Source organism: Synechococcus sp. MIT S9220 (assembly GCF_014304815.1).
In the GTDB taxonomy this organism is placed as follows: Bacteria; Cyanobacteriota; Cyanobacteriia; order PCC-6307; family Cyanobiaceae; genus Synechococcus_C.
In genome coordinates, this window is record NZ_CP047958.1 from 55,626 (window position 1) to 112,771 (window position 57,146).

Annotated in this window: 50 protein-coding genes and 1 tRNA gene (2 of these 51 cut by a window edge); 30 read left to right on the plus strand and 21 right to left on the minus strand. The window is 58.7% G+C overall.

Annotated features, from left to right (window positions below; all coding sequences use genetic code 11):
* Together SynMITS9220_RS00290 and SynMITS9220_RS00295 are read left to right on the plus strand one after the other, a co-directional pair.
* A protein-coding gene (locus SynMITS9220_RS00290; protein WP_186989910.1) for a SpoIID/LytB domain-containing protein crosses the window boundary here: on the plus strand, positions 1-927 show its 3' portion. It extends 678 nt beyond the left edge of the window; only the last 927 of its 1,605 coding nucleotides appear in the window; its start codon lies off the left edge, out of view; the stop codon is at positions 925-927.
* Positions 928-935: 8 nt separating this feature from the next.
* A complete protein-coding gene (locus tag SynMITS9220_RS00295; RefSeq protein WP_186989912.1) occupies positions 936-2,321 on the plus strand; it encodes a glycosyltransferase family 2 protein in 1,386 nt (461 codons plus the stop codon).
* Here the strand turns inward: SynMITS9220_RS00295 and SynMITS9220_RS00300 are convergent.
* The 5 genes from SynMITS9220_RS00300 to tig form a co-directional block, all read right to left on the minus strand.
* Positions 2,318-4,258: a DNA polymerase III subunit gamma/tau gene (locus SynMITS9220_RS00300; protein ID WP_186989914.1), complete on the minus strand. Its 1,941-nt coding sequence runs from the start codon at positions 4,256-4,258 to the stop codon at positions 2,318-2,320. The genes SynMITS9220_RS00295 and SynMITS9220_RS00300 overlap by 4 nt on opposite strands.
* Positions 4,259-4,281: 23 nt before the next feature.
* A complete protein-coding gene (locus tag SynMITS9220_RS00305) occupies positions 4,282-4,986 on the minus strand; it encodes a lecithin retinol acyltransferase family protein (protein WP_186989916.1) in 705 nt (234 codons plus the stop codon).
* Positions 4,987-5,081: 95 nt separating this feature from the next.
* The gene (gene clpX / locus SynMITS9220_RS00310; RefSeq protein ID WP_067093393.1) at positions 5,082-6,437 is read right to left on the minus strand and encodes an ATP-dependent protease ATP-binding subunit ClpX; all 1,356 of its coding nucleotides are present in this window, start codon (positions 6,435-6,437) and stop codon (positions 5,082-5,084) included.
* 88 nt (positions 6,438-6,525) lie between these two features.
* Complete coding sequence (gene clpP / locus SynMITS9220_RS00315; RefSeq protein WP_186991668.1) at positions 6,526-7,215, minus strand: ATP-dependent Clp endopeptidase proteolytic subunit ClpP; 690 nt, start codon at positions 7,213-7,215, stop codon at positions 6,526-6,528.
* A gap of 41 nt (positions 7,216-7,256) precedes the next feature.
* Positions 7,257-8,702 (minus strand): trigger factor, encoded by a 1,446-nt coding sequence (tig, locus tag SynMITS9220_RS00320; RefSeq protein ID WP_186989919.1) that lies wholly within the window; start codon positions 8,700-8,702, stop codon positions 7,257-7,259.
* 205 nt (positions 8,703-8,907) lie between these two features.
* Here tig and SynMITS9220_RS00325 point away from each other — a divergent pair, with 205 nt between their 5' ends.
* From SynMITS9220_RS00325 to SynMITS9220_RS00335, 3 genes are all read left to right on the plus strand, one after another.
* Positions 8,908-9,900, plus strand: coding sequence for an aspartate-semialdehyde dehydrogenase (locus tag SynMITS9220_RS00325; RefSeq protein ID WP_370594350.1), 993 nt, complete (start codon positions 8,908-8,910; stop codon positions 9,898-9,900).
* Positions 9,901-9,905: 5 nt separating this feature from the next.
* Positions 9,906-10,814 carry a 4-hydroxy-tetrahydrodipicolinate synthase gene (gene dapA / locus SynMITS9220_RS00330; RefSeq protein ID WP_115125923.1) on the plus strand — a complete coding sequence of 303 codons (909 nt, stop codon included), beginning with the start codon at positions 9,906-9,908 and terminating at the stop codon, positions 10,812-10,814.
* A gap of 67 nt (positions 10,815-10,881) precedes the next feature.
* A complete protein-coding gene (locus SynMITS9220_RS00335) occupies positions 10,882-12,939 on the plus strand; it encodes a ribonuclease J (RefSeq protein WP_186989924.1) in 2,058 nt (685 codons plus the stop codon).
* On the opposite strand, the gene SynMITS9220_RS00340 is transcribed toward SynMITS9220_RS00335, so the two are convergent.
* Complete coding sequence (locus tag SynMITS9220_RS00340; RefSeq protein ID WP_186989926.1) at positions 12,925-13,767, minus strand: hypothetical protein; 843 nt, start codon at positions 13,765-13,767, stop codon at positions 12,925-12,927. The two genes, SynMITS9220_RS00335 and SynMITS9220_RS00340, sit on opposite strands and share 15 nt — an antisense overlap.
* Positions 13,768-13,773: 6 nt before the next feature.
* The gene (gene tilS / locus SynMITS9220_RS00345; RefSeq protein WP_186989928.1) at positions 13,774-14,793 is read right to left on the minus strand and encodes a tRNA lysidine(34) synthetase TilS; all 1,020 of its coding nucleotides are present in this window, start codon (positions 14,791-14,793) and stop codon (positions 13,774-13,776) included.
* Between the two features lie 73 nt (positions 14,794-14,866).
* On the opposite strand from tilS, the gene SynMITS9220_RS00350 reads away from it, so the two are divergent.
* Positions 14,867-15,640: a DUF561 domain-containing protein gene (locus tag SynMITS9220_RS00350; protein ID WP_186989931.1), complete on the plus strand. Its 774-nt coding sequence runs from the start codon at positions 14,867-14,869 to the stop codon at positions 15,638-15,640.
* Between the two features lie 73 nt (positions 15,641-15,713).
* Positions 15,714-17,750: an excinuclease ABC subunit UvrB gene (gene uvrB, locus SynMITS9220_RS00355; RefSeq protein ID WP_186989933.1), complete on the plus strand. Its 2,037-nt coding sequence runs from the start codon at positions 15,714-15,716 to the stop codon at positions 17,748-17,750.
* Between the two features lie 18 nt (positions 17,751-17,768).
* Here uvrB and SynMITS9220_RS00360 read toward each other — a convergent pair whose 3' ends face one another.
* Positions 17,769-19,571: an aspartate kinase gene (locus SynMITS9220_RS00360; protein ID WP_186989935.1), complete on the minus strand. Its 1,803-nt coding sequence runs from the start codon at positions 19,569-19,571 to the stop codon at positions 17,769-17,771.
* 30 nt (positions 19,572-19,601) lie between these two features.
* A complete protein-coding gene (holA, locus tag SynMITS9220_RS00365; protein WP_186989937.1) occupies positions 19,602-20,591 on the minus strand; it encodes a DNA polymerase III subunit delta in 990 nt (329 codons plus the stop codon).
* 69 nt (positions 20,592-20,660) lie between these two features.
* Between holA and SynMITS9220_RS00370 the strand changes: the two genes are divergently transcribed.
* Entirely contained in the window at positions 20,661-21,296 is a 636-nt protein-coding gene (locus SynMITS9220_RS00370) for a precorrin-8X methylmutase (protein ID WP_186991671.1), read from the plus strand.
* Here the strand turns inward: SynMITS9220_RS00370 and mutS are convergent.
* On the minus strand, positions 21,281-24,022 hold the full coding sequence (gene mutS, locus SynMITS9220_RS00375) for a DNA mismatch repair protein MutS (protein ID WP_186989939.1): 2,742 nt from the start codon (positions 24,020-24,022) through the stop codon (positions 21,281-21,283). The genes SynMITS9220_RS00370 and mutS overlap by 16 nt on opposite strands.
* A gap of 134 nt (positions 24,023-24,156) precedes the next feature.
* Here mutS and psbZ point away from each other — a divergent pair, with 134 nt between their 5' ends.
* The 3 genes from psbZ (at position 24,157) to SynMITS9220_RS00390 (ending at position 25,050) form a co-directional block, all read left to right on the plus strand.
* Complete coding sequence (psbZ, locus tag SynMITS9220_RS00380) at positions 24,157-24,345, plus strand: photosystem II reaction center protein PsbZ (protein WP_011932021.1); 189 nt, start codon at positions 24,157-24,159, stop codon at positions 24,343-24,345.
* Positions 24,346-24,422: 77 nt separating this feature from the next.
* On the plus strand, positions 24,423-24,905 hold the full coding sequence (gene ribH / locus SynMITS9220_RS00385) for a 6,7-dimethyl-8-ribityllumazine synthase (protein WP_115125933.1): 483 nt from the start codon (positions 24,423-24,425) through the stop codon (positions 24,903-24,905).
* Positions 24,906-24,978: 73 nt separating this feature from the next.
* Positions 24,979-25,050, plus strand: a tRNA-Gly gene (locus SynMITS9220_RS00390).
* Positions 25,051-25,057: 7 nt separating this feature from the next.
* Here SynMITS9220_RS00390 and SynMITS9220_RS00395 read toward each other — a convergent pair.
* Positions 25,058-25,513 carry a GNAT family N-acetyltransferase gene (locus tag SynMITS9220_RS00395; protein WP_186989941.1) on the minus strand — a complete coding sequence of 152 codons (456 nt, stop codon included), beginning with the start codon at positions 25,511-25,513 and terminating at the stop codon, positions 25,058-25,060.
* 97 nt (positions 25,514-25,610) lie between these two features.
* Between SynMITS9220_RS00395 and SynMITS9220_RS00400 the strand changes: the two genes are divergently transcribed.
* Both SynMITS9220_RS00400 and secA read left to right on the plus strand, forming a co-directional pair.
* Positions 25,611-26,822 (plus strand): glycosyltransferase family 4 protein, encoded by a 1,212-nt coding sequence (locus tag SynMITS9220_RS00400; protein WP_186989943.1) that lies wholly within the window; start codon positions 25,611-25,613, stop codon positions 26,820-26,822.
* A gap of 11 nt (positions 26,823-26,833) precedes the next feature.
* Complete coding sequence (gene secA / locus SynMITS9220_RS00405; RefSeq protein ID WP_186989945.1) at positions 26,834-29,698, plus strand: preprotein translocase subunit SecA; 2,865 nt, start codon at positions 26,834-26,836, stop codon at positions 29,696-29,698.
* Between the two features lies 1 nt (position 29,699).
* Here secA and cysE read toward each other — a convergent pair whose 3' ends face one another.
* The 4 genes from cysE to miaA all read right to left on the minus strand — a co-directional run bounded on the left by cysE (position 29,700) and on the right by miaA (position 33,442).
* A complete protein-coding gene (gene cysE, locus SynMITS9220_RS00410; protein ID WP_255483301.1) occupies positions 29,700-30,506 on the minus strand; it encodes a serine O-acetyltransferase in 807 nt (268 codons plus the stop codon).
* A gap of 10 nt (positions 30,507-30,516) precedes the next feature.
* Positions 30,517-31,506 carry a GntR family transcriptional regulator gene (locus SynMITS9220_RS00415; protein WP_186989949.1) on the minus strand — a complete coding sequence of 330 codons (990 nt, stop codon included), beginning with the start codon at positions 31,504-31,506 and terminating at the stop codon, positions 30,517-30,519.
* 286 nt (positions 31,507-31,792) lie between these two features.
* The gene (gene infC, locus SynMITS9220_RS00420) at positions 31,793-32,455 is read right to left on the minus strand and encodes a translation initiation factor IF-3 (protein WP_186989951.1); all 663 of its coding nucleotides are present in this window, start codon (positions 32,453-32,455) and stop codon (positions 31,793-31,795) included.
* 54 nt (positions 32,456-32,509) lie between these two features.
* Positions 32,510-33,442, minus strand: a complete 933-nt coding sequence (miaA, locus tag SynMITS9220_RS00425) for a tRNA (adenosine(37)-N6)-dimethylallyltransferase MiaA (protein ID WP_186989953.1) — start codon at positions 33,440-33,442, stop codon at positions 32,510-32,512.
* A gap of 116 nt (positions 33,443-33,558) precedes the next feature.
* Here miaA and gyrB point away from each other — a divergent pair, with 116 nt between their 5' ends.
* From gyrB to SynMITS9220_RS00445, 4 genes are read left to right on the plus strand one after another with little or no spacing between them, the layout of a single operon-like run.
* Entirely contained in the window at positions 33,559-35,526 is a 1,968-nt protein-coding gene (gene gyrB / locus SynMITS9220_RS00430; RefSeq protein ID WP_186989955.1) for a DNA topoisomerase (ATP-hydrolyzing) subunit B, read from the plus strand.
* Positions 35,526-35,864 carry an SH3 domain-containing protein gene (locus tag SynMITS9220_RS00435; RefSeq protein ID WP_186989957.1) on the plus strand — a complete coding sequence of 113 codons (339 nt, stop codon included), beginning with the start codon at positions 35,526-35,528 and terminating at the stop codon, positions 35,862-35,864. Before gyrB ends, SynMITS9220_RS00435 begins: the two co-directional genes overlap by 1 nt.
* Positions 35,865-35,886: 22 nt before the next feature.
* Complete coding sequence (locus SynMITS9220_RS00440; protein ID WP_186989959.1) at positions 35,887-36,258, plus strand: CrcB family protein; 372 nt, start codon at positions 35,887-35,889, stop codon at positions 36,256-36,258.
* A complete protein-coding gene (locus SynMITS9220_RS00445; RefSeq protein ID WP_186989961.1) occupies positions 36,251-36,655 on the plus strand; it encodes a CrcB family protein in 405 nt (134 codons plus the stop codon). Before SynMITS9220_RS00440 ends, SynMITS9220_RS00445 begins: the two co-directional genes overlap by 8 nt.
* On the opposite strand, the gene SynMITS9220_RS00450 is transcribed toward SynMITS9220_RS00445, so the two are convergent.
* On the minus strand, positions 36,630-37,109 hold the full coding sequence (locus SynMITS9220_RS00450; RefSeq protein ID WP_186991674.1) for a glutathione peroxidase: 480 nt from the start codon (positions 37,107-37,109) through the stop codon (positions 36,630-36,632). The two genes, SynMITS9220_RS00445 and SynMITS9220_RS00450, sit on opposite strands and share 26 nt — an antisense overlap.
* A 74-nt stretch (positions 37,110-37,183) precedes the next feature.
* On the opposite strand from SynMITS9220_RS00450, the gene mgtE reads away from it, so the two are divergent.
* Together mgtE and SynMITS9220_RS00460 are read left to right on the plus strand one after the other, a co-directional pair.
* Positions 37,184-38,653: a magnesium transporter gene (gene mgtE / locus SynMITS9220_RS00455; RefSeq protein WP_186989963.1), complete on the plus strand. Its 1,470-nt coding sequence runs from the start codon at positions 37,184-37,186 to the stop codon at positions 38,651-38,653.
* Between the two features lie 52 nt (positions 38,654-38,705).
* On the plus strand, positions 38,706-39,764 hold the full coding sequence (locus tag SynMITS9220_RS00460) for an RpoD/SigA family RNA polymerase sigma factor (protein ID WP_255483152.1): 1,059 nt from the start codon (positions 38,706-38,708) through the stop codon (positions 39,762-39,764).
* Between the two features lie 66 nt (positions 39,765-39,830).
* Here SynMITS9220_RS00460 and SynMITS9220_RS00465 read toward each other — a convergent pair whose 3' ends face one another.
* Genes SynMITS9220_RS00465 through SynMITS9220_RS00475 form a run of 3 tightly spaced genes read right to left on the minus strand, consistent with a single transcriptional unit; the run spans position 39,831 to position 45,217 of the window.
* A complete protein-coding gene (locus SynMITS9220_RS00465; RefSeq protein ID WP_186989965.1) occupies positions 39,831-40,796 on the minus strand; it encodes an alpha/beta fold hydrolase in 966 nt (321 codons plus the stop codon).
* Entirely contained in the window at positions 40,771-44,064 is a 3,294-nt protein-coding gene (locus SynMITS9220_RS00470) for an efflux RND transporter permease subunit (RefSeq protein WP_186989967.1), read from the minus strand. Before SynMITS9220_RS00470 ends, SynMITS9220_RS00465 begins: the two co-directional genes overlap by 26 nt.
* A 7-nt stretch (positions 44,065-44,071) precedes the next feature.
* Complete coding sequence (locus SynMITS9220_RS00475; protein ID WP_255483153.1) at positions 44,072-45,217, minus strand: efflux RND transporter periplasmic adaptor subunit; 1,146 nt, start codon at positions 45,215-45,217, stop codon at positions 44,072-44,074.
* Between the two features lie 520 nt (positions 45,218-45,737).
* On the opposite strand from SynMITS9220_RS00475, the gene SynMITS9220_RS00480 reads away from it, so the two are divergent.
* From SynMITS9220_RS00480 to SynMITS9220_RS00490, 3 genes are all read left to right on the plus strand, one after another.
* Positions 45,738-45,908 carry a DUF2811 domain-containing protein gene (locus SynMITS9220_RS00480; protein WP_255483154.1) on the plus strand — a complete coding sequence of 57 codons (171 nt, stop codon included), beginning with the start codon at positions 45,738-45,740 and terminating at the stop codon, positions 45,906-45,908.
* A 134-nt stretch (positions 45,909-46,042) separates the two neighbouring features.
* Positions 46,043-47,116 (plus strand): 8-oxo-dGTP diphosphatase MutT, encoded by a 1,074-nt coding sequence (gene mutT, locus SynMITS9220_RS00485; protein WP_186989969.1) that lies wholly within the window; start codon positions 46,043-46,045, stop codon positions 47,114-47,116.
* A 125-nt stretch (positions 47,117-47,241) separates the two neighbouring features.
* Positions 47,242-48,276, plus strand: coding sequence for a carbohydrate kinase (locus SynMITS9220_RS00490; protein ID WP_186989971.1), 1,035 nt, complete (start codon positions 47,242-47,244; stop codon positions 48,274-48,276).
* Here the strand turns inward: SynMITS9220_RS00490 and tsaE are convergent.
* Positions 48,261-48,707, minus strand: a complete 447-nt coding sequence (tsaE, locus tag SynMITS9220_RS00495) for a tRNA (adenosine(37)-N6)-threonylcarbamoyltransferase complex ATPase subunit type 1 TsaE (protein ID WP_255483155.1) — start codon at positions 48,705-48,707, stop codon at positions 48,261-48,263. The genes SynMITS9220_RS00490 and tsaE overlap by 16 nt on opposite strands.
* 99 nt (positions 48,708-48,806) lie before the next feature.
* On the opposite strand from tsaE, the gene ahcY reads away from it, so the two are divergent.
* Positions 48,807-50,237 (plus strand): adenosylhomocysteinase, encoded by a 1,431-nt coding sequence (gene ahcY / locus SynMITS9220_RS00500; RefSeq protein ID WP_186989975.1) that lies wholly within the window; start codon positions 48,807-48,809, stop codon positions 50,235-50,237.
* Between the two features lie 159 nt (positions 50,238-50,396).
* Positions 50,397-51,056, plus strand: coding sequence for a DedA family protein (locus SynMITS9220_RS00505; RefSeq protein ID WP_186989977.1), 660 nt, complete (start codon positions 50,397-50,399; stop codon positions 51,054-51,056).
* A gap of 26 nt (positions 51,057-51,082) precedes the next feature.
* Here the strand turns inward: SynMITS9220_RS00505 and SynMITS9220_RS00510 are convergent, their stop codons facing one another.
* Positions 51,083-51,463 carry a single-stranded DNA-binding protein gene (locus SynMITS9220_RS00510; RefSeq protein ID WP_067093324.1) on the minus strand — a complete coding sequence of 127 codons (381 nt, stop codon included), beginning with the start codon at positions 51,461-51,463 and terminating at the stop codon, positions 51,083-51,085.
* Positions 51,464-51,615: 152 nt separating this feature from the next.
* On the opposite strand from SynMITS9220_RS00510, the gene SynMITS9220_RS00515 reads away from it, so the two are divergent.
* The 6 genes from SynMITS9220_RS00515 to lysS all read left to right on the plus strand — a co-directional run.
* Positions 51,616-52,668 (plus strand): rod shape-determining protein, encoded by a 1,053-nt coding sequence (locus SynMITS9220_RS00515; RefSeq protein ID WP_067093367.1) that lies wholly within the window; start codon positions 51,616-51,618, stop codon positions 52,666-52,668.
* Positions 52,669-52,673: 5 nt separating this feature from the next.
* Positions 52,674-53,417, plus strand: a complete 744-nt coding sequence (gene mreC / locus SynMITS9220_RS00520; RefSeq protein ID WP_186989981.1) for a rod shape-determining protein MreC — start codon at positions 52,674-52,676, stop codon at positions 53,415-53,417.
* Positions 53,418-53,420: 3 nt separating this feature from the next.
* Positions 53,421-53,924, plus strand: a complete 504-nt coding sequence (locus tag SynMITS9220_RS00525) for a rod shape-determining protein MreD (RefSeq protein WP_186989983.1) — start codon at positions 53,421-53,423, stop codon at positions 53,922-53,924.
* Positions 53,921-55,228 carry a sugar ABC transporter substrate-binding protein gene (locus SynMITS9220_RS00530; protein WP_186989985.1) on the plus strand — a complete coding sequence of 436 codons (1,308 nt, stop codon included), beginning with the start codon at positions 53,921-53,923 and terminating at the stop codon, positions 55,226-55,228. The genes SynMITS9220_RS00525 and SynMITS9220_RS00530 overlap by 4 nt, the downstream gene beginning before the upstream one ends.
* A gap of 122 nt (positions 55,229-55,350) precedes the next feature.
* Complete coding sequence (rpaB, locus tag SynMITS9220_RS00535; protein WP_067093321.1) at positions 55,351-56,160, plus strand: response regulator transcription factor RpaB; 810 nt, start codon at positions 55,351-55,353, stop codon at positions 56,158-56,160.
* Positions 56,161-56,245: 85 nt separating this feature from the next.
* Positions 56,246-57,146 carry the 5' portion of a lysine--tRNA ligase gene (gene lysS, locus SynMITS9220_RS00540; protein WP_186989987.1) on the plus strand. It continues 569 nt past the right edge of the window, so only the first 901 of its 1,470 coding nucleotides appear in the window; its start codon is at positions 56,246-56,248; its stop codon lies off the right edge, out of view.

Here is a 57,146-nt window from a genome sequence, read left to right on the forward strand (position 1 = left end):
CTGCAGGCGGACGCCTATGGCAGCTGGACGTTGCTGGAGCAGCTTCCGCTCGAGCGTTATCTCGAGGGGGTGGTGCCCCATGAGATCGGATCGGGATCCCCAGCGGCTGCTTTGCAGGCTCAGGCTGTGCTGGCTCGCACATGGGCTTTGGCCAATAGCCATCGTTTTGCTCTGGATGGGTATCACCTCTGCAGTGACACCCAATGCCAGGTGTACAGCGATCCACGTCTGGCAAGCCCAGCCGTTCGACAGGCCATCCGTGCCACGTCCGGGGAGGTCTTGTTGTGGGATGGCCAGCCGATTCATGCGGTGTATCACGCGACCAATGGCGGCGTGAGTGCTCACGCTGAGGAGGCCTGGAACATGGAGCCACTTCCCTACGTGCAGGTTCAGGCGGATGGTGCGGCCGCTTGGGGTCAGTCGATCTCCCTGCCTCTGCGCAGCAACCAGGACGTTCAGGCTCTGTTGAACAACGGGGCTGGTGCCTATGGAGCAGGTCATCCCCGTTTTCGCTGGAGCCGTGTTTACACCGCAGGACAGCTAGCCCAGGCGCTGGCCGCTGCAGACCAGGGAGATCCTGTCCCGACATCGATCAGCGTGCAGAAGCGCGGGCCCAGCGGAAGGGTTCTCGCCCTTGAGATTGATCGGGATCGTGGAGCCAAACCCGTGGTCTTGGAACTGGATGCCATCCGGCGCACCCTTCGCCGTTTGCCCAGCACGTTGTTCGTTGTTGACGCTGAAGGGGCGGGGGTCTGGCGCTTTCAAGGCGGAGGATTTGGCCATGGAGTTGGGCTGTCTCAGGCAGGTGCGATCGATCTGGCCGATCGCGGTTGGAGTGCTCAGCGAATCCTGCAGCACTATTACCCCGGAACCCAGCTGGGGCCATTCACAGCTCCTGCTGGGTCCGCTCCTTCCAAGGCCCCCTAAAGTTCTCCATGTTTCGTCGTGGTGGGAGGGCTGTGGCCGCAGGGACTGGAGATCACCGCCGCGGCAAGACGGTCTTCTTCCTGGCGGCCTGTGGCTGGGCCAGCGCGGCGCCCCATTGGCTGGATCCATCCCGGAGTCTGATTCCTGCCTTCACTCTGGCGATGGTGCTCGGGGGCTACGCCCTGCGCACTTTGATGCGAGGCCCTGATCAGCAGAGCACGCAGAGCAAGGGCAGCGATACGGATGATTCTCCGTCCTTCTCAGCGGCCATGTCCGCGGAGCTCTTTCCAACGGTGGATGTGGTGGTTGCTGCCCGTGATGAGGAAGCGGTGGTCACTCGCCTGGTGGAGCGCCTCAGTGCCTTGCGCTACCCCGATGGACGTCTGAGTTTGTGTGTGGTGGATGACGGCAGCGAAGACCGCACTCCCGACCGTCTCGCAGAGCTTCAGGTTCGTTTCCCTTCATTGCGGGTGATCAGCCGGCCTAGGAATGCCGGCGGAGGAAAGTCGGGTGCTCTCAATGCCGCTCTGGCTCAAACCGAGGGTGAATGGCTGCTGATTCTTGATGCGGATGCCCAGCTGAGTTCGGATCAGCTGGAACGGTTGATGCCCTTCGCAACCAGCGGTGATTGGTCCGCCGTTCAGATGCGAAAAGCGGTGACGAATGCAAGCAGCAACTGGTTAACCCGTGTTCAGGCCATGGAGATGGCCTTTGATGCCCAGCTTCAGGATGGACGGCTTGCCGGTGGTGGAGTGGCTGAACTGCGCGGCAATGGTGAGCTGTTGCGCCGGGATCTGCTGGAAGCCTGCGGTGGTTTCAACGAGGACACCGTCACTGACGATCTGGATCTGAGTTTTCGTTTGATGCTTCACGGAGCTCGGATTGGCATCCTCTGGGATCCACCGGTCCAGGAGGAGGCCGTTGAGTCGCTTCAGGCACTCTGGAAGCAGCGCCAGCGTTGGGCCGAAGGAGGCTTGCAACGCTTTCTCGACTACTGGCCGGGCTTGATCTCTTCGCGTCTGACCCCTGCCCAGCGAAGGGATATGGCATGTTTCTTCCTGCTTCAGTACGCCCTTCCCGTGGTCTCCTGGGCGGATCTGTTCACGAGTGTGATCAGCCGCACCACGCCGGCTTATTGGCCTTTGTCGATCGTGGCCTTCAGCGTGTCCGGGGTTGCCTATTGGCGTGGCTGTCGACGCCCCAGCGAAGGGCCCGATTTGCCCTCGCCGGGTCTGTTCAATCTTCTGCTGGGCATCGCCTATCTCAGTCACTGGTTCCTTGTGATCCCCTGGGTCACCCTGCGCATGGCGTTTCTTCCCAAACGACTGGTCTGGGCCAAGACCACGCACAGCGGACAGGATGAGACGCTTCAGGCTTCAGAACCTGGGATTTAGTTGTTGAGGTCCACGTCCAGGACCTGACCATTGAAGAAGTCAGCGAAGCGCTTCACCTTTTCATCCATGGCGGAAGGCTCAGGGCGCACTGGCGGGAGTGTTGTTGCTTGAGCCGACACGTCGGCAGTGCCTGTCTGAACGGGTGCTGTTTGGCTGGTGGCAATCGAGGGAGCTGCAGTTGCCTGCGGCGGTTGGGCAGAAGCCGTTGCTGATGTGGGTGCTGGAGAGGCTGCATTGTTTGGCACCACAGCGGCTGATGCAGCGGGGGAAGGCAGCTGAACGCCGTTGCTGGGAGCCAGTGCAGGTGGTGGTGCCGTTGTGGATGCTGTTGGGTTCGGCATTGCTGCCATCGGAGCTGCGCCTCCATGGTTTTCGAGCACTAGCTGACGGTTGCCTCCCATGGCAGTTGCAATCGCTTTTTCCAGCAAGGTTGCTCGGCTCTGCACCATGCCCATCCAGTTCCCGGAAACCTGCACGACGGCGCGGTGGCTGTCGAGCCGGACCAGCCGGGCCTGCTGCGACAGCAGCATGCGCGTGGAGGGAAGTTCCAGACTGGCCAGGATTTGTTGCCAGAGCTCACCAAGGTCTTCGCTTGGAGCGGGAGTGGTTGCAGCTGCTTCAGCTGGGGGCTCGGATGTTGCAGCTGCCTGTGAAGGCGGCGAGTGGGTGTTGGATGTGTCGGGAAGGCTTACCGCTGGCACGGCTATTGAGGTATCGGCTGTTGAGGTGTTGGCTGTTGAGGCAACAGCTGGTGCTGGGGCAGGCGCTGGTGTTGGAGCAGCCGCAGGAGCCGCAGAGCTCACTCGAGCTGGTGCTGAGGTTGCTGCGCTTGTCGGTGCGGCTGGTTCAGCCAGCAAACCGAGCAGCAGCACCTCCAGCCAGAGCCGAGGTTGCACGCTCTGACGCAGCTGTTGTTCAGCGCCTCGAAGCTGAGCTTGCCACTGCAGCAGTCGTGTCCGGCCAATGGATTTGGCGAGGTCCGGCAGTTGATCGCGGAACTGTGGGGAGACACCGGTGAGTTCAGGTCGATTTGGAGCAGCGGCCATCAGCACGAGATCCCGCAGGATCCCTGCCATGCCCTGAAGAACGGATCCGGCATCACGGCCGCGGTCAAGCAATTGACGGCTCGCTTCCAGCAGCGTCACGGGCTCACTGGTGCTCATGGCCTTCACCAGCTCCAGCAACTCCTGCTCAGGAACCGCTCCCAGCAAATCCCATACCGCTCCGGCTTCGATCGGTCCAGGTAGAAGGCTGAGCTGATCCAGCAAGCTCTCTGCATCGCGCAGGCCCCCCTGGGCTCGTTGGGCCACCACATGCAGAGCTTCCGGTTGGATGGGAATCGACTCCTCTGAGGCGATCCATTGGAGGTGCTGCTCAAGTGCATCGAGAGGAATGCGCCGAAAGTCAAATCGCTGGCAGCGGCTGAGGATGGTGGGCAGAACCCTCTGTGGGTCGGTTGTGGCCAGCACGAACACCACCTGTGGAGGTGGTTCCTCCAGGGTCTTGAGCAGCGCATTGAAGGCTGCGGTGGAGAGCATGTGGCACTCGTCAACCACATAAACCTTCCAGCGCGCCTGCACTGGAGCGAACCTTGAGCGCTCGATCAGGTCGCGGATGTTGTCGACGCCGGTGTTGGAGGCGGCATCAATCTCGATGACATCCAGTGCTGTGCCTGAGGCGATCGTGTTGCACAGTTCGCAGTTGCCACAGGGTTCCGGCGTCGGACCGTCGTTGCTGAGGCAGTTGAGTGATCGGGCCAGGATGCGAGCGCTGGACGTTTTACCCGTTCCGCGGGGTCCGCTGAAGAGATAGGCCGGGGCAATGCGTCCGGTGCGCAGTGCATGCCCAAGGGTGGCCGCAATCGCTTCCTGGCCCACCAGCTGATCAAGCCGTTGGGGCCGGTACTTGTGATGCAGTGGCTGGTACGGCTGGCTCATGCACTGCCGGCAGGATTCTGAGGCTACCGAGGTTCAGGTCGTGAGACTGTGTTTTCTGCTGGAGAGGTCTCATCCAGCAGTGAATGCAGCTTGTCTTCCATGTCTTCAACGGCTGCGAGTTCATCGGCGATGCTCCGGCCTGTGAGCAACAGCTGCTGACTGCGTCGATTCACGCGTTCATCAGCCCCCTGACAAGGCATGCCTTGCATCCAGGTCTCCGCCTGTTCCAGGGTGCTGTCCAGTTTCTGCATCAGTCGGATTCGCAGTTTCTGAAGTTGTTCCAGAGCTCGCCTGGCACGTTGGCGAGACTGTTCATCGATGACTCCCTTGCGCAGCAGCACACCCAGGCCGGTGAGCAGGGCCGCAGGCATCAGCTGGCCGAGTGCCAGTGCACCGAGGCTGCCTGTATGGAGCCAGTCCTCCACCTGACCGCTCCGATGCCGCCCTGTTTTGCACCAGTTGGCGAAGTGCTCGCAATTGTTGAACAGCAGGTTGTAGTTCTGTTCGCCAACCCTGCTCATGGCCCTTCTCAGGGTCACCCCCGCCGGTGATGCCTGTTCATGGCTGACCATGCTCACCTCTTGCCCCCTGCTGAACTCTTCGAGGGAGCTGCGCAGGATTTCCCGACCTTCCAGGTAATGGGCGACCGAGCCATCGCCCAGATCGATCCCGTGGTGCAGGAACAAACCGTGCTGACGAGGAACCCTTAGATGGTCGGCGGTGGCCATGGCCTTGATCGTGGGCAGACCTGAGTCTCTCGCGAAGTTCCTGTTCAGACAGGCTCAGAGAGTGGGGGTCTACCGAACCGCAGGGGTTGGTCCGATCAGGCTGATTCCTGCTGGCGATCCTTGCCGGGCAGCGACACCACCTTGCCACCTGTGTGCTCCTCCACCATGGCACGGGTGATTGTGAAGTCCGGCACGTTTTTGCGAGAGGGGAGCTCGTACATGAGGTCGAGCATCAGCTCTTCAACAATGCCGCGCAAGGCTCTAGCACCGGTCTTGCGTCGATGCGCCTCCTGAGCGATGGCTTCGATGGCTCCTGCTTCGAAGTCAAGTTTCACGTTGTCCATGCTCAGCAGCGTTCTGAACTGCTTGACCAAGGCATCCCTGGGCTCGGTGAGGATGGATTCCAGGGCATGTTCGTCGAGTGGATCGAGAACAGCACTCACCGGCATGCGACCGATGAACTCAGGAATCAGTCCGTACTTCACCAGGTCATCGGGCTCGAGGTGACGCAGCACCTGGGAAGCCTGAAGATCGCGTGTGGCCTTGCCGCGACCGCGTCCGTCACTGGGCACGAAGCCAATGGCGTTTCGACCCATGCGTTTCTGCACCACATCGTCTAACCCCACGAACGCACCGCCACAGATGAACAGGATCTGGCTGGTGTCGATCTGGATGCAGTCCTGATAGGGATGTTTGCGACCCCCCTGCGGCGGGACATTGGCGACGGTGCCTTCCAGCATCTTGAGCAGTGCCTGTTGCACCCCTTCACCGGAAACATCCCTGGTGATCGATGGGTTTTCGCTCTTGCGAGCGATCTTGTCGATTTCGTCGATGTAAATGATCCCCCGTTGAGCGAGATCCACATCCATGTCGGCCTTCTGCAGCAGCCTCAGCAGAATGTTTTCCACGTCTTCGCCCACGTAGCCCGCTTCCGTGAGGGTGGTGGCGTCGGCCACGGCGAAGGGCACATCCAGCATCTCCGCCAGGGTTTGGGCAAGCAGCGTCTTGCCACACCCCGTGGGGCCGATCAGAAGAATGTTGGATTTGTGCAGCCTGGTGGCTGTCTGTTCCGTTTCCCCTTTGCCGTCGCCCTGCCAGGCCAGGCGTTTGTAGTGGTTGTAAACCGCCACCGACATCACTTTCTTGGCAGCGTCCTGTCCCACGACCTGCTGGTCAAGGAAACCCTTGATCTCCTGTGGTTTGGGAATGGAGGCGAGGGTCGGGGCAGGCTTTGTGGTCTTGCGCGTCTGGTTTGAGCCGCTCTTGCGCGTCGGCTCACTGCCTTGCCGGGCACCACCCTGCGCGTCGATCAGTTCCTCGTCCAGGATCTCGTTGCAGAGATCAATGCACTCATCACAGATGTAGACCCCTGGTCCGGCAATCAGCTTGCGCACTTGCTCCTGGGACTTTCCGCAGAAGGAGCACTTCAGATGGGCGTCGAACTTGGCCATCGGGCGCTTCGCAGGTCAGTCGGAACACAGAGCAGGATCGGAACGATCTCAACCCAGATACTGAGGATCGCGACAGAACGGGCTGGTGTCAGCCCTCCGTAACGATTTCTCCGTCTCCTAAACTGTCAACAACCCGATCGATCAAGCCGTAATCAACGGCTTCAGCGGGAGACATGAAGTTATCCCGGTCCGTATCTTCGGCAATCTTGTCCAAGGGCTGGCCGGTGTGATCGGCCATCAGACCGTTGAGAGTTTCCTTGAGGAACAGGATTTCTTTGGCTTGGATTTCGATATCAACAGCCTGGCCTTGAGCGCCACCAAGGGGTTGGTGAATCATGATCCGTGCGTTGGGAAGCGCTAGTCGCTTGCCTTTGGCACCTCCAGACAGCAGGAACGCTCCCATGGAGGCTGCCAAGCCGTAGCAGATGGTGACGATGTCAGGAGCCACCTGCTGCATGGTGTCGTAGATCGCCAGACCTGCAGTCACAGAGCCGCCTGGGGAGTTGATGTAGATCTGAATGTCTTTCTCGGGATCTTCCGCTTCGAGGAACAGCAGCTGAGCCACAAGGGCGTCCGCCACTTGATCATCAACACCGGTGCCAAGAAAGATAATCCGCTCGCGCAACAGTCTGGAATAAATGTCGAAGGCGCGGTCACCTCGACCGGACTGTTCAACCACCGTGGGCAGCACCCCAGGAGCTGCCTGAGGATGCTGCGAGACAGGTTGAATCCCCTGCCAGCGGTTCTGAATTGGATGGTGACTGCGGACGTCGATCACTCGGCGGCTGGCGGGCTTTGCATGCAATCTATGGCTGTAGATCAGGCTTCGGCGTCATCACTGTCCTTCTTGGCGCTTTTCGCCTTGGTGGTTTTTTTCTTTTCAGCGGGTTTTCCACTCTTGGCCGCGGCCTTCTTCGCTGTTCCCTTGCTCTCTTTGCCTAAGTCTTCAGGTGCTTTGTCGGTGACGGTGCTGTTGTCTTCCAGCCAACCCAGGAGTTTCTCCTGAAGCAGATCGTCCAACACGGCCTGACGAAGACGTTCGGGGTCGATGTCGCGTTCGCCGGCGAGTTGCTGCTTCACATCCTCGAGCTTGGCGTCAATTTCACCGTCTTCGACTGTGAGTTTTTCACTCTCGGCCAGTGCTGTTAAGGCGAGACTTCGGCGCAGGCGCTCCTCCGCTTCAGGGCGTGATGAGTCCATCAGGTTGCGGACCAGTTCGGGAGTGAACAGAGATTTCACATCCATGCCCTGCTGGGCAAATTGTCCAGCGGTCTGTTCCACCAGATTGCGAACCTCCTGCTGGATCAGGCTTTCGGGAAGCTCAACCTCGAGCTGTTCCACGAGTGCGGCCAGCAAGGCGTCATGTCGGTTGCTGCGTGCGCGGCGCTCGGCGTCATCCTTCAGACGCTTTTCAAGGTCGCTGCGCAGATCAGCCAGAGACTCCTGTTCGCTGGCCTGCTTGGCGAAGTCATCGTTCAGTTCAGGTAGCTCGCGGGTCTTGAGGTCTTTCAGTTCGATCTCAAAGTTGGCCTTGCGACCGCGTGCATCCTCCTTGGGATAGTCGTCGGGGAATGTGCACTCAACGGTTTTGCTGTCGCCGACCGCCATGCCCACCACGCCTTCAATGAAGCCAGGGATCATGCGGCCGTGCTCGAGGTCCACATCCATGGAATCGGCGCTGCCGCCCTCGATCTCACTGCCGTCGTCGCTGTAGCTGCCTTTGAATCCCACAACAGCGATATCTCCCTTTTCTGCCTTGCGTCCTTCCACGGGAACCACGGTGGCCAGCTGGCGGCGTGAGTCCTCGAGCATTTCGTCCACGCGGGCCGGGTCGTAGCTGACGCTCTCCGCTTCGGCCTTCAGACCCTTTGTGCTCTTCAGCTTTGGTGTGGGAGCTACATCGGTTTCCAGCGTCACTGTGATGCCTTCACCCGGCTTGAAACTCTCCAGCAGTTCATCGAAGCCGCCGCTCAGTTCAGGCTGGCCGAGAGCTTCGATGGTTTCCTGTTCGAGGGCATCGCGCCAAACGCTGTCGACCAACGTTTCCAGCGCTGTGGCACGGATCCGCAAAGCTCCGAGCTGCTGCACCAGCACGGTGCGGGGAATCTTGCCTTTGCGGAACCCTGGCAGATTGACACTGCGGCTCAGTCGTTTGATCGCTTCCTCGTAACTGGCTTCACAGCGTTCCGCAGGAACAGCGACCTCCACGGCCAGTCTGCTACCGGGACGGGAGGAGGTGGAAACCTTCAGGCTGGCGGCACTCATCGGCTGGGTCGCAGGTACAAGCAGCCCAACACATTAATTAAGTGCCTGACCATCACCCCCGCGTAAGCTGCTTTGTAGGAAAAGCCACACCCTGGCTTCAAGTGTTCAGGGTCGTTGCAGCCGGTGGTTGCACCACCTGCCCGTCAGTCTCTGTGTCCCCGTCCGTTTGACCCCCGTTAACTCGTTACCGAATCGACCTCTAACGGTGGCCGTCCTTGGTGCCAGTGGTGCGGTGGGCCAGGAACTGCTTCAGCTGCTTCAGGAACGCAACTTTCCGGTTGCTGAGCTGCGTCTGCTGGCCTCTGCCCGTTCCGCTGGGCAGGTTTGTTCTTGGAATGGACAGACGATCACGGTTCAGGAAGTCTGCGAGTCCTCGTTTCAGGGCGTCGATCTGGTGCTCGCATCCGCTGGCGGTTCGGTGTCGCGCCAATGGCGTGAAGCGATTGTTTCCGCTGGTGCCGTGATGGTGGATAACTCCAGTGCCTTCCGCATGGAAGACGGCGTGCCTCTGGTGGTTCCTGAGGTGAATCCGCAGGCTGCTGCTGAGCACAACGGTGTGATCGCCAATCCCAACTGCACCACGATCCTGCTCACGCTGGCTCTGGCCCCTCTGGCTGCGAAGCGTGCGATGCACAGGGTGGTCGTCAGCACCTATCAGTCAGCGAGTGGTGCTGGGGCCCGGGCCATGGAGGAACTGAAGGATCTCTCCCGTGTGGTGCTGGATGGCGGCACGCCCAACAGTGAGGTTCTCCCCCACTCATTGGCTTTCAACCTTTTTCTGCACAACTCACCATTGCAGTCCAACAGTTATTGCGAAGAAGAAATGAAGATGGTCCATGAAACCCGCAAGATCATGGGTTTGCCGCAGCTTCGCTTCACGGCGACGTGTGTACGGGTGCCGGTTCTGCGCGCCCATTCAGAAGCAGTCAATGTGGAATTCGCTGAGCCTTTTCCCGTGACGGAAGCCCGCCAGCTGCTTGCCGCTGCCCCCGGGGTGGAACTGCTCGAGGACCCTGCCAGCAATCGCTTTCCCATGCCGACGGACGTGACTGGCCGTGATCCGGTGGTTGTGGGGAGGATTCGACAGGACATCAGTGAAGAGAACGCACTTGAGTTCTGGCTGTGTGGAGATCAGATCCGCAAAGGTGCGGCTCTCAATGCCATCCAGATCGCTGAACTGCTGTTGCCCGCCGCCTGAACGCCATGAGCACTGCTGCAGAACTCTCTCCCACCCCTTTTGGCCGTTTGGTGACAGCCATGGTCACCCCTTTCGATGCAGAGGGCGGTGTGGATCTGGCGCTCGCCGGTCGTCTGGCACGTCACCTGGTGGATGAGGGATCGGAAGCTCTAGTGGTGTGCGGCACCACAGGAGAATCCCCCACGCTCAGCTGGAGCGAGCAACTGAAGATGTTCGAGGCAGTGCGGCAGGCCGTGGGCCCTGGCGTGCATGTGCTTGCGGGAACTGGCAGTAATTGCACCCGTGAGGCGGTTGAGGCCACGCGTGAGGCAGCGGCAGCCGGTGCCGATGGTGCATTGGTGGTGGTGCCCTACTACAACAAGCCCCCTCAAGACGGGATGGAAGCCCATTTCCGTGCCATTGCGGAAGCTGCGTCTGACCTGCCGTTGATGCTCTACAACATTCCCGGTAGGACAGGTTCCAACATGCAGCCGGCCTCAGTTGCCAGGCTGATGAATTGCGCCAATGTCGTGAGCTTCAAGGCTGCCAGCGGAACCACGGAAGAAGTCTCCCAGCTCCGTCAGGCCTGTGGTCATCGCCTGGCGATCTACAGCGGTGACGACGCTCTCACCCTGCCAATGCTCTCGGTTGGCGCCGTGGGCGTTGTCAGTGTGGCCAGCCATGTGGTGGGGCGCCGACTGCGCAACATGATTGAGGCCTATCTGGCTGGTCAGAACGCGGTTGCCCTTTCGCAGCATGAGCAGTTACTGCCACTGTTCAAGGCCCTGTTCGCCACCACCAATCCCATTCCGGTGAAGGCCGCTCTGGAGTTGAGTGGCTGGCCGGTGGGTGCTCCCCGACTTCCCCTCGTTCCGCTGGAGCCCGCCATGCGCGCTGCCCTCTCCGAAGCCCTCGATGCCCTGCGTCAGACCTGACGCCAAGGCTGCTGACAGCGCTGATGTGCGCCTCCCTGATTGATTTTTTCCATACGCAAGCGACCCCATGACCGTCACAACTGCCCAAACCAAGCAACCCACCCTGAGAGTGATTCCTCTTGGAGGACTGCATGAAATCGGCAAGAACACCTGCGTTTTTGAATATGGCGATGACCTGATGCTGGTTGACGCCGGCCTTGCTTTCCCCAGCGATGGCATGCACGGCGTGAACGTGGTTCTGCCCGATACCAGCTTTTTGCGAGAAAACCAGAAGCGCATCCGCGGCATGATCGTTACCCATGGTCATGAAGACCACATCGGTGGCATCGCTCACCATCTCAAGCACTTCAACATCCCTGTGATCTACGGGCCGCGACTGGCTCTCTCGATGCTCACCGGAAAGATGGATGAGGCGGGCGTCGCCGATCGCACCACCTTGCAGACCGTCGGACCTCGCGACGTGGTGAAGGTGGGTCAGCACTTCTCAGTGGAGTTCATCCGCAACACCCACTCGATGGCCGACAGCTTTTCGCTGGCCATTTCCACACCGGTGGGAACCATCATTTTCACGGGTGACTTCAAGTTCGATCACACCCCTGTCGACGGCGAGCACTTCGATCTGGCTCGGCTGGCTCACCACGGCGACAAGGGAGTTCTCTGCCTGTTCAGCGATTCCACCAATGCCGAGGTGCCGGGTTTCTGTCCTCCCGAGCGGTCGGTGTTCTCCAACCTTGACCGTCACATCGCCGAGGCCGAGGGGCGTGTCATCGTCACCACCTTTGCCAGTTCCATTCATCGTGTGTCGATGATCCTTGAGCTTGCTCTCAAGAACGGCCGCAAGGTTGGCTTGCTGGGTCGTTCCATGCTCAACGTGATCGCCAAGGCCCGTGAGCTGGGCTACATGCGTGCTCCGGATGAGCTGTTTGTGCCGATCAAGCAGATCAACAATGTCTCCGATCGTGAAACCCTGTTGCTGATGACCGGCAGTCAGGGTGAGCCCCTTGCCGCACTGAGTCGCATCTCCCGCGGCGAACACCCGCAGGTGAGAGTCAAGAGCTCTGACACGATCATCTTCTCCGCGAGCCCGATTCCCGGAAACACCATTTCTGTGGTGAACACGATCGACCGACTGATGATGCTGGGCGCCAAGGTCGTGTACGGCAAGGGAGAGGGCATTCATGTCTCTGGCCATGGCTTCCAGGAGGACCAGAAGCTGATGCTGGCTCTCACGCGTCCGAAGTTTTTTGTGCCCGTGCACGGTGAGCACCGCATGTTGGTCCGTCATGCCAGGACCGGTCATTCCATGGGCGTTCCTGAGGACAACACGCTGATCATTGATAACGGCGATGTTGTTGAGCTCACCGCAGACTCAATCACCAAGTCGGACCCTGTGAAGGCTGGTATCGAGCTGCTCGATCAGTCGCGCAACGGCATTGTTGATGCCCGCGTGCTGAAGGAACGTCAGCAACTGGCAGAAGATGGCATCGTCACGATCCTTGCTGCGATCAGTACCGATGGCGCCATGGTGGCTCCACCTCGCGTAAATCTTCGCGGTGTCGTCACCACTGCCGATGCCCGCAAGATGTCGCTTTGGACGGAACGCGAAATCAAGTGGGTGCTTGAGAATCGCTGGAAGCAGCTCACCCGCAACACAGGTGGCAAGGCCCCGGATGTCGACTGGATGGGTGTGCAGCGGGAGGTGGAGGTCGGTCTCAGTCGTCGCATGCGCCGTGAACTTCAGGTGGAGCCTTTGATCCTCTGTTTGGTGCAGCCGGCACCAGCAGGAACACCTGTTTACAAAGGCCGTGCGGACACTGAGCCCGATGACCGTCCAGCGCCCCGTGGACGTGGTGGTCGCCATGGCGGTGGTCATGGCGCTGGTCGGCACGGTGGTGGGGGCCGAGATCGCAACCGCGAAGGCACTCCAGCGCGGGTGATCACGACATCTCGCTCAGCTGCTGTTGAGGCCAAGTCGGCTCCAGTGAAGGAACCTGTGGCCGCAGCTTCGCCAGCCCCCACGCCCTCCAAGGAGCCTGCGCCTGTTGCACCCGCATCTGCAGCGCCAGCCGTCGATCAAGACATGCCCGCTGGCCGTACCCGCCGTCGCCGCTCAGCTGCGGCGTAAGGCTTTTTGTAGCCACGACCATCGGCTAGGAGCCTGGCTGCTGTCCGAGTTGTCCTCGGATGGCGGTAAGGCTGTTGCTGGCAGTTCCACCACAATCCTGCCTTCCCTTAAACGATTCCGGATTGTGTCGCTGATTTCCGGGTCGGCTTTGGTCTTGGGTGCTGGGGTTACGGCTTGAGTCGTTGTCTCCTGGCCGAGTTCACCGCCTGGTTCAGGTTCGGATCCAGGCTCAGGTTCCTGTTCACTGATCGGCTGAGGTTCAGTTTCGGGCTCAGGCTCAGTTACAGCATTGATCTCGATGGAGAGAGTTTGGTCATGACCGTCGTCTGATTGTTCGTCGTTGTTGAGCCAGGGCATCGCGGTTGTGACGACGCTCGGCTCCACTGAGTCCACCGCCGGGGATGCCGCGTTGATAAAAGGGTCAGCCACTAAGGCAAGGGAGCCCTTGGTTGCCAGAGACTCCTTGAATCGATCCTCGGCTGGATCAGTCGCCTGCGTGGATCTGGTCACCGACTCACGACCGCTCCTGATCCGTTCCAGTCCCTGTTCCGCGAGTTCCCGCAGTGTGTCCTGTGGGTGACTGTCCAGCACCAGCTGGTAATGCCTTTCAGCTTGATCAGGGGCTTGAAAGCCGTAGAGGTCAATGTGGCCCGCGAGTAAAGCCACGAAGGCTCGCCAAGCCAGCACTGCATCCCGTTCAGCACCCTTGTCCGGGATTGGCTCCAGCTGATTGAGCAGTTCAACAGTGATGGATTGCGCAGTTTCAAAGTCACCAGCGCCGTAGGCCTGTTCAGCGGCGAGATAGTTGCTTTGGAAGTCGCCGTCCAAGTGAGTTCAGTTCCTGTCTTCCAGTTGTACCCAGTCCCGGCACCAGTGGAGTCGCTTTCGACCGGTCAGATGACGCTCACCAGGTGGTTGGCTTGGACCGATGGCAGTGCTCAGTTCTTCAAGCTGCCTGGCCGAGAGTGCTGGCATGCCTTGGGCCTGCAGCCATCCATGCAAGAGCAGTCGTCGTGCTGAACCGGGCAGTTGTTGCAGTGGCGATCGTTGTAAGGCGCCGTCCTGTCGTTTCAGGTTGTCCAGACTCAGCGTCACCAGTGCGCTCTGGGTGTCCTGCAGCTGGGACACTCGCTCGCTCAGTTCAGCCATGCGTCTGCTGCAGCCGGGGTGCAGAGCCTCCAGAACCGGTAAGACCTCCTGACGGATGCGGTTGCGATCGAAACGTGAATCGCTGTTGCTCGGGTCTGTCCAGATCGGTAGTTGCAGGTCCTGGCAGATGGCGGCGGTTTCGTCACGGCTGAACTGCAGCAGTGGACGCACCAGGCGAATGTCTTCTGTCGCTGCGGCATTGAGGGGGCGCTGCCAACGCAGGTTGCCCATCCCGGCCAGATCCGTTCCTCGGCTGAGTTGCATCAGCAGTGATTCGGCTCTGTCGCTGGCGGTGTGTCCGGTCACGACCGTGCGGCAAGGGTTGGCAGGGCTGTTGAGGTTGAGTTGCTCACAGGCCTGATGCAGTTCGGTGTAACGCCATGCACGGGCTTTAGCTTCGCTGCCGGTGGTGCTGAAGCTGCTGGTGCTGATCAGCAGGGGCAGCTGTTGCGTCTGGCACCAGTTGTCCAAATCGCTGGCAATGCGGGCGGACTCTGGATGCCAGCCGTGGTCTCCATGCCAGAGCTGGAGAGTCCAGTGATGTCGATCAGACAAATCCCTCAGCAGCCCCAGCAGAGCCATCGAGTCCTGACCGCCGGAAACCGCCAGCAACAGTGTTGTCCCTTTGGGCAGCAGCTGGGGATTCTGTAGAAGTTGGCGGTGCAGTCTGTCGTGCCAGTTCAGCCAAGGCTCGCCGGCTCTCATCGCACTGGGTGAAGGTCGATTCGATCCTGCCTGTTCGTGCGGTGTGAGAATGCATTCATCTGATGTCAGCTTGATGTCCCGCCTTTCTCTGCTGCCTGCTGCCCTCCGCCGCAGCCTTGAACAGCGTTCCGCGCTGAAGGTGATCGCCGGTCTGATGAACTTCAATGCGGATTCGGTCGCTCGCGTGTCCCGCGCGGCTGGATTGGGTGGAGCGGATCTGATTGATGTGGCCTGTGATGCGCAATTGGTGAAGTTGGCGGTTGAGGCGTCCGGTGGCCTGCCGGTCTGCGTGTCGTCGGTCGATCCCGAGCAGTTTCCGGCTGCGGTGGCTGCAGGTGCGGCCATGGTGGAGATCGGTAATTTCGATGCCTTCTATCCCCAGGGGCGCATCTTCGGAGCTGAAGAGGTGCTGGAACTCACACGCCGTACCCGCGGTTTGCTGCCTGAGGTGGTGCTGAGCGTCACCGTTCCCCATGTGTTGCCGATGGATCAGCAGGAACAGCTGGCGGTGGATCTGGTGGCGGCCGGTGCCGATCTGATTCAGACCGAAGGTGGCACCAGTGCCAAACCCTTCAGTGCCGGCAGCCTTGGCCTGATTGAGAAGGCTGCTCCCACTCTGGCCGCGGCTCACAGCATCAGCGCTGCCCTGCAGCACGCCGGTGAGACGGCACCGGTGCTGTGTGCATCAGGTCTTTCGGCTGTCACCGTGCCGATGGCGATCGCAGCCGGCGCAGCCGGTGTGGGCGTTGGTTCTGCGGTGAATCGCCTCGATGATGAGTTGGCCATGGTGGCTGTAGTGCGCGGTCTGCGTGAAGCCATCGGCAGTGAGGTCACCAGCCGGGTCTGATTGCTGCGGACACGCGCGCCCCAATGGGCCCCGTAACGTGGGTGCCCCATTCAGGGTTTACAGCGCGAGGACCATGCCTGCCTACGACCTGACTGCGCCCTACACCCCCAAAGGTGATCAGCCGACGGCGATCACTCAACTGGTGAAGGGTGTGAATGGTGGTCGTCGTTATCAGACCCTTCTGGGTGCGACCGGCACAGGCAAGACGTTCACGATGGCCAATGTCATCGCTCAGACCGGTCGTCCCGCCCTGGTGTTGGCTCATAACAAGACTCTGGCGGCACAGCTTTGCAATGAGCTGAGGGAATTCTTTCCCAACAATGCTGTCGAATATTTCATCTCCTATTACGACTATTACCAGCCGGAAGCATATGTGCCGGTGAGTGATACCTATATCGCCAAAACAGCATCGATCAATGAAGAGATCGACATGTTGCGCCACTCAGCGACGCGATCGTTGTTTGAACGCCGCGATGTGATTGTTGTGGCTTCCATCAGTTGCATCTATGGCCTGGGAATACCCAGTGAATACTTGAAGGCATCGGTGCAGTTTCGGGTTGGTGAGTCTCTTGATCTTCGGGGTTCTTTGCGCGAACTGGTGAATAACCAGTACAGCCGCAATGACATGGACATCACCCGCGGACGCTTCCGCGTCAAGGGCGATGTGCTGGAAATCGGGCCTGCTTATGAAGACCGTCTCGTTCGGGTAGAGCTGTTCGGTGATGAGGTGGAGGCGATCCGCTACGTCGACCCCACCACCGGCGAAATCCTGCAGAGTCTTGAAACCATCAACATCTACCCGGCCAAGCACTTTGTAACGCCGAAGGATCGTCTGGATTCGGCGGTGAAGGATATCCGCCATGAGCTCAAAGACCGACTGGAGTTCCTGCAAACCGAAGGCAAGTTGCTGGAAGCTCAGCGACTGGAGCAGCGCACCACCTACGACCTGGAGATGCTGCAGCAGGTGGGCTATTGCAATGGCGTTGAGAACTATGCCCGTCATCTGGCCGGACGTGAACCGGGTTCCGCGCCGGAATGCCTGATTGATTATTTCCCCGACGACTGGCTGCTGATTGTTGATGAGAGCCATGTCACCTGTTCACAGCTTCAGGCCATGTACAACGGCGATCAGGCCCGCAAGAAGGTGTTGATCGACCACGGTTTTCGTCTGCCCAGTGCAGCCGACAATCGGCCGCTCAAGGGCGAAGAGTTCTGGACGAAGGCACGCCAGACCGTGTTTGTGAGTGCCACGCCCGGCGACTGGGAAGTGAAGGTGAGTGATGGCCAGGTGGCGGAGCAGGTCATTCGTCCCACTGGAGTGCTGGACCCTGTTGTGGAGGTGAGGCCGACAACAGGTCAGATCGACGACTTGCTGGGAGAGATCCGCACGCGGGCCGAGAAGCAGCAGCGCGTGCTGGTGACCACGCTCACCAAGCGCATGGCCGAAGACCTCACGGATTATCTGGCCGAGAACAAGGTGCGGGTGCGCTACCTGCATTCGGAGATCCATTCGATTGAGCGCATCGAGATCATTCAGGACCTGCGCCTAGGTGAGTACGACGTGCTCGTGGGTGTGAACCTGTTGCGGGAAGGCCTGGATCTGCCGGAGGTGAGCCTGGTGGCAATCCTGGACGCCGATAAGGAAGGATTCCTGCGAGCGCAGCGATCACTGATTCAGACGATTGGCCGAGCTGCGCGGCATGTGGAGGGGGTTGCGCTGCTCTATGCCGACAACATGACCGATTCGATGGCGAAGGCGATCGAGGAAACCGAACGCCGGCGCAAGATCCAACAGGTCCACAACGAAAAACATGGAATTGTGCCGACGGCGGCCGGTAAAAAAGCCAGCAATTCGATTCTTTCGTTTCTCGAGCTCTCACGGAAACTCAAGACTGATGGCCCTGATGCCGACCTGGTGCAGGTCGCCAGCAAGGCGGTTAAAGCCTTGGAGGACGACACTGATGGCATGGCTCTCGATGCCTTGCCCGAACTGATCGATCAGCTTGAAGTCAAGATGAAAGACGCGGCCAAGAAGCTCGATTTTGAGGAGGCTGCCAATCTTCGCGACAGGATCAAGAAGCTGCGCCAGAAGCTGGTGGGTCAGAGCTGAGTTGCTGAGGCTCCTCCGCTAGGCCACTAGAGGTGATTCGCTCCCTTTGGCGGCATGGCGGGTGCTGCCGCCCAGCTTGAAACCGGCATGCACGGCCTGAAGTGCTGCCACACCATCGGCCTCAGCTACCACGCAGCTGGTGCGGATCTCGCTGGTGGCGATCATTTCGATGTTCACGCCTGCTTCTGCCAGAAAACGGAACATGCGTCCTGCAGTACCCGCCGTGGCAGGCATGCCCGCGCCCACGGCACTGACCCTGGCAATGGCTGGACCGTCTTCGAGCTGGGCTCCAGGCCACTGAGCCAGCAGAGCACTCAGGGCGCGATCGGCCGCAGTGCGGTCGTCACGTTTCAGGGTGAAACTGATATCTCGGCTGCCATCGGCGTGCTGGCGTTCCGACTGGACGATGGCATCGAGGCTGATGCCTGCGTCGGCCAGCGCATTGCAGAGGGCTCCGGCGGTTCCGGGTTTGTCGGGCACGTGGCGCACGCTCACCTGGGCCTGGTCACGGTCGAGGGCTACGCCACGCACTTCCGGCTCACCTTCTCCGCTCGCACTGGGATTAAGGCTGATCTGACCGGCCTCCAGTTCGAAGGCCTCCTGGGTGGCCTGCAGAGCTTTGCTGCCAACGTCGGCATTGATCACACAGCTGACCTTCACTTCACTGGTTGCGATCACACGCAGATTGATGCCCACCCGGGAAAGGGTCTGGAACAAGCCCGCGGCAATACCAGGGCGGCCCATGATTCCGGCGCCGCTGATGCTCAGCTTGCTCATCCCTGACTGGGCGACCAACTCACCGCCCAGCTTCTGGATCAGGGATTCACAAATGCTGCGAGCCCTCTCCAGATCAGTTTCAGCCACGGTAAAGGTGATGTCGTTGCTGTTGCCGTCGTGGGTGGCCTGGATGATCAGGTCCACATTCACGCCGCCCTCAGACAGGCTTTCGAACAGCTGGGCAGCAACGCCGGGCTGATCGGACACATGCGAGAGAGCCAGCACGGCTTGGTGTTCCACCAGCTCGGCGCCGTCCACCGGTCTGCCTAGTTCAAGACCTTCGCGGCCAATGGGCCGCGAGTTGCGGCTGGTGAGTGTGGTGCCGGGTTCATCACTCCAGCTGGAGCGCACCACCATCGTGACGCCGTAGTTGCGCGCGATCTCCACGGCGCGCGGGTGCAGTACCGCAGCGCCGAGGCTTGCCAGTTCGAGCATTTCGTCGCAGCTCACCTGAGGCATCAACTGGGCGTCTTCCACCTTGCGGGGATCGGTGGTGAGCACGCCTGGCACATCGGTGTAGATCTCACAGGCCGAGGCACCGAGGGCTGCGGCTAGGGCGACTGCTGAGGTGTCGGAGCCTCCACGCCCCAGTGTTGTGATTTCGGCGGTGCCGCCGCTGCTCTGGCTCGTGCCCTGAAATCCTGCCACCACAACCACGCGGCCTTCGGCCAGTCGGCTGCGCAGACGATCGGTGCGCACGTCGAGGATGCGTGCCTTGCCATGGGCGGATTCGGTCACGATTCCTACCTGGGGGCCGGTCATGGAGATGGCTGGGACGCCCAGCTCATGCAACGCCATGGAGAGCAGCGCAATCGACACCTGTTCACCGGTGGCCAGCAGCATGTCCATCTCTCGCTGGGGTGGATTGCTGCTGATGGCGTTGGCCTTGGCGGTGAGTTCATCGGTGGTGTGACCCATGGCCGAGACCACGATCACCAGATCGTGCCCCTCTTCCTTGCAGTTGGCGATACGCCTGGCTACGGCCTGGATGCGCTCCACGCTGCCGACGGAGGTTCCGCCGAACTTCTGCACCAGAAGGGCCATCCATGCCGCCTCATGTCGCAGGCGATTGTCTCACTGTGTTGCGCCCAGCAGCCCATCGCGGAACGCATCTCCGGGCTGGGTGCCGCGTTTGAGGGCTGCTTCCACATCCAGCAGGCGGCCCAGCAGGTTGAGGCAGCGCTGGGGTGAACGCCCTTGCAACTGTTTGCGCATCACATAGATGCGCTTGGGGTTGCCGATTCCCGCCGCTTTGGCGATCACCCCAACGTCCCGCTCCCCCTGTTGTTCCAGCAGCATCACCCAAAGCCATCCCCTGATCTGACCGGTGAGCGTGGCAACAATCCGCAGGGCCGGTTCGCCGGCATCATTGAGGGCATCCAGCAAGGCAATCGCCTGGCCTGGATCGCCTGCTAGTAGCGCGTCCCCCACCTGCAGAGCGTTGGTGCTGAGCCCCTCGATCAGGCTGTCAACGGAGCTGGCACTGATGCGTGCCTCTCCGCTGCTTTCAGCATGCAGAGCCAGCTTTTGCAGTTCCATGGTCAGCCTGGCGCTGTCATTGCCGATGGCATCGATCAGGGCATCCACCGCACCAGGCTCCAGCCTCAGGTTCAGTTCCTCAGCGGTTCGCTCCACCAGCTGGCGCTGCCCAGCCCCATCCCAGACCGCCGGCAACTTGAAACTGCGCTCGCAGGCCTCTCCCGCCTTGATGCGTTTCATCAGCGCTTTGGTGGTGCGCAGACGACCGTCAGGTTTGGAGGGATGGCAGAGCAGCAGCTGAGTGCTTTCAGGGATGCCATCCAGAGAGGCTTCGAAGCGATCGGCCAGCTCGCTGGGACAGGCGTTGCAGAAGGGAGATCGCTGCAGCAGGACCACCCTCGAGCCAGCGCCGAAAGGCGGTGTGCGTGCCTCTTCCAGAGCCTGCCTGGCCTGGCCCGCCTCGCTGCCATCCAATCGACTCACATTGACGCTCGCCCAGCTCGGATCCACCGCCTTCTCGATCAAGGCCTGAACCGCCCGTTCCAGCGCGGCGGAATCATCGCCCCAGAACAACTGGATCGGCATTGAGGCGTGTCGTCGGACAATGTCGAAGTCTGCCCTGACTGGCAGTCCCCGTCAGAGGAATGTGGAGCAATGGCCGACCATCCGATCTTCACGGAAAGCATCCGTCGAATTCGGGCCTTGTTGGGGGAGACGGGACTTGATCCTCTGCAGCAGCAGGTGTTGGAACGTCTGGTGCACAGCAGCGGGGATCCAGGCCTGCAGCAGCTGTTGCGTTTCAGCGAGGGGGCCTGCGAGCAGGGACTTGCTGCGTTGCAGGCTGGAGCAGCGATCCTCACCGATACGGCGATGGCTGCGGCTGCCGTGACGCCGATGGCTGCGCGCACACTGGGCACGTCCGTGCGCTGCCTGCTTGATTGGGCGCCTGAGGTTTCACCGCAAGACTCCACCCGTTCCGCCGTGGCGATGTTGAGAGCTTGGCCGGAGCTCACGCAGGTGGCCAGCGCGAAGGGCCAGCCCATGCCGGTGCTGCTGGTGGGCAGTGCGCCGACGGCGTTGGAGCAGTTGCTTGATCAGCTGGATGCTGGGGCCCCTGCCCCTTCGCTGGTGATCGGCATGCCGGTTGGCTTCGTGGGCGTCCCTGAAAGCAAGCGCCATCTGGCTGCGACGGCTCTGGCTCAGATCCGCCTGGAGGGAACGCGCGGTGGTGCCGGTTTGGTGGCTGCAGCAGCCAATGCCCTGCTGCGAGCCGCTCAGGCCGCCAGCTGATCGAGCACCTGTCTGGCCCGTTGCACAACGCGGGAGGGCACCCCTGCCAGGCGAGCGGCTTCGATGCCATAGCTGCGGCTGGCACCGCCGATCTGCACCTGATGCAGGAACACAAGATCCTCGCCGGTTTCCTCCACCATCACCTGGAAGTTGGCCACGTTGGGCCGCTGTTCCGCCAGATTGTTGAGCTCGTGATAGTGGGTGGCGAACACCGTGCGTGCCTTGAGATCGCCGGCCAGATGTTCGCTCACGGCCCAGGCGATCGAGAGGCCATCGAAGGTGGCTGTCCCCCTGCCGATTTCATCAAGGAGCACCAGGGAGCGGTCGCTGGCGTGGTGAAGGATGTTGGCGGTTTCGGCCATTTCCACCATGAAGGTGGACTGCCCTGCGGCCAGATCATCCACGGCGCCCACCCGCGTGAAGATGCGATCGGCAAGGCCGACCTGAGCGGATGACGCAGGCACCCAGCTGCCGATCTGGGCCAACAGTTGGATCAGGCCAATCTGGCGCAAATAACAGCTTTTGCCGCTGGCATTGGGTCCTGTCAGCACGATCAGGTCGGTGTCAGCTCCCAAACCAAGATCGTTCGGGGTGAAGGAAGTTTCCACCAGCAACTGTTCCACCACGGGGTGGCGGCCAGCGGTGATTTTGAGGGCGCGATCGTCGCTCAGCTGTGGAGCACACCAGCCTGCTGTGGCAGCCGTGTCTGCCAGGGCGGTGAGTGCGTCTAAACCCGCTACGGCACGGGCGGCCTCGCGGATTGGTGTTGCCATGCAGCCCACTTGGTCGCGCAGCTTGCAGAACAGCTCATATTCGCGCTGAAAGGCCCGTGCTCGCAGCTGGAAGATGCGGCCTTCGCGCTCCTTCAGCTCGGGCGTGATGAAGCGTTCTTCATTGGCCAGTGTCTGGCGGCGGATCCAGTGGTCGGGCACGGAGGATGCCTTCGCTTTGCTCACCGCCAGGAAATACCCAAAGGTGCGGTGGTATTGCAGACGCAGAGTGCTGATGCCACTGAGCTCTTTCTCCAAGCGCTCCTGCTCGGCCAGCCAGGCGTCCTGGTCATCGAGTTGATTGCGCAGGCCATCCAGCAGCAGATCCACCCCGTCGTGGATGAGCCCGCCTTCGCTGAGAGAAAGAGGCGGGGCGTCCACCAAGGCATGGCGAACGGCGGCGGCCAGCTCAGCGAGCGCTGGATTGGGTGGCAGCAGCGCCTCCAGCACCTGTGGCCATGTCTCCAGCGTTCCCTCCAGGCGACTGGCCAGTCGTGGCAGGCGTTCCAGTCCATCGGCGATGGCCACCAGGTCGCGGGCACTGGCATGACCGGCGCCGGCCCGACCCGCCAGCCGTTCCAGATCACCCATCGGCCGCAACAGTCGACGCAAGCTCTGGCGCAGGGGCCTTTGGTTCACCAGCAAGCTCACCACGTTTTGCCGTTCGCGGATGGCGTTGAGGTCCATCAGCGGCGCTTCGAGCCAGCGGCGCAGGCATCGTCCCCCCATGGCGGTGAGGGTCTGGTCGATGGCCCAGAGCAGTGACCCCTGGAGTTGTCCATCGCGTTGGGTGGCCGTCAGTTCCAGATTGCGGCGGGTCTGGGCATCGAGCACCAGGGCATCACCGGCCTGCACGATCTTCGGCACATCAAGGGGCACCAGGGTTGCTTCTTCGAGCGGCTGGGTGTCATTGACGTACTGCAGCAGCCCACCAAAAGCTCTCAGGGCCAGAGGCAGTTCCTGCAGGCCAAGGCCATCCAGCCCAGCCAGCCGGTAGTGCTTGATCAGGGCTTGTTCGGCCTGGGGGCGGCTGAAGGGTGTGAGCGCCATCGGGCTGAGCCTCAGCCGTTCAGGACACCAGGCAGGTCGTTGCGTGTTGGCGTCATCGCTGGCTGCCCAGAGCAGTTCCGAGGCCTCAAGTTGGGCCAGGTGCTGGTGCAGGGCATCGCTGCCACTGCGTTCCATCACCTGAACGTCGCCCGTACTCACATCGGCGCTGGCCAGGCCCCAGCGCAAGGGTTGCTTGCTGCTGGCAGGTTCCACCACCACCGCTGCCAGCCAGTTGTTGCGGCGGGCAGCGAGCATGCCTTCTTCCAGCACCGTGCCCGGGGTGAGCACCCGGGTGATTCCGCGCTTGAGCAGGGCCCCCTTGGCGGGGGTGGTCTCCAGCTGGTCACATAGTGCCACGGAGTAACCACGACGGATCAGTTCAGCGCAGTAGCGCTCGGCGGCGTGATGTGGAATTCCCGCCATCGGCACGCGTCCGATCGCCTTGCCACCTTCCTTGCCGGTGAGAGTGAGTTCCAGCACCCGTGAGAGCTCGACGGCGTCCTCGAAGAAGCACTCGAAGAAATCACCGAGTCGGTAGAGCAGCACGCGCTCAGGGTGCTCCGCCTTGAGCTCTACGTAATGGCGCAACATCGGCGTCAGCAGGGTCTGATCCACCTGGCTGTGGTGGGCCCAAGGCGGGGCATCGCTGTCGTCGCTGTCTGAGCCGGTCAGCTCTTCGGCCTGGTTGGAGGCCTTGTCGGGATCACTGTTGTTGCCCTGTCGCTGCCTGGGTCGGGCAGAGGCATCAGCGCTGAGGCTGGCGTCAGTGAGCTCAGCCAGTGCATCCGCGGCTAAGGCCTCAGAAGCCCTGGCAGAGCTGGTTGTGGGTCGATCAGTCGGTTCCGGAGCGCCGAACAGATTCCCCTGCAGCGACTGCTCCTCGGGCTGGGGGCAGGTGCGGGGCATGAGACATCCGGAAGTCGCTGGATCGTACCGATGGCGTTCACCACAAGCTGTGAAGCTTGATGCGTAGACGACGGAGACGACTCTCCCCCACATGTGAGAATCCCCGTGAACGACCTGGCGTCGACCGATTCACCATGCAGATCCTTAACACCCTCACCGTTCTGGCCTTGGTGGTGATGTCCTTTGCGTTGATCGTGGCTGTGCCTGTTCTTTACGCCTCGAATGAGGACAGCGGCCGCTCCAATCGCTTGATTCTGCTGGGTGGCATTGCCTGGGTGGCCTTGGTGCTGGTGAACTGGGGCATGAGCTTCTTCGTGGTCTGAGGCCAGGCCCAAGGGCATCTTTTTTATCCAGTTCACGCCGGCCGGGTGTGAACATGGAATGAACGGATCAAGGCGTCATGGCCACCTTTGAAGGACGGTTCACCGATGTGCAGGGCCTGCGCATCGCTGTTGTTGTTGCCCGATTCAACGATCTGGTCACGGCCAAGTTGTTGAGCGGCTGCCTTGACTGTCTTGGACGCCATGGGATTGACACCAGTGCAGACAGCAATCAGCTGGATACGGCCTGGGTGCCTGGTTCTTTTGAGTTACCTCTGGTGGCCCAGCAGCTGGCTCGCAGCGGTCGTTATCAAGTGGTGATCACGCTTGGGGCTGTGATTCGTGGTGACACGCCCCACTTCGATGTTGTGGTCGCCGAAGCCAGCAAGGGAATTGCCAGCGTGTCTCGTGACACCGGTGTGCCCGTGATCTTCGGGGTGCTCACAACCGACACGATGCAACAGGCGCTCGAGCGGGCAGGGATCAAGAGCAATCTGGGATGGAGTTATGCCCTGCAGGCTCTGGAAATGGGCTCTCTTGTGAAGGCATTGCCAGCGGCTTGAACGGTGGATTGACCAACGGCCCCTTGGTGGTGCATGCTTCTCGGGTCGTCAGGTGACATTCACCGGCTGGCCTGCGGATGTAGCTCAGTGGTAGAGCATCTCCTTGCCAAGGAGAGGGTCGAGAGTTCGAATCTCTTCATCCGCTTGTTGAATTATTGCTTTCGGATCAGCAAGTGCTGAGAGGAAACGCTGCTGAATCCCATTTGTTCATAAAAGCCATTGCTGTTGGTGGTCATCAGATACACCCGCTCCACTTCACGCAATTTGGGGGAAGCCAGCAACGCTTCAACGACCCGCCGCCCGAGCCCACGACCCTGAAGGTCGCCGGCCACCACCACATCCCAGAGCACGGCTCTGTAGATCCCATCGCTGCTGGCTCGCCCGAAACCCACCATGCGTTTGCCGCGCCAGAGGCTTACAACCACCTGGCTGCCTTTGAGCATTTCGCGCAGTTGTTGACGGCTGCGGCCCTGGGCCCAGAAGGCGTGTTTATTCAGCAAACGCCGAAGTTTGAGAAGACCGCGTGTCGGGCGTAGGTTTGGCCCAAGCCCCATCAGGCGCAGGCCTGGGGCTCCTGGTGCATGTTCAACCAGATGGATGCGGGCCATGGTCATTTGATGCAGGCCTCATCATCCGTCTCCCTGTGTCTTCACTTGTTGTGTGCAACAAAATTCACCTGTTTCAAGGCCTTGAAGCGCTGAGGTCATGACGTCAGTGCCTGGTGAACAGCGGTTTCTTGAACAGCGGGCCCAGCCCATCCAACAGTTGTTGCGCGAGTGGCCACCGGGGTATGGCGGGGTGGAACGGGTGGCTCATGAGTTGGCGATGGTCTGGGGAGGAACGGTCTGGAGCTTGGATGCGCAGGATCGCTGCCTGAGCGAAAAGGACGCCATCGCAGTCCACTACCCGCGCAGACGGCTTGCAAGGACTTTCCCCTTGGGTCGACTGGTTCTACCGCTGCCATCGGTTGGCTTGTGGTCGTTGTTGCGCTCGGAGGAGCCTCTGCATGGTCATCTGCCCTCCATCGGGGTGTTGTTGGTTTTGTTGTTCGCCCGCTTGGTTCGCCCTCGGCGACGTGTGACGGCCCACTGGCACTTCTTTTTCGAACCTGCTTCAGGATTCAAAGGACGCTTTTTCATCGCTTATCAGTGGCTGGCGCTCACCGTTGTGTCCTGGCTCTCCGGGGTGATCACGACCTCGCCTTTGCTCAAAGACGAATTGGTGCGTTGCGGTTGCCGCTCTGAACGAGTTGCAGTTTTGCCCTGCTGCCTCAGCCATGACCAGGAAGCTGCGGCCTTGGTGGCGCCGCGGTCATCGCTCCAGAAGCAAGCCACCCCGGTGATGCGGGTGCTGTTTATCGGTCGCCTTGGCAGCTACAAACGTCTGGATTGGCTGTTGAAAAGCCTGGCGAGTGTTGAGAGCTCCTGGTCGCTGGATGTTGTCGGTGATGGGCCGCGGCGGGCTGACTTTGAAGCACTCAGCGAGCAACTCATGGCATCTCGCCCTGATGGCGTGGTGCGATTTCATGGCCGCTTGCCTGAGGCCGACAAGTTGAGCCAGCTGCTGGCGGCAGATCTGCTCGTGTTGCCTTCAGAAAGTTCCAATGAGGCGTTTGGCATCGTTCAGCTCGAGGCGATGGCTGCTGGTCTGCCTGCTCTGGCTTTTCAGCGTTGGCGTTCTGGCATGGGTTGGGTCTGTCAGCTGGCCGATCTCGACTGGTCGCAGACTCCGGAGGATTTGCCTTTGGTGCTGCAGAAGCTTGCTGATGATCCGGTTTTGCTACGCCATCTCGGCCTACAGGCACGCCTGCGTTATCAGCAGCTTTTCTGCCGCAGGATCTGGCTGGATCAGCTCAAAGGCTGGAGCAACCCCGTGACTTGTTCCCAGACCCCGGTAGGCTTTCGGGCTCGAGGGTAGTTGTCAACACCATGCTCAAGCTCCTGCTGGGTGACCCCAATGCCCGCAAGCTGAAGCGGTATCAACCGATTGTTTCCGACATCAATCTGCTGGAGGAGGAGATTGCGCCGCTCAGTGATGACGAGCTACGCGCCAAGACGACTGCGTTTCAGGAACGTCTGGCTGAGGCTGGAAGCCTTCAGAACCAACGTCCAATTCTTGATGAGATTCTGCCCGAGGCCTTCGCCGTGGTGCGCGAAGCCGCTAAGCGGGTGCTGGGCATGCGCCATTTCGATGTGCAGTTGATCGGCGGAATGGTCCTGCACGAGGGCCAGATCGGTGAAATGAAAACCGGTGAAGGCAAAACCCTGGTGGCCACTTTGCCCAGCTATTTGAATGCCTTAACGGGTCGTGGCGTTCACGTGGTGACCGTGAACGATTATCTGGCCCGTCGCGATGCCGAATGGATGGGTCAGGTGCATCGTTTTCTAGGCCTTTCTGTGGGTTTAATTCAGCAGGATATGGCTCCTGCAGAGCGTCGCATCAATTACGGTTGTGATATCACTTATGCCACCAACTCTGAGCTTGGTTTTGATTATCTGCGCGATAATATGGCCGCCGATATTAGTGAAGTGGTTCAACGGGAGTTTCAGTATTGCGTGATCGACGAGGTCGACTCCATTCTGATTGATGAAGCCCGCACGCCTCTGATTATTTCCGGTCAGGTGGAACGTCCTCAGGAGAAATACCAGAAGGCTGCCGAGGTGGCGAACGCCTTGGTGCGTGCCGCTGAAATGGGCAAAGATGGCATTGATCCTGAAGGCGATTACGAGGTGGATGAGAAGCAGCGCAGCTGCACTCTCACCGATGAAGGCTTTGCCAAAGCCGAACAGTTGACGGGCGTGAATGATCTGTATGACCCTCAGGATCCTTGGGCTCACTACATCACCAATGCGCTTAAGGCCAAGGATCTGTTCACCCGTGATGTGAACTACATCGTTCGCGATGGTGAAGCGGTGATCGTCGATGAGTTCACCGGTCGGGTGATGCCTGGTCGCCGTTGGAGTGACGGTCAGCATCAGGCGATTGAAGCCAAGGAAGAACTGCAGATCCAGCCAGAAACCCAGACTCTGGCGTCGATTACCTATCAGAACTTCTTTCTGCTCTATCCGCGCCTGGCAGGCATGACCGGCACGGCCAAGACTGAGGAAACCGAGTTCGAGAAGACTTACAAGCTCGAAACCACGATCGTGCCCACTAACCGGGTGCGGGCACGTCAGGACTGGGTGGATCAGGTTTATAAAACAGAAGAAGCCAAGTGGCGTGCGGTGGCCCAAGAGACGGCTGAGGTGCACCAGCAGGGCCGGCCGGTGTTGGTGGGGACCACAAGCGTGGAAAAGAGCGAGTTGCTCAGCTCTCTGCTGGCTGAACAGAACATTCCCCACAACCTGCTCAACGCCAAGCCGGAAAACGTGGAGAGGGAAGCCGAGATTGTGGCTCAGGCTGGTCGCTCTGGTGCCGTCACCATCGCCACCAACATGGCCGGTCGCGGCACCGACATCATCCTTGGCGGCAACAGCGATTACATGGCTCGCCTCAAGTTGCGGGAAGTGTTGTTACCACGACTGGTGCGTCCTGAAGAGGGCCATCGTCCACCCGTGCCGCTGCAGCGCAGCACGGATGGTGGTGATGGCTTTGCAGCAAAAGCAGCGCCGGCTTCCGGGCCCCATGGCAGTGCTCCTAGTGAAGCCAAAGCCATTGGCAGCCTCTATCCCTGTCAGCTCACTGACGACACTGATCAGGCTCTTGCTGTGCTCGCCAGGGATCTGGTGAAGGCTTGGGGCGATCGTGCTCTCACGGTGATTGAACTAGAAGACCGCATTGCAACGGCGGCAGAGAAGGCGCCCACCGACGATGCCCAGATTGCGGCACTGCGTGCTGCCATCGCCATGGTCAAGGGCGAATACGACGAGGTGGTGAAGCAGGAAGAGGGCCGAGTCAGAGAGACGGGAGGTCTGCACGTGATCGGCACCGAGCGGCACGAATCTCGTCGAGTGGATAACCAGCTACGCGGCCGCGCTGGTCGTCAGGGTGATCCCGGTTCCACTCGCTTTTTTCTGTCGCTGGGCGACAACCTGTTGCGCATCTTCGGCGGTGAACGTGTTGCTGGTCTGATGAATGCCTTCCGCGTTGAGGAAGACATGCCGATTGAATCCGGCATGCTGACCCGCTCTTTGGAGGGGGCCCAGAAAAAAGTTGAGACCTACTACTACGACATCCGTAAGCAGGTGTTTGAGTACGACGAGGTGATGAACAACCAGCGCAAAGCGGTCTATTCAGAACGGCGCCGTGTGCTCGATGGCCGCGAGCTCAAGAAGCAGGTTGTGGGCTATGGCGAGCGCACCATGAACGAGATCGTGGAGGCCTACGTGAATCCGGATCTTCCTCCTGAGGAATGGGATGTGGCTCAGCTGGTCAGCAAGGTTCAGGAGTTTGTGTATTTGCTGGAAGATCTCAAGGCCGACCAGCTGCAGGGACTCTCGATGGAGGAGCTCAAGGCCTTCCTGCAAGAACAGCTGCGCAATGCTTACGACCTCAAGGAAGGTCAGATCGAACAGCAACGGCCTGGTCTGATGCGCGAAGCCGAGCGCTTCTTCATCCTTCAGCAGATTGATACGCTCTGGCGTGAACACTTGCAGGCCATGGATGGCCTGCGCGAGTCGGTTGGCCTGCGCGGCTATGGGCAAAAGGATCCCTTGATCGAATACAAGAACGAGGGCTACGACATGTTCTTGGACATGATGACCAACATGCGCCGCAACGTGATCTACTCAATGTTCATGTTCCAGCCGGCACCGCCTTCCGGACAATCTGCAGGGTCAACAACAACAGCCTGATCTAGCTCCTGCCGGGAGGTCTATCCCCCAGGAATTCAAGGATCTCGCGGTCTTTGAGGTTTTGAGCATCTCCGCTACGCATCTCGTGTAGTGGACGACCAGTGGCCGCAGCCATGGTTTTGAGGTTCTCATTGAGACTGCGTACTTGTCCTTCCAGTTGATCAATGCGCTCCATCAGATTGCGGATGACGCTCGCTTCAGCATCTGGCAGCGCTGAATGAGCCAGTGGATTAATGCGGACACCGCTTTGGTGGATGACGCGCCCAGGTATCCCCACAACGGTGCAATCTGCTTCCACATTGCGTACGACAACTGATCCTGCGCCTACGCGTGTGTTGGCTCCCACTTCGATGGCTCCCAACACTTTGGCGCCTGCTCCAATCACAACATTGGTACCCAGCGTGGGGTGACGTTTGCCATGGTTTTTGCCCGTGCCTCCCAGGGTGACGCCCTGATACAGCAGACAGCGATCTCCTATCTCAGTGGTTTCACCAATCACCACACCCATGCCGTGGTCAATGAAGACGCCTTGGCCGATGGTTGCACCAGGGTGAATCTCAACACCAGTGAGGCTTCGCCCAAGCTGGCTCAGTAATCTTGCAGGCAATTTGAGGGGTAGACGCGAACGCCAGAGGCGATGACTGAGCCGATGTAGGGCTAGCGCCTGGAAACCTGGGTAGCAGAGCAGGATTTCAAGTGCTCCGCGTGCTGCAGGGTCACGCTCACGAATGATCGCCAAATCGGCGCTGATGTGATGGAACATGCCTTGGCGCCGCGCCCTTAGCGCTTGAGGTAGCCATTTTGGCAGCTGATAGGTATCAGCTGCTTTGAAGGCCAATCTCCTTACGCAGCAGTTCGATGGTGTCTCCGCTCAGATAACTCTCGGCGCAGTGAACTTGGGGCATGCGCATGAGCTGAGACCGGTTTTGTCTCAGGCTCTGCTCGACCAGAGGAAGACTCGGTCGATCGCAAAGCACATGGCTTGATGCTCTCAGCAGTGCCAGCAGTCTGCTGCCGATATCTGGAGTCGCAGTCATCAGCAGCAGCTCGTTTCCGCGCATGCTGTGAAGGATCACTTCCGCCGCGCGCAAGATACCTGGGCTAATACTGACCAGACCAACACAGCTGCCTTGACGCAGTTCTTTGAGCATGGCCAGCTCTTCACGGAAATCGTTGAGGTCGACTGCCACCGCACGCACCCCATGTTGCTTTGCGAGCTTTTCCATGGGTTGCAGGAAGTAGCGGCTGGTCACCACGGTGCCATTACTGCCGCTTTCAAGAACACTTTCCAGCTCCTCCATCGGCACCACCTCCACTGGTACATCAAGACTTGGTTCGAGTTCCTCTGCGATCAACATCGAGGCCCCGATGTCTTCCCGAGGCGTACTGACTAAAACTCTGGCGCCGCATCGGAGGCGCCAATCAATTTCTCGAGTGAGCAGATCCCGTGTCTGTTGCAGTGTGCAGCCTGCATTCAAGAGACCATCCACACATTTGCGTACTTCGCGGTCGAGGTCTGTGACCCCGCGATTGCGCATGTGCGTTGGTGTGCGGACTTCTCGTGGCTTCTGCTGATCGCGCACATAAATCCCTGATCCAGCCATGGCTTCCACAACCCCGTCGGTCTCCAGCTGGCGGTAGACCTTGCTAATCGTGTTGCGGTGAAGGCCTGTTTGCATGGCCAGCTGACGCGTGCTTGGCAGGCGATGGCCAGGTGGGTAATGCCGAGCAGCTATCGCGAAGCAGATTTGGTTGTAGAGCTGGGTCGACGCCGGGATATCGCTTTCCTGTTGAATGTGGAATCGCACGCCGTTGGGCCAGATCAAGATGCGGCCACCTTAAGGACTTAACGGGTCGGTGACAATCGCATTGGTGGTCAGTGTCCCTGTGCCGATTGCTGAGAGTGCTCCGGTTTCAGTTGTTTGGAGCTTCTCGATGAGTTTTGTGCGCCTCTGGGTTGCTCAGCTCACTGTGATGCCATCGAAGCAGCGGTTGTGTTGACAATTTTTGTTGAAGCAACGCCATCACAGAACCGCCAGTTCAGTTGTGACGAGCTGCAAATGCTTTATTGACCTAATTGTTGATTGGCTTGGTTTAGACGTTCCCAGCAGGTTTGCTGATTTGCCTGGCTGCGGCCGCGCGCGGAGGTGCTGTGATCGTGCGTACCGCTTTGTTGGCAGCTTCTTCCTTTTCGTCTTGCTTTGCCAGCGGCGTTTTGCGCGGTGTGAGGAACATGATCATGTTGCGGCCTTCGCGTTTGGGAGGCTGCTGGATCTCGGCTGGTTCCTCAAGATCCTTGGCCATGCGCCTGAGCAAAACCTCAGCAAGCGCGGTGTGTTGAATCTCGCGGCCGCGGAAAATCACGGTGCATTTCACTTTGTCGCCAGCCTTGAGGAAACGCTGGGCTTGGCCGATTCGTACGTCGTAATCGTGCTGATCAATTTTGTATCGCATCTTGACCTCTTTAACTTCGGTCTGGTGCGATTTTTTCTTGGCTTCCTTGGCCTTTTTCTCTTGTTCGAATTTGTATTTGCCGTAATCCATGATCCGGCAAACCGGTGGATCAGCTTTTTCGCTCACCAGAACAAGATCCAGTTCCCTTTCTTTGGCCACTGATAACGCTTCTTCCCGATCAATCACTCCAAGTTGAGTGCCGTCTGCATCCACCACACGAAGCTGTGGGTAGTTGATGCGATCGTTGATGTTGGGGAGCTCCCTGACAGGAGCACGGCGGTCAAAACGGGGACGTGGTGGCATTCAGTGATGAAGAGGCTGCCGGAGAACAATCTCGGCCCGGCGGGGTTTCATTACTCACCCTAGACCGGCTTCGATCTGCTGACTGGCATCGTTCAAGGGATCGGTATCACTGAGCCAGTGCGGCTGGTGTTGACGTCTGAACCAGGTGCGTTGGCGCTTGGCGAACTGTTGCGTGCGCTTGGTTGTTTGCGCGATGGCGTTGGTTCGATCGAGATGCCCTCCCAGCACCTGTAATGCTTCGCCGTAGCCAATGGTTTGCAGGAGTGGCAGGTCAGCTCCGTAGCGCTGCTTGAGTTGCTGGGTTTCTTCCATCAGCCCCTCGGCATAGAGCTGTTCCGTGCGTTGGCTGATCCGCTCGCGCAGGTTGGCTGGATTGAGGCCGAGTTCGAGCACGCGCCAGGGAGGCGGGCTGGCACTCGACTGGGAGCTCATCGGCCTGCCAGTGGCGTAGAGCACTTCCAGTGCGCGTTGGGTGCGGACTGCATCCGCCGCGGCGATCCGTTGCCCTGCTGCAGGGTCTGCATCCTTCAAGAGTTGATAACAGGCTTTTTGGCCTAGTTGTGCAAGTTGCTGACGCAGTGCCGGTTGAGGTGCGACCGAGGGTGGCTTCAGCCCAGCAGTGAGTGCCTTGAGATACAGCCCGCTTCCTCCCACTAGGAAAGCAGCACCTCGTTGTTCCAGGCTGTTGTTCACCGCTGCAAGGGCCTCGTCCTGAAATTCGCGCAGGGTGATCGGTTGATCAGGTCGGCGCAGGTCGAGGAGGTGATGGGTCACTCGTTGTCGCTGGTCGGCGGTGGGTTTGGCGGTGCCCACATTCATCTCCTTGTAAAGCTGCCGTGAATCGATGTTCAGAATCTCCAGTTCAAAACGTTCAGCGAGGTCGAGGGCTAGAGCCGTTTTGCCGCTGGCAGTGGGTCCCAGCAGCACCACCACCAGTGGTGTGAGCTGCGCTGATCCTGGCGCTGCTGGTGGGCTGGGGTCGGACATGGAGAGGAACGGGGGTGGACCCCCTGAAAAAATGATGCCTCAGAGGCCTCTGCAAGCGTCTCTGGCATGCCAGTGGTAGATTCAGCCTGACAGGAAGCCTGGCCGACCTAGATCGCATGAGCGAAGCCGCGAAAGTTCAGGCGGCCTATGGCGCCGAACAAATTCAGGTGCTGGAGGGTCTCGAGCCCGTCCGTAAGCGCCCCGGGATGTACATCGGCACGACCGGGCCGAGGGGATTGCATCACCTGGTTTATGAGGTGGTGGACAATTCGGTCGATGAGGCTCTAGCCGGCCACTGCACTGAGATTCAGGTGGTGCTGGGTGAGGACGGTTCCGCTTGCATCACCGATAACGGTCGTGGTATTCCCACCGACGTTCACCCCCGCACTGGCAAGAGTGCGCTGGAAACGGTGCTGACCGTGCTGCACGCCGGTGGCAAGTTTGGTGCCGGTGGATACAAGGTTTCCGGTGGTCTTCACGGTGTTGGCGTGTCGGTTGTCAACGCTCTGAGCGAATGGGTGGAAGTCACCGTTCGCCGTCAGAGCAAGGTGCACCGTCAACGCTTTGAGCGTGGAGCTCCGATTGGCAGTCTTGTGTCTGAAGATCAGCCTTCCTCTGAGGATGGTCTGACAGGCACCAGTGTGCGCTTCAAGCCCGATATTCAAATTTTCACGGTCGGCATCGAGTTTGATTACGCCACGCTGTCGGCGCGTCTGCGCGAACTCGCCTATCTCAATGGAGGAGTGCGGATTGTTTTCCGCGATGAGCGTGAAACTGCCCGTGATGCCGAAGGCAAGCCCTACGAAGAAATTTATTTCTATGAGGGCGGCATCAAGGAATATGTCGCCTATATGAATGCCGAAAAAGATGCATTGCATCCCGAAATTATTTATGTGAATGCCGAAAAAGATGGTGTGTCGATTGAAGCAGCGCTGCAGTGGTGCGTTGATGCTTATTCCGACAGTATTCTTGGATTTGCCAATAACATCCGCACGGTGGATGGCGGCACCCACATTGAAGGTCTGAAGACCGTTCTCACGCGAACCCTCAATACCTTTGCGCGCAAGCGAGGCAAGCGAAAAGAGGCCGACAGCAATCTTGCTGGAGAAAATATTCGTGAGGGGTTGACAGCAGTCTTGTCGGTCAAAGTGCCTGAGCCTGAATTCGAGGGTCAGACCAAAACAAAGCTGGGTAATACGGAAGTCCGTGGCATTGTCGATAATCTCGTCGGTGAGGCTCTCAGTCAGTACTTGGAATTCAATCCGGGAGTGATCGACATGATCCTCGAGAAGGCCATTCAGGCCTTTAATGCCGCAGAAGCTGCTCGCCGCGCTCGGGAGTTGGTCCGGCGTAAGAGTGTCCTGGAAAGTTCAACATTGCCTGGCAAGTTGGCGGATTGCAGTTCTCGCGATCCTGCTGAATCCGAGATCTACATTGTTGAGGGAGATTCTGCTGGCGGCTCCGCCAAGCAGGGCCGTGATCGTCGTTTCCAGGCAATCCTGCCGTTGAGAGGCAAGATCCTCAATATTGAAAAGACCGATGATGCCAAGATTTATAAAAATACTGAAATTCAGGCCCTGATTACTGCGCTGGGTTTGGGGATTAAAGGGGAAGATTTTGATGCCAAAAATCTACGTTATCACCGTGTTGTGATCATGACAGACGCTGACGTGGATGGCGCCCACATTCGTACTTTGATTTTGACATTTTTCTACCGATATCAGAAGGAGTTAGTTGAGGGTGGGTATATCTACATTGCCTGTCCTCCTTTGTATAAGGTTGAGCGTGGTAAGAAGCATTCTTACTGTTACAACGAGCAGCAGTTGCAAAAAACGTTGGATGGTTTTGGCGAAAAGGCCAACTACAACATCCAGCGATTTAAGGGCTTGGGTGAAATGATGCCCCAGCAGCTTTGGGAAACAACCATGGATCCCTCCACGCGCACGATGAAGCGTGTTGAAGTTCAAGATGCTTTGGAAGCAGATCGCATCTTCACAATTTTGATGGGAGATAAAGTGGCGCCTAGGCGTGAATTTATTGAAACCCATAGTGCTGAGCTCGATATGTCAGCACTCGACATTTGATGAACCACTCCGCAACTGTGATGCTGCGTTGGAGTTGGTTGCTTGGCGTGTCGTTGTTTGGTCCTGTGGCTTTGCCGGCTGGCGGGGCTGAGCGTCGCCTACCCCAGGTTCGCCGCCAGCAGGGCCGTGGCCCTCTCCTCAGTGGTAGCGACTGTGTGCTCCACTCCAGTCCGCTGGTCGCAGCTCCTGCTGTACGGCGACTGGAGATCGGAACACCGTTGCAGTTGTTGCGTCGCTGGCGTAGTGAGGACGGCCGTGACTGGATTCAGGTGAAGGTCACCTCTGGCCCTGCACTGACGGATTCCGTCGAGCGGCAACGGGGTTGGATTCATCACTGAGTTCAGTCTCTACCAGGCGTTGATGGTTGGCTTGGGTGCCATCCCTGGCGCCTGGTTGCGCTTAAGACTGGTCAACCACTTTGAACCGTTGGTTCCGCGCAAACACTGGGGAACCTTTGTGGTGAATCTTGTGGCTGCCTTTGCCTTGGGCTTAGTGCTCGGCCTCGAACGTGCCGGTCGTTGCGACCAATCCACACCTGCTTCTGCACTGATTTTGCTGATTGGCACAGGCTTTTTTGGCAGCCTGAGCACTTTTTCCACCTTTGCTGTGGAGGTGCTTGTCACGTTGCGTGATCGCCGCTGGGGCGAAGCCGTGTTGCTCACCGCCGGCTCGGTAATCGCTGGTCTTCTGGTTGCTGCTGCAGGTTTCAGTCTGGGACTCGTCAATGCCTGAACAGTTGCCTTCCTTCAGAACGGAGCTTCAGGAGCTGTTGTTGGTCGCTGTGGGGGCAGTCCCAGGGGCCTTGATGCGCTGGCAGTTCGGTGTGGTGCTGCATGACAGAGACGTGCTGGTCAACGTGCTCGGTTCTCTGATTTTGGGCTTGCTGCTGGGCTTGCCCTATTGGCCCCGGATTCAGTTGCTGGTGGGAATTGGGTTCTGTGGTTCGTTAACCACATTCAGCAGCTGGATGGTCAATAGCGTGGACCTGATTGTTTCAGGCCAACAGCTTGCAGCCATTGGCCTGATTGGCCTGACCCTGGGTCTGGGCCTTGGTGGCGCAGCCCTGGGTTTATGGATCGGCCGCAGCGTCGATGCGTTGGCGATCAAGCCTTCAGAGCCGCCTCGATAGCGTTGCTGAGCTCAGCATCTTCAGGAGCCACTCCGCTCTTGTAGCGATTGAGAACGGTGCCGTCCTTGCCTACGAGGAATTTTTCGAAATTCCAGGCCACATCTCCAGCAGGCTCTGTCTGATTGAGCGTGGTGTAGGGCTCGGTCGTGCTGCCTGTGGCATGCACCTTGTCGAACAGTTCGAAGCTGGCGCCGTAGGTGGTTGAACAGAAGCTCTTGATTTCATCAAGGCTGCCGGGCTCCTGGGCTCCGAAGTCGTTGCAAGGAAACCCCAGAACGCAAAGGCCCTGAGTGCCGTATTTGTCTTGCAGGGCCTGGAGGCCGGCGTATTGCTTGGTAAAGCCGCAGCGGCTGGCCACGTTCACGATTAACAGCACCTTGCCCGCATAGGCGCCTAGAGATTTTTCGCTGCCGTCGGGGGTGCGCACGGAAACGCTGCTGATGCTGGTAGCCATGGCTTTGGATAGCGGTTGGCGCAGACGATAACTGTCTTGCATCGGCATACACTTGAGTGCGCTGGACACGGGGCATGGATCAGGCACCGGGTTCTCGTGAAAGCCTCGCTTTGAGCGATGTCCCTTCCCATCAGATGGTCGTGGAAGTGGTCGCCCGCCAGCTTGAGTCCATGCTGAGTGTGGGTAATTACGACGGTGTCAAGCTTCTGCTTGCACCGGTGCAGCCCGTGGATGTGGCTGAGGCGATTGGCAGTTTGCCTCGCACGATGCAGGCCCTTGCGTTTCGTTTGCTCGGTAAAGACGAGGCGATTGAGGTTTATGAATACCTTGAGCCACCCATTCAGCAGAGCCTTCTGGAGCGCTTGCGTTCCGGCGAGGTGCTCGAGCTGGTTGAGGAGATGTCTCCGGATGATCGGGTGCGTCTATTTGATGAACTGCCGGCCAAGGTGGTGCGTCGTCTGTTGACGGAGCTCAGTCCAGTGGAGCGTCGTGTGACGGCTCAGCTGCTCGGCTACGCCAGTGAAACGGCTGGCCGTCTGATGACGACCGAATACATCGATTTAAAAGAGTTTCAAAGCGCGGCTCAGGCACTCACGATTGTGCGACGCCGCGCACGTGAGACAGAAACGATCTACAGCCTTTATGTCACCGATGGGCAGCGCCATCTCACTGGGATCTTGTCGCTGCGGGATCTCGTGACCGCAGACCCTGAGGACCGGGTTGGCGATGTCATGACCAGGGAGGTCGTGAGCGTTAACACCGATACGGATCAGGAGGAGGTGGCTCGGGCGATTCAGCGTTACGACTTTCTGGCTGTGCCGGTTGTGGACAGGGAGCGCCGCCTGGTGGGCATCGTCACTGTGGATGACGTGATTGACGTGATCGAGCAGGAGGCCACGCGCGATCTTTACGCCGCAGGTGCAGTGGAGGCCGGTGATGAGGACGATTACTTCCAGAGCAATCTGTTCACGGTCGCTCGACGCCGGGTGGTGTGGCTGTCGGTGTTGGTTGTGGCCAGCTTTGTCACCTCAGAGGTGATTGCCCTTAATGAAGAGGTGCTCAAAGAGGTGGTGCTTCTGGCTGCGTTCATTCCGCTGTTGGCAGGAACCGGCGGCAACGTGGGTGCCCAAAGTTCCACGGTCGTCATCCGTGGTTTAAGCACGCAAAGCATCACCTCCCTTGGCCAGTTCAGGGCTGTGGCCCGCGAAGCGACCGCTGGCCTATTGCTGGGCCTGTTGATGATGTTGCTGGTGGTTCCTTTTGCCTGGTGGCGTGGTCAAAGCCCGCTGGTTGGTCTGTCGGTGGGGACCAGTCTGTTGGCAATCACCACCTTGGCTGCAACGGCCGGCGCGGCGTTCCCCCTGTTGTTCAACCGGCTGGGCTGGGATCCGGCGCTGATGTCCACACCGTTCATCACCACCTGCACGGATGTGGTGGGCACTCTTATCTATCTAAAAACAGCGCAGTGGCTGTTGCTGAACATGCCGCAGCTGCTCTCAAACGCAGGTATTTCTACCCAATTACTCGCTGCCGTCCATTTCTGAGAGGACGTTTACGTTTCTTAGGAGTACGCTTTACACAACTCAATGAAGCGTCATGGCTCCTGCTATCGCCGCTGCGTCCGTAGCGACTCCTCTCAAGGCCGTTCCCTCAAAAGCCGCACCCACCAAGGGTTCTGCCGGTAAGACAGTTGCTGTTCGTTCAGCAGGTGCTGATGTCGATCTGGTGCGTTCCTACCTGCGTGACATCGGCCGTGTGCCGCTGTTGAGCCATCAGCAGGAGATCACGCTGGGTCGTCAGGTGCAAGAGCTGATGGATCTGGAGGCACAAGAAGCAGAGCTGAGCGATCAGCGTGGTGGTGAGATGGTGCCCCCTGCAGAGCTGGCCAAAGCAGCAGGACTGAGTGCAGCGCAACTGAAGCGCAAGCTGCAAGCTGGTCGCCGCGCGAAGGAGCGGATGGTGGCAGCGAATCTGCGCCTGGTGGTGAGTGTTGCCAAGAAGTACACCAAGCGGAATATGGAACTGCTGGATCTGATCCAGGAGGGAACGATCGGTCTGGTGCGTGGTGTGGAGAAATTCGACCCGACGCGGGGCTACAAGTTCAGCACCTATGCGTATTGGTGGATCCGTCAGGGGATCACGCGTGCGATTGCGGAGAAGAGCCGGACGATCCGGCTGCCGATCCACATCACGGAGATGCTGAACAAGCTGAAGAAAGGTCAGCGAGAACTGAGCCAAGAGCTGGGTCGGACGCCATCGGTGACGGAACTGGCGGGCTTTGTGGAGCTGCCGGAAGAGGAAGTGAAAGAACTGATGTGCCGTGCGCGTCAGCCAGTGAGTTTGGAGATGAAGGTGGGCGACGGAGATGACACAGAACTGCTGGATCTGCTGGCAGGAGATGGTGAACTGCCGAGCGAGCAGGTGGAAGGCGAGTGCTTGAAGGGAGATCTGCGTGATCTGTTGGGTCAGCTGCCTGAACTGCAGGAGCGTGTGCTGCGGATGCGGTATGGGATGGACGGGGAAGATCCGATGAGCCTTACGGGCATCGGTCGAGTGATCGGAATCAGTCGCGATCGGGTCCGTAATTTGGAGCGTGATGGTTTGGCTGGACTGCGTCGTCTCAGTGATCAGGTTGAGGCTTATGTCGCCTGCTGAATTCTCTCAGAAGAAAAAGATCTTCAATCTGTCTGAAAACAATAGTCGATTTATTTAAATAGTAAACTAATATTTTTCGAGTATATTGAGTAATTCGTTGTTAACCTTTTCTGGACTCTCATCATGGGGACAATGTCCTGCGTTCGTCAATATTTTTAATGACTGAATGCAGCTGAAGCGTTTTGCCCACTCTTGGGCTTCAGCAACAGGTTCCCAAGGGTCTTTCTGGCCCCAGATCAGATCCACAGGCTGTTGAAGGTGGTCCAGTAAATCTGGCGCGAGGTGATCGTTAAACAGATTGATGAAGCCGCGAAATGCTTCTGCTGCTCCAGGTCGTTGCGTTGGCTTGTAGAGAAGTTCCACCAGCTGATCATCAATGTTGTTGCCACTGGGGTAGGCCTGTTTCAGGACGCTTCTGATCACCCTTGGTCGTGCTGCATTGCGGAACAAGGCCGTACTCAGCCAGCGCTGGCTGACCAATGTCTTCAAGAGCGGGCGTATCCAGGCCATCCATGCCGGTTGGGTCGCCAGTTGCTTGTCGTCCATCAGCCGTTGAGCGCAGTCGATCAGCACCACTCCTTTGCAGCGGTCTTCAAGCAGCTGCGCTGCGCGTAACGCGACCACTCCGCCGATGGAGTTGCCGACTAGAAGCACCGGACCTTGCACTATTGCGTTGCAGAAGTCGGAAACCTGCTGGCCCCAGAGATCAAAGCTGTAGACCAGGGCCTGACTGCAATCTGACTGGTCAAATCCAGGTTGCTCCCCTGGCAGCAAAGCCTGAGGTTGGCTGCTGTCACCGAAGCCGATCAAGTCGAGGGCATAGGTGCGGGTGTACTTCCCCAGAACAGGCAGATTGTGCCGCCAGTGATTGCCGCTGGCCCCGAAGCCATGCACCAGGACGACAGCGGGAACAATGCTCTTTTGCTCATGGCCTGGAGTGTCTGCATGGCATTGCCAGGCGACCTCAAGGCTGCTGCCATCGGCTTGTTTCCAGGTCCAGATTGAGTCAGCTGGCACCAGCGATTGAGGCATCGTCATTGCCATCCTGCTGCTTTTGGTTGAACAACCGTGCCTCAAGGCCCTTGATCACCACATAAAAGGGCGGCACCACACCCAGAGACAGCACCGTGGCCACAACGAGGCCACCGAAAATCACGGTTCCCAGTGACTGCTGACTGTGGGCACCAGCCCCGTTGGCCACCACTAGTGGTAGAAAACCTGCGAGGGCCGCGATTGCTGTCATCAAGATCGGGCGAAGCCGCGACTCGGCTGATTCGATTACGGCTTGAGTCGCAGACATGCCCTGTTCCAGTCGTTGCTCAGCCACTTCAACGATCAGGATTCCGTTTTTGGCTGCGAGACCGATCAGGGTCACGAGACCGACCTGTGCGTAGATGTTGAGATCGATCGAACGCATTCCCAGAAACGCCAGTGCCCCCAGCATTGCCAGAGGAACCGTGGCAAGGATCACCACAGGTGTTACGTAGCTTTCGTACTGAGCAGAGAGCACCAGATAAACGATGAGTACGCCAAGACCAAACACCACCACGCTGGCACTGCCTGCGGAGAGCTGAAGGGCGGCAAGGCCTGTAAAGGCGGAGCCAATGTTGGTGAAATTTTGCTTCTTGAAGATCTCTTGAATGGCTGTGAGCGCCTGACCACTGCTCTTGCCAACGGCCTCGGCACCCTGAATCAGAATCGTGCGATACAGGTTGTAGTGGCTAATCACGGAAGGAGCACTGCTCAGATCAGCACTGGCGAACTGTGACACCTGCACCAAGCCACCATCTCGACTGCGCACGTAGATATCGAGGATGTCTTCAACGCTCTTGCGCTGATCAGCTTGCCCTTGCACGTAAATGTTGCGGACCTGACCGCTCTCGTAGGTGAGTCCTGAGTAGTTGCTACCTGCAATAACAGCGATCGTGTCCATCGCCTCCTGGTAGTCGACGTTCAGAGCACCCATCACGTCACGATCGATGGAAAGACCGATTGCAGGGGAGCTGGGATTGAACTGGGTGTACACCTTGGAGAAATCGCCGCTGGTGTTGGCTTTTGTGATCAGCTCGCCAGCCATCTCGGAGAGCTCGTTGAAGTTGTAGGCGCCATTGCTGAGGTCATTGAACTGGAAATAGAAGCCGCCTTGGGGTGAAAAGCCCGGCACAGCGGCTGGACCGATGGCAAACGCCAGCCCTCCACCCAATTCGATCAGTTGGGAATTCAGGCGATCGATGATGGCATCGGCACTGTGCTCACTTCCCTTGCGTTCCGATAGCGGTTTGAGTCCGAAGAAGAAAAGACCTTGGTCTGGACTGGAACCGTTGAAGCCCGAGCCGCTGATGATTGACGCGTTTTCGATGTCATCTTCCTTGCTGAGAACTTGAGCAATTTGCGTGCCGAGCTTTTTGGTCTCAACCAGGGAGGCACCGTTCTGAAGCTGGAAAACGCCGAGTCCGTAGCCTTGATCTTCTTCAGGAATGAAGGCACTGGGGATTGTGCCGAAGGCCAGCACGGTGATCAGGATGCCTGCTCCCAGCCCTCCCATCACGAGCTTTCTTGCTTTGATCAATCGCGCCAGCAAATTGGCGTATCCCTTTTGCAGTCGGTCAAATCCGGCGTTGAAGCTGCGGAAGATCCTGATGAGATTGGCTCCGGCAAAGCCGCCAATCAGCACGCCGGCGATGTAGGTCCAGTTGCCAAAAGAGTTGGCGCTGAACTTCCCGAAGGCGAGTCCAACAATCACTCCGGCGACGATCCATCCCCAGCCTTTGGGTTGCCTTGGTTGCTCCTTTGGAAGGATCAGCCCGGAAAGCATGGGTGAAAACGTCAGGGCGTTGAAGGCTGAGATGGCAATCGAGAAAGCGATCGTCAGCGCGAATTGTTTGTAGATGATGCCGATGCCGCCTGGATAAAAGGCCACTGGTACGAACACGGCCATCAGCACCAGAGCGGTTGCGACTAAGGCCCCGAACAGTTCTCCCATGCACTCGAGTGCTGCCTGACGGGGTTTCATGCCTTTCTCGATGTTGCTCGAGACGGCTTCAATCACAACAATGGCGTCGTCCACGACCAGGCCTGTTGCCAGCACCAGACCAAGCAGTGTGAGCTGGTTGATCGAAAAGCCGAAAACGTTCAGAAAGGCGAAGGTGCCCACCAGCGAGATCGGGATCGCCAGGCTTGGCACGATGGTTGCTCTCCAGTTCTGGAGGAACAGAAAAAGGATCACCAGCACCAGCACGATTGCCAGACCAAGTGCATCGATGACGCCATCGACTGAGGCTTCGATGAACTGACCGATGTTGTAGATCTGATTGACCTGAACGCCCGGCGGAACGTTTGCTGCGAACTGCTCCATCTGCTCCACCACCGCGTTGGAGACGTCCAGTGCATTGCTTGATGGCGTCTGGTAAACCGCCACTGTGAGGGCGGGGTTGCTTCTCTTATCGGTGGCCTGAACCGAGTAGGTGTTGGTGCCGTAGCGCACCTCTCCGACATCACGCAGCTTGAGGAGATTGCCGGTCTCGCTCCGGTTGATGATCAGATTTTCGAACTGCTCGATCGAGATCAGATTGCCGTTGTTTTCAACAAGAATCGGGTAGGTGAAGACCTGATCGCCTGAGGCTGGTGGTCCACCGACTAGGCCCCCAACAGCAATGCTGTTCTGGGATTTCACTGCTGAGATCACATTCTCGGACGTGAGACCATTCGCAGCCAACTTGTCGGGATCCACGAACAGCCAGAAGGCTGGATTGGCGCCGCCGTAGACGGTCACCGTTGCCACGCCTTCGACCCTCGATAGCGGGTAATACAGCTGCTCGTAGATCAGGCCATTGAGGTAACCGGCGTCGTATTGACCTTCACTCGAACCCACCTCGTAGGCCAGCAAGATCGAAGGGTTGCTCTGTTTCACCGAGACGCCCGTCTCTGAAACCTGTGATGGCAACTGGGTCATCGCCAGGGAGACCCTGTTCTGCACATTGACCTGGTCGATGTCGATGTCGGTCGTTTCATCGAAATAGACACTGATCGCGCTGTTCCCCTCCATGTCGCTGTTGGAGGAGATGTAACTGATCCCGGGGACGCCGTTGATTTGCTGTTCCAGTGGATTGGTCACCGCTTGCTCGGTCACCTCCGCATTGGCACCGCCATACACGGCTGAAACGAGAATCAGTGGATTGGCAATGTTCGGCAGGTTGGCGATCGGCAGATTTGGAATGCTGATCAGACCCACCAGCACGATTAAGATGCTGCAGACGGTTGTCAGCACCGGCCGTTTGATGAACTTGTCGGAAAAGGACATCGCTGATTCAGTCCTTGGATGTTGTGGCAGAGGATGTTGTGGCAGAACTGGCTGGCGCCACTTTCACCGGCATGCCGCTGCGCAGGCGGCTGGTATTGCTGATCGCCACGACGTCTGCCTGATTCAGCCCTGATTTGACGGGATAAAAATTGTTTTGCAATGGACCCAGCTGCACGGGTGTCTGGATCACGATTGGTGTGCTGGAAGGAAGTTTTTCGAGTTTTTTCTTCGTTGCCGCAGGCACAGTTGCGGAGGCCTTGATCTTCGGCAGAGCTCTGCTCAAAGGAATCAATTTGTAGACAAAAGGCTGTTCCGCTTGCATCATCACCGCCTGAACAGGCACCGCTAGCGACTGTTTGCGTCCGGTGATGATGGCGCTTTTGACGTACTGACCAGTCTTCAGCTTTCCAGTCAAATTGGGGAACTCTGCCTTCACCATCAAGGTGTTGGGGGCAGTGGAGTTGCCGCTCATTCCGAAATAGGGGGAAATGAACACCACCGACCCCTCTCCCTGCACCGGAGGATTTCCCTGCGAGACCACCTTCACGGCCTGGCCGATTGCCACATCTCCCGCCTGTGTTGCAGGAATCTGCATCAAGGTCCATAGGTTGGAGTTGTTCACGATGCCCGTGATCGCTTGACCGGTCTTGACGTAATCCCCCAACTTCACCTTGTCGAGGTCGCCGATGACGCCGTCGATGGGCGAGCGAACGAATTTGTACCCGAGGTTGGCTGCTGCGGTGCGCGCCTGATCACGGGAGGCAATGGCCTGGGTGGCATATCGATCACGCTGTTTGGCTGAGGCCGCCCCGTTCTGATAAAGGAATTCGTATCGCTCAGCGTTGAGCTTGTCGGTGACTGCCTGTGCTTTTGCGGCATCGAGAGCAGCGCTTTCTTGAACGTTGTCCAAGACAAGAATTGGCTGACCGGCTTTGACCTTCTGACCGTCTTTGGCCAGCACCTGGACCACACGACCATCGACCTCTGGCATCAAGGCCACATTGGTGGTGGACTCCAAAACACTGATGGCCTGGATGTTGGGTTCAAAGGTGTTTTCGGCGATCGTTGCCGTCTGCACGGTCATCATCTGCGCTGCCTGTTTGCTCGTACCACAGCCGGCCAGCAGTGCAGCGGCGGCAAGAGAGCACAACACGGTTCGCCGCACAGAAACTCAATCAGATAGGGCGGACGTTACCGGTTTTTTTCAGACCGCACCGCATCAGAGAGCATGCGTGAACATTTCTGTTGGGCGGTGATCGGGGACGCAGAAATTGATGATTCTGCTGTTCCGATTTGGATGGATCAGCAGCCCTGAACAACGATTGTTTGCGGATTGATCGGAGGGTTTCGCACAGTTTTTCCACAGGGCTATTTGGATAGACCTCAGCTGCGGGAGTGGCTTTTGGTTGCGGCAGGGGAAAGCCCTTAGCCCTTTAATGGAAGCTGCATCAGTTGTTCTTGCCTGTGAGAGGTTGCTTTTGTAAGCAGGCAAAAGCCTCTTCGCCACTTGTTTCTTGCGGTCAGTGTTTTTGCTTGCCAAGAATTCGCTCTTTTGACAGCCCGTTGATTGGCATAGCCTGATGGGTGGGTTGACAGTCAACGGCCTGAGTTGCACGAGACCCCGGATGCGATCCCCGCCCAAGTCAGTGTGGAAAATCAGTTAGAAGAAGATTTTGTCGCGCCTGGAGATTTTTATTGAAAAGGATCCCCAGTGGGATCACGATCGTTTGATGCAGGCAGACATTGCAGGATTCGTGTTTCAGCACGGTTTAAAAGACCTCTTGCTGGTGCGTCGTCATCATTTCGGCGGTTTGTTTTGTTGGGAGGAGTCCTGCACGCTGTGAAGGATCGATCCACAGCACTGTTTGAGCGGTGCAGCGAACCTTTGTTGTCTCCGACAAGTTCTGAATGTGCTGCGCGGTCTTTGTTGAGCTGGTGGCAGCAGCATGGACGATGCGATCCAAAGCAGAAGCCCTGGATGTTCAGGGCAGATGGTCGCTGGCCTGCGGCTGAGCAAGGTCTTGATCCTTACCCGATCTGGATTGCTGAGGTGATGCTGCAGCAAACGCAGTTGCAGGTTGTCCTCCCTTATTGGCAGCGATGGATGCAGGCTTTCCCCAAACTTGAGGTGCTTGCTGCGGCGTCGGAGCAGCAGGTCTTGTTGCTTTGGCAGGGTCTTGGTTACTACTCACGTGCCCGTCGTTTGCACGCAACATCTCGGTTGCTGCTCACTGAATTGCAGCGACATCAACGGGATGGAAACGATCCGATGCCTTTCAGTGATTGGCCTTTCGACCCGGAGATCTGGCTGGCATTGCCCGGTATCGGCCGCAGCACAGCGGGTGGCATCTTGTCGTCGGCCTTTAATAGCCCTCGGGCGATCCTCGACGGCAATGTGCGTCGGGTGCTGGCCAGGTTGCATGCCCATCCAGTGCCTCCAATCCGAGCGCAGGCTCAGTTTTGGGCCTGGAGCGAAGAGTTGATTGATGCCGTTCCAGGCTTCAGCCGTGATCTCAATCAGGCCCTAATGGATCTTGGTGCCACGGTCTGTACCCCACGTCGTCCTTCCTGTGAGCTTTGTCCCTGGGATGCGCACTGTGCTGCTTACGCTGCCGGTTCTCCTCAGCAGTACCCCGTGAAAGAGGCACCACGTGACATCCCCTTTCAAGTGATTGGTGTGGGTGTGGTCCTCAACGACGCAGCTGAGGTTCTGATCGATCAGCGCCTGAATGAGGGCCTGCTGGGCGGTCTATGGGAATTTCCAGGGGGCAAGCAGGAGCCTGATGAAGTCATCACAGAAACCATCCGACGTGAGTTGCGGGAAGAGCTGGCCATTGAAGTCAGCGTTGACAACAAGCTGATCACGGTGGATCACGCCTACAGCCACAAAAAGCTTCGCTTTGAGGTTTATCTCTGTCGTTGGCTTTCTGGAGATCCCCAACCTCTAGCCAGTCAGCAGGTGCGCTGGGTGAAACCGTCCAACCTCGCTGATTACCCCTTCCCTGCCGCGAATGGGCGCATCATCGCGGCCCTGCTTGAGCGGCTTGGTTGAAGGTTGTTCATTGCACGTCCATCCAGGTGATGGATCACTGAACGTGCCTTGAAGCTGAATAGCGATTGCGCTGCCTGACGTCTGCGGAATTTCTGGCCACGCTGCTGATAGCCGCCGCAGCTCTGATGTCTGATTCCGCTCCGCAGGTGCTGTGTCTTGGTGAAGCCCTCGTTGATCGGCTCGGACCACTGGGGTGTGACCCTGCCTTGGCTGCTCCAGTGGATTGTGATGACCGTCTTGGTGGCGCTCCTGCCAATGTGGCTTGCGCGTTGGCCCGGCTTGGAACATCGGTCGCCTTCATCGGTCGACTAGGTGCCGATGTCATCGGTAAAAACTTTCAGGAGATGTTGGGCAATCGCGGTGTTGATTTGCGTGGTCTCCAGATTGATCCGCAACGCCCCAGCCGCGTGGTGCTTGTGCGCCGTGATTCCACTGGAGAGCGTGTCTTTCAGGGATTTGCGGGCGACCGTGGCGAGGGCTTTGCCGATCAGGCTTTGAATCAGAGCAGTCTTGATCCGATCTGGTGTGCTTTGGCAGCGGAAGCTCGCTGGCTGTTGATCGGCACCATTCCTCTGGCGACAGAGGACTCTGCGGCAACCTTGCGCTCTGCGGTCAGTCAGGCAGAGCGGAATGGAGTGCAGATTGCCCTCGATGTGAACTGGCGGCCCACATTCTGGGATCCCTCAGCGGACCCGGTGGCAGGTCCTTCCCCGCATGCGCTGGCTCTGATGCAACCCTTTCTTGAGAAAGCTGGATTGATCAAACTGGCGAGGGAAGAAGCGGAGTGGCTGTTTTGCAGCAGTGATCCCGCAGAGATCAGCGCTTCGTTGCCTCAGCAGCCGGATGTGCTGGTGACTGACGGCGGTCATCCGGTGCGGTGGTTCATGGCCGGCCACAAGGGTTCGATGACGGTTCTGGCACCGGCTCAGATTGTTGATACCACAGGTGCTGGAGACGCTTTCACGGCAGGACTGCTGCATCAACTGGTGACACTGACCCCGTCAACTGGCCAGCCACTTCAGCTCAGTGCAGCTGTGGTGGAACAGGTTGTGCGCTATGCGGCAGCCTGCGGAGCGCTGGTTTGTTCCGGTGCCGGGGCGATCGATCCGCAACCTTTGCCCAGCATGGTTGTGGAGTTTCTCGATCAACTCGACTCCTGATGGGTCTGTGTTCTGATCTGATCGCTTTTGTTCAGTGTTGCCAGCCTGCCTCCCTCGCTCCGGTGAGTCAGCTTCACTCGCCAGGCTTCCGGCAGTGCAAGGCTGAGTCGTTCCGACCATTCCACAACCAGGATGGCTCCCATCCCCATCGCTTCTTCCTCTTCCTGAAGGAATAGGTCATCCGCCGCTGTTGGTAACTCCAGCCTGTAGAGATCCAAGTGAACCAGTGGTGGTTGCCCCTGGGGGTAGTGCTGAGCAAGGGCAAAGGTTGGGCTGGTGATCGGTTCGTCGATGCCTATCGCAGAGGCAATACCTTGCACCAGTGAGGTTTTGCCTGCACCCAGAGTGCCCTCAAGCAGCAGCAGCGATGGACGTTCAGGCTGTTGCACCAGATACCTGCCCAGGGCTCGTGTGGCCTCCAGGTCCTTCAAGATCCAGCTCCAATCGGTAGATTGCTCGTTCAGCGAGCCCGAAGCCTCGGCGTCTCCGCAGATATTCAACTCCACACTCTTTTAGGGAGCACACAAACCATGGTGGCAGCGCCCACGTCCGCGGCTGAGCTGAAGCTTGGCGTCGATTGCGTCATTGCTGATATCAACCAGGCTGATTTCGGCCGCAAGGAACTCGATATCGCCGAGACCGAGATGCCTGGCCTGATGGCATTGCGCAAAAAATATGGCAGCGAAAAGCCCCTGAAGGGCGCCCGCATCGCCGGGTCTTTGCACATGACGATCCAGACCGCGGTTCTGATTGAAACGCTGGTTGAGCTTGGCGCCGACGTGCGTTGGGCTTCCTGCAATATTTTCTCGACGCAGGACCACGCAGCAGCTGCGATTGCAGCCAAGGGAATCCCCGTGTTCGCGGTGAAGGGCGAAACCCTGGAGGAATACTGGGAATACACCCACCGCATCCTCGAGTGGGGTGATGGTGGTTCACCCAACATGATTCTCGATGACGGTGGCGACGCCACCGGTCTGGTGATGTTGGGCAGCAAGGCAGAGCAGGACATCACTGTTCTCGACAACCCTTCGAATGAGGAAGAGACCTACCTCTTCGCGTCCATCAAGAAGAAGCTTGCTCAGGATTCCAGTTTCTACAGCCGCACCAAAGCGCAGATTCAGGGTGTCACTGAGGAAACCACCACGGGTGTGGCTCGTCTCTACAAGATGCAGAAGAGTGGCGAGTTGCCATTCCCTGCCATCAACGTCAACGACTCGGTCACCAAGAGCAAATTCGACAACCTCTACGGTTGCCGCGAATCACTGGTTGACAGCATTAAGCGTGCCACCGACGTGATGGTTGCTGGCAAGCAGGCGTTGGTGATCGGCTATGGCGATGTGGGCAAGGGTTCCGCTCAGTCCTTGCGTGGACTGGGAGCAACTGTGTGCATTGCTGAGGTGGATCCCATCTGTGCCTTGCAGGCAGCCATGGAGGGCTATCGCGTCGTCCGTCTGGAGGATGTTGTCGAAGACATGGACATCTTCGTCACTGCCACCGGCAACTATCAGGTGATCCGCAATGAGCACTTGGTGAAGATGAAGGATGAGGCGATCGTCTGCAACATCGGTCATTTCGATAATGAAATTGATGTTGCTTCACTCAAGAATTATGAGTGGGAAAACATCAAGCCTCAGGTTGATCACATCACCCTGCCCAGTGGTAACAAGATCATCTTGCTGGCTGAGGGGCGTCTGGTGAATCTGGGCTGCGCCACAGGTCACCCCAGCTTCGTGATGAGTAACTCTTTCACTAACCAGGTGCTGGCGCAGATTGAGATCTTCACCAAGGGTAAAGAGTACGGAAAGGAGGTCTACGTTCTGCCGAAACATCTCGACGAGATGGTGGCTCGCTTGCACCTTGGTCGTATCGGTGCCCAGCTCACCGAGCTCAGCAAGGATCAGGCCGATTACATCAATGTGCCGGTTCAAGGTCCCTACAAGCCTGATCATTACCGCTACTGATTATTAGCCGAACAAGCTTTCTCGCTTGTTTTTTCAGCCAGGTCACTGTTGTGATCTGGCTTTTTTATTGGATGAAGACATCAATTGAAGCTCTGATGGTCTCAGTCTGAGCTTTCAGGGTTGCTTCATGGAAGACTTGCCACGACTTCAGCATGCTCCATGGGGCTCACCGAATTTGTAACCCAACTGCCCGATTGGATTGGCCAAGCCGTAGAAGCCAATCCCTGGGCGGGATATGCCGCAATCTTTGCGGCCATGTTCCTGGAGAATCTGTTCCCTCCCATTCCCTCTGAGTTGATCATGCCTCTCGGAGGCTTTTATGTGCAGCAGGGCCAGCTTCAGCTGATTCCCGTGGTGATTGCGGGCCTGTTGGGAACCGTCCTCGGCGCTTTGCCCTGGTATGGGATTGGCCGCTTGATCAATGAAGAACGCATTGAGCAGTGGCTCAGTCGACATGGTCGCTGGATCGGTATTAGCCCTGAGGAGTTGTCTCGCAGCCGACGTTGGTTCAGCCGTTATGGAACTGCCCTGGTGTTTTGGGGGCGACTGGTGCCAGGCATTCGCACACTGATTTCAGTGCCTGCTGGCATTGAGTTAATGCCGATCACGCCATTTTTGCTCTGGACCACGGCAGGCAGTCTGATCTGGACCCTGTTGCTGACTGTCGCCGGCATGGTGCTTGGCGAGGGCTATAGCAACGTGGAGGTCTGGATCGATCCGGTCAGCAAGGTCATCAAGGTGATGTTGGTGGTCGCCGTTCTCGCTGGGGGGATCTGGTTGGGTCTTCGGATTTGGAGGCGACGTCAGTCCGCCGATTGATGGCGGACTGAGCGATCAGGCCACCATCAGAAGGGCACTTCTTCGTCGCTGGGGCTTCCGCCTCCGAAATTGCCGCCTGCTTCCTGGTTGTCTCGCTTCGAGCCCAGAAGTTCCAGTCGATCAACCCGAACCACGGGTTTGCAGCGCTCTTCGCCACTGTTGCGGTCGTTCCAGCGGTCCAGCTTGAAGCTACCGATGATGCCGAGCAGGGAACCCTTCTTCACGTAGTCCGCTGCCACCTGAGCCTGTTTTCCCCAGATTTCCAGATTGAACCAGTCGGGCTCGTCGTCGCGGCTGCGGCGGTTCACGGCGATGGTGAGGTTCGCCACCATGCTTCCTGATTCGAAATACCTGACTTCTGGATCACGGCCGGCACGGCCGACCAAAGTCACGGAGTTGACACCCATTGAATCTCTCCTGTTTGTGGGTCAATGATGCGCCACGGTTGTCAAAACTGACGGTTGTCGTGGCTGCCTTCTAGAAGTTCCACCTTCAAACGAATCTGTAACAGATGGGGCCTGAGACTGCCCCTATGATTCGCCGAAATGTGTTCTCGCCAGTGCTGTTCCGCCGTTTCCAGCTGTCCCGCGATATCGGCATCGACCTGGGTACCGCTAACACCCTGATTTACGTCTCTGGCAAGGGAATCGTGTTGCAGGAACCCTCCGTGGTGGCCCTGGATCTCGAACGTGGCGTGACCATGGCCGTTGGTGACGAGGCCAAGCTGATGTTGGGCCGCACGCCTGGAAATATTCGTGCTGTTCGCCCCCTTCGCGATGGTGTGATCGCCGATTTCGACGCGGCTGAGCAGATGCTGAAAACCTTCATTCAGAAAGGCAATGAAGGCCGCGGCATCGTGGCTCCTCGTCTGGTTGTGGGGATCCCCAGTGGGGTCACCGGCGTGGAGCGACGTGCTGTTCGTGAGGCCGGTCTTGCCGGAGCACGGGAAGTTCATCTCATTGATGAACCTGTCGCTGCTGCAATCGGCGCTGGTCTGCCGGTCACGGAACCTGTTGGCACGATGATTGTCGACATTGGCGGCGGCACCACCGAGGTGGCGGTGCTCAGCCTTGGTGGCACCGTGCTCAGTGAATCGGTGCGCGTTGCTGGAGATGAGATCAGTGACTCCATCGGGGTCTACCTGAAGAAAGTGCACAACCTCGTTGTGGGTGAGCGCACTGCAGAAGAGATCAAGATCCGCATCGGTTCGGCGTTCCCTGATAACGAGTTCGATCAGACGGTGATGGATGTTCGCGGCTTACACCTGTTGTCTGGACTGCCGCGAACCATTCAGTTGCAGGCAGGGGATCTGCGTGAGGCCATCGCTGAGCCTTTGAACGTGATTGTGGAGGCTGTGAAGCGCACCCTCGAGCGCACTCCGCCCGAGCTTGCCGCCGACATCGTCGATCGTGGAATCATGTTGGCCGGTGGCGGAGCGTTGGTCCGCGGCATCAGTGATCTGATCAGCCATGAAACGGGGATTTTCACCCACATCGCCGAGGAGCCACTCCTTTGCGTGGTTAAGGGTTGTGGTCAGGTCCTTGAGGACTACAAGCGTCTGCAGAGGGTGCTCGACACACCTGAATTTGTTCGCTCTGCTTCCGCTCTCTAATCGCCATGGGTTCCTCCCAGAGGCCCCAGGGCTCAAGGCTGCGCTCCATCCAGCGGCTATGGCCGTGGTTGGTGTTGTTGCTCGCTCTTGGTTTGGTGCGTCTGAGCAAAGGGGCTGGCTTTGCTGATGGCTTCGCCTTGCTGAGTCGGCCCTTCTGGCCGGGGGCTGCTCAGCGCGAGTGGATTGAGACTGCCAAACAGCAGGAGCAGCTCTCCCGGCTGGAGCTTCTGGAGCAAGACAACGCACGCCTGAGGGGTTTGTTGGCGCTTGATCAGCAGTCGTCGGGAGACTGGCTTCAGGCTGCGGTGATCTCGCGCACAGCATCAGGTTGGTGGCAACAGTTGCTGCTGGGCAAAGGTGCGACTGAAGGTGTGGGCAAGGATGATGCAGTGATCGGTCCTGGAGGCCTGGTCGGCAGGGTTCAGAGCGTGACACCCACCACCAGCAGCGTCCGTTTGCTCACGGCCCCTGGTAGTCGCATCGGCGTTTGGTTGCCGCGCACCCAGCAGCATGGGCTGCTGGTGGGCCTTGGAACAGCCCGGCCACAGTTGCAATTTCTCGATAAGGACATCCAGGTCCGTCCAGGTGATCTCGTGAGTACTTCACCGGCGAGCACTCTGCTGCCACCCAATTTGCCCGTGGCAGTGGTGCAGTCGCTTAATGCCAGATCGGTCCCGGCGCCAACCGCTCTCGTGCAGCTGATCGCCCCGCCTGATGCCATCGATTGGGTCCAGGTCAAGGTGCGCTGACTGATGACGCGCCTGCATCGACAACCCATCTGCGTGGCTTCTGCCCTCTTGGTGCCGATCCTGCAGATGGCATCACCTTCCTGGATCAACCTGGATGGTGTTCCGCCCAGCTGGGCGATCCTCTGGTTGCTGCCCTGGTCATTGGTGGATGGTCCGCTTGCCGGTGCGATTGCAGGAGCAGCGATTGGACTGGTGCTGGATGGTCTGAGCCTCGGGGATGTCAGTCAGGTGCCCGCTCTGGTCTTGATGGGTTGGTGGTGGGGACGGCTGGGACGCCGCGGCCCGCCGATTCAGCGCAGCCTCAATCTGGGATTGCTGGCCTGGATCGGCGCGCTGGTTCTGGGTTTGTCCCTATGGCTCCAGTGGCTGGTGCTGGGATCATCCGATGGACTGACCCAGTCGTGGGCGCTGCACACCACGCTCGCCCAGGCTTTGATCACTGGACTGCTGGCACCGTTAATTGGATCCTGGCAGCTGCTTTTGTGGCGACGGCGAGCACCCGCATGATTGTGTCTTTGCGACGGCGCCGGTTTCTGTCCGGCCTGGCTCTCTCCGGTTTGGCGTTGTTCATCTGGGGGTGTCGTCCGGGTTCGGTTCCTGAGGGAACTCTCCAGCTTTGGACCCTGCAGTTGGCCCCAAAGTTCAATCCTTATATGGATGACGTGCTTGGGTCTTGGGACAAGCTCCATCCAGAGGCACTGGTGCGATGGACAGACCTCCCCTGGGGGTCGGTAGAGCGCAAGCTGCTAGCCGCTGTGTTTGCACGCACCGCACCTGATGTGGTGAACCTCAATCCTCCTTTCGCCGCCAATCTGGCCAGCAAGGGTGGCCTCACTGATCTCACAGCTCTTTTGCCGCCTGGTGCAGAGCAGAACTACTTGCCATCGGTCTGGGAGGCAGCCAGGGATCCTGAGGCAGGTCAGATCGCCATCCCCTGGTATCTGACGGTCCGTCTGAGCCTGGTGAACGGTGACCTTCTGCGTCAGGCGGGTCTCTCCAGGGCTCCTCGTCGATGGGATGAAGTGCCTGCTTATGCCCGCAGCATCCGCGAGCGCACGGGTCGTTACGGCCTCTTTGTGACTGTAGTTCCAGACGATTCCGCAGAGCTTTTGGAGTCGTTCGTGCAGATGGGCGTCAGTCTTCTAGATGCACGTCAGAGAGCCGCATTCAACACGCCGGCAGGTCGCAAGGCCTTTGCGTTCTGGACTGATCTGTATCGCGAAGGTTTGTTGCCTCGGGAAGTGGTGAGTCAGGGGCAGCGGCGGGCCATTGAGCTGTACCAGAGTGGTGAGCTTGCATTGCTTGCCAGCGGCGCTGAGTTTCTGCGCAGCATTCAGACCAATGCCCCCGGTGTGGCTGCGGTGACCACGCCTCAGCCACCTCTGACTGGTTCGGACGGCACAGCCAATGTGGCCTTGATGACACTTGCCGTGCCTCGGCAGAGTCAGCAGGCTGGCGAAGCTGTTGAACTGGCCCTGTTCCTGACCAACGGAACCAACCAAGCTCGTTTCGCGCGAGAGGCGAGAGTGCTGCCGTCTTCTCTTGAAGCGCTGTCTGCGATTCGTGCCGAGCTTGAGGTTGAGCAGCCATCCAATCCTGCTGAGGCTCAGATCCGTGATGCACGTCTGTTGTCGGCGGAGACCTTGAACACTGCCCGGGTGCTTGTGCCTGCGACCCCGGGGGTGAAGCGCTTGCAGAGCATCATCTATACCCAGTTGCAGCGGGCCATGTTGGGTCAGATCAGCAGTGATCAGGCCGTGCTTGAGGCAGAGCAGCAATGGAACCGTTATGCCAGTGCCCGATGGCCCTGAACCCCCTGTTGAGCGACTGCTTCAATTCTTAAAAGAAGCCAAAACCTGTTCCCGGTTTGGATCGCGGAGCTCGATCCGTTCACGTCGAACTGTAGGGTTGCAATTCTTACCCGATGGAGTGTATGCCCGAAGGCCCATCCCACCAACTTGATGGCGATGGGTCTCTCCAGGGAGCTCCAGAGTCCGTCAAGGCCACATTGCTGGTCGTCGACGACGAGCCTGCAGTCCGTCGTGTCTTGGTGATGCGACTTCAGTTAGCTGGTTATCGCGTTGTCTGTGCAGAAGATGGCGAGGAGGCCCTTGAGGTGTTCCATCGCGAATCGCCAGACCTCGTCGTTCTCGACGTCATGCTGCCGAAGCTGGATGGTTTCGCAGTTTGTCGGCGTCTGCGGGCCGAATCCTGTGTGCCGATCATTTTCTTGTCGGCCCTTGAAGCCATCTCTGAACGAGTGGCAGGCCTTGACCTCGGTGCAGATGACTACCTGCCCAAACCTTTCAGTCCTAAAGAACTGGAAGCCAGAATTGCCACGATCCTCCGTCGCGTAGGGAGAGGTTCAGCCACCGCTGAGCCTCGTGAATTGCCGACCGGGCAGGGAGTCGTTCGCGTTGGTGACCTTGTGGTGGACACCAACCGTCGCCAAGTCACGCGAGGCAGTGAGCGCATTTCACTGACTTACACCGAATTCAGCTTGCTTGAGCTCTTGTTCAGGGAACCTGGACGGGTTGTTCCTCGTGCAGAAATTCTTGAGCAGCTCTGGGGTTATCCACCTCGCCGTGCTGCGGACCTTCGAGTGGTTGATGTTTATGTGGCGCGACTGCGCGGCAAACTTGAACCGGATCCGCGGAATCCTGAACTGATTCTCACGGTGCGCGGTATCGGCTATTCCTCCCAGCGCATGGGCGATAACGCTCCTGCAGCAGTGGCCAGTTGAGATCCTCCTGCTGACGTTCTGACGCCGATTTCTCACTTGATGGCACCATCGACCGGCAGGATGGCGCCCATGTGAGTTCTTTTCCGTGTCAGAACTGCGAGAGACCCGCTTAGAGAAGGCGAATGCACTCAGGGAGCAGGGTGTAGAGCCCTATGCCCTCCATTTCGATCCCACCGATCGGATGGCTCAGCTGCAGGACGTCCACGCTGATCTGCCCAATGGGGAAGAGCGGGATCTCAAGGTGGCCGTCGCCGGTCGGGTGATGACGCGACGGGTGATGGGCAAACTTGCTTTCTTCACCCTGTCTGATGAGACGGGCACGATCCAGTTGTTTCTGGAGAAGTCGACTCTGGGCGAGTCGTTTGCCCAGATCACTTCGCTTGTGGATGCGGGCGACCTCATCGGTGTGAGCGGCATCCTGCGCCGAACGGATCGCGGTGAGCTTTCGGTGAAAGTTGCCAAGTGGACCATGCTCACCAAAGCGCTGCAGCCGTTGCCTGATAAGTGGCATGGTCTCGCCGATGTGGAAAAGCGCTACCGGCAGCGCTATCTCGACCTGATCGTGACTCCTCAGTCGCGGGAAACCTTCCGGCGGCGTGCGTTAACAGTGAGCTCAATCCGGCGCTGGTTGGATGATCGCGACTTCCTGGAGATCGAGACACCCGTTCTCCAGAGCCAGCCGGGTGGTGCTGATGCTCGGCCCTTTGAAACGCATCACAACGCTCTGGACCTGCCGCTGACGTTGAGAATCGCCACGGAATTGCACCTCAAGAGACTGGTTGTGGGGGGCTTCGAGCGTGTGTATGAGCTCGGCAGGATCTTCCGCAACGAGGGCATCAGCACTCGACATAACCCTGAATTCACGTCCGTGGAGGTGTACCAGGCCTACGCCGATTACCTGGGGATGATGGAGCTCACTGAGCAGATGATCAGTTCTGTCTGCCAGGAGGTTTGCGGTAGTCAGACCATCAGCTATCAAGGCACCG

Coding starts and splice junctions, on each gene's coding strand:
- infC (WP_186989951.1), bottom strand. CDS start 32,455: ATGCCACCACGTCCCCGTTTTGACCGCCGTGCTCCTGTCAGGGAGCTC.
- SynMITS9220_RS00465 (WP_186989965.1), bottom strand. CDS start 40,796: ATGCCTCAATCGCTGGTGCCAGCTGACTCAATCTGGACCTGGAAACAA.
- mgtE (WP_186989963.1), top strand. CDS start 37,184: ATGGATCAGGCACCGGGTTCTCGTGAAAGCCTCGCTTTGAGCGATGTC.
- holA (WP_186989937.1), bottom strand. CDS start 20,591: ATGCCGATCCAGTTGTTCTGGGGCGATGATTCCGCCGCGCTGGAACGG.
- SynMITS9220_RS00400 (WP_186989943.1), top strand. CDS start 25,611: ATGACGTCAGTGCCTGGTGAACAGCGGTTTCTTGAACAGCGGGCCCAG.
- SynMITS9220_RS00490 (WP_186989971.1), top strand. CDS start 47,242: ATGTCTGATTCCGCTCCGCAGGTGCTGTGTCTTGGTGAAGCCCTCGTT.
- SynMITS9220_RS00525 (WP_186989983.1), top strand. CDS start 53,421: ATGACGCGCCTGCATCGACAACCCATCTGCGTGGCTTCTGCCCTCTTG.
- SynMITS9220_RS00445 (WP_186989961.1), top strand. CDS start 36,251: ATGCCTGAACAGTTGCCTTCCTTCAGAACGGAGCTTCAGGAGCTGTTG.
- mutT (WP_186989969.1), top strand. CDS start 46,043: ATGTTCAGGGCAGATGGTCGCTGGCCTGCGGCTGAGCAAGGTCTTGAT.
- SynMITS9220_RS00440 (WP_186989959.1), top strand. CDS start 35,887: ATGGTTGGCTTGGGTGCCATCCCTGGCGCCTGGTTGCGCTTAAGACTG.
- SynMITS9220_RS00435 (WP_186989957.1), top strand. CDS start 35,526: ATGAACCACTCCGCAACTGTGATGCTGCGTTGGAGTTGGTTGCTTGGC.
- ahcY (WP_186989975.1), top strand. CDS start 48,807: ATGGTGGCAGCGCCCACGTCCGCGGCTGAGCTGAAGCTTGGCGTCGAT.
- SynMITS9220_RS00350 (WP_186989931.1), top strand. CDS start 14,867: ATGTCCCGCCTTTCTCTGCTGCCTGCTGCCCTCCGCCGCAGCCTTGAA.
- SynMITS9220_RS00395 (WP_186989941.1), bottom strand. CDS start 25,513: ATGGCCCGCATCCATCTGGTTGAACATGCACCAGGAGCCCCAGGCCTG.
- SynMITS9220_RS00300 (WP_186989914.1), bottom strand. CDS start 4,258: ATGAGCCAGCCGTACCAGCCACTGCATCACAAGTACCGGCCCCAACGG.
- gyrB (WP_186989955.1), top strand. CDS start 33,559: ATGAGCGAAGCCGCGAAAGTTCAGGCGGCCTATGGCGCCGAACAAATT.
- SynMITS9220_RS00335 (WP_186989924.1), top strand. CDS start 10,882: ATGACCGTCACAACTGCCCAAACCAAGCAACCCACCCTGAGAGTGATT.
- miaA (WP_186989953.1), bottom strand. CDS start 33,442: ATGTCCGACCCCAGCCCACCAGCAGCGCCAGGATCAGCGCAGCTCACA.
- SynMITS9220_RS00450 (WP_186991674.1), bottom strand. CDS start 37,109: ATGGCTACCAGCATCAGCAGCGTTTCCGTGCGCACCCCCGACGGCAGC.
- SynMITS9220_RS00305 (WP_186989916.1), bottom strand. CDS start 4,986: ATGGCCACCGCCGACCATCTAAGGGTTCCTCGTCAGCACGGTTTGTTC.
- SynMITS9220_RS00530 (WP_186989985.1), top strand. CDS start 53,921: ATGATTGTGTCTTTGCGACGGCGCCGGTTTCTGTCCGGCCTGGCTCTC.
- SynMITS9220_RS00510 (WP_067093324.1), bottom strand. CDS start 51,463: ATGGGTGTCAACTCCGTGACTTTGGTCGGCCGTGCCGGCCGTGATCCA.
- SynMITS9220_RS00470 (WP_186989967.1), bottom strand. CDS start 44,064: ATGTCCTTTTCCGACAAGTTCATCAAACGGCCGGTGCTGACAACCGTC.
- rpaB (WP_067093321.1), top strand. CDS start 55,351: ATGCCCGAAGGCCCATCCCACCAACTTGATGGCGATGGGTCTCTCCAG.
- clpX (WP_067093393.1), bottom strand. CDS start 6,437: ATGGCCAAGTTCGACGCCCATCTGAAGTGCTCCTTCTGCGGAAAGTCC.
- uvrB (WP_186989933.1), top strand. CDS start 15,714: ATGCCTGCCTACGACCTGACTGCGCCCTACACCCCCAAAGGTGATCAG.
- secA (WP_186989945.1), top strand. CDS start 26,834: ATGCTCAAGCTCCTGCTGGGTGACCCCAATGCCCGCAAGCTGAAGCGG.
- mutS (WP_186989939.1), bottom strand. CDS start 24,022: ATGCCCCGCACCTGCCCCCAGCCCGAGGAGCAGTCGCTGCAGGGGAAT.
- SynMITS9220_RS00460 (WP_255483152.1), top strand. CDS start 38,706: ATGGCTCCTGCTATCGCCGCTGCGTCCGTAGCGACTCCTCTCAAGGCC.
- SynMITS9220_RS00505 (WP_186989977.1), top strand. CDS start 50,397: ATGGGGCTCACCGAATTTGTAACCCAACTGCCCGATTGGATTGGCCAA.
- psbZ (WP_011932021.1), top strand. CDS start 24,157: ATGCAGATCCTTAACACCCTCACCGTTCTGGCCTTGGTGGTGATGTCC.
- mreC (WP_186989981.1), top strand. CDS start 52,674: ATGGGTTCCTCCCAGAGGCCCCAGGGCTCAAGGCTGCGCTCCATCCAG.
- SynMITS9220_RS00295 (WP_186989912.1), top strand. CDS start 936: ATGTTTCGTCGTGGTGGGAGGGCTGTGGCCGCAGGGACTGGAGATCAC.
- ribH (WP_115125933.1), top strand. CDS start 24,423: ATGGCCACCTTTGAAGGACGGTTCACCGATGTGCAGGGCCTGCGCATC.
- tig (WP_186989919.1), bottom strand. CDS start 8,702: ATGAGTGCCGCCAGCCTGAAGGTTTCCACCTCCTCCCGTCCCGGTAGC.
- SynMITS9220_RS00360 (WP_186989935.1), bottom strand. CDS start 19,571: ATGGCCCTTCTGGTGCAGAAGTTCGGCGGAACCTCCGTCGGCAGCGTG.
- SynMITS9220_RS00370 (WP_186991671.1), top strand. CDS start 20,661: ATGGCCGACCATCCGATCTTCACGGAAAGCATCCGTCGAATTCGGGCC.
- dapA (WP_115125923.1), top strand. CDS start 9,906: ATGAGCACTGCTGCAGAACTCTCTCCCACCCCTTTTGGCCGTTTGGTG.
- tilS (WP_186989928.1), bottom strand. CDS start 14,793: ATGAGAGCCGGCGAGCCTTGGCTGAACTGGCACGACAGACTGCACCGC.